Annotated in this window: 51 protein-coding genes and 4 tRNA genes; 35 read left to right on the top strand and 20 right to left on the bottom strand. The window is 68.7% G+C overall.

Annotation, left to right across the window (positions count from 1 at the left end; all coding sequences use genetic code 11):
* The first annotated feature begins 397 nt into the window (after positions 1–397).
* The 12 genes from uppS (at position 398) to Q1A87_RS15805 (ending at position 12,112) form a co-directional block, all read left to right on the top strand.
* Positions 398–1,150 carry a polyprenyl diphosphate synthase gene (gene uppS / locus Q1A87_RS15860; protein ID WP_299653307.1) on the top strand — a complete coding sequence of 251 codons (753 nt, stop codon included), beginning with the start codon at positions 398–400 and terminating at the stop codon, positions 1,148–1,150.
* Positions 1,147–2,022, top strand: a complete 876-nt coding sequence (locus Q1A87_RS15855) for a phosphatidate cytidylyltransferase (protein ID WP_299653304.1) — start codon at positions 1,147–1,149, stop codon at positions 2,020–2,022. The genes uppS and Q1A87_RS15855 overlap by 4 nt, the downstream gene beginning before the upstream one ends.
* Positions 2,023–2,030: 8 nt before the next feature.
* Positions 2,031–3,239: a 1-deoxy-D-xylulose-5-phosphate reductoisomerase gene (gene dxr / locus Q1A87_RS15850; RefSeq protein WP_299653301.1), complete on the top strand. Its 1,209-nt coding sequence runs from the start codon at positions 2,031–2,033 to the stop codon at positions 3,237–3,239.
* Positions 3,236–4,579: an RIP metalloprotease RseP gene (gene rseP / locus Q1A87_RS15845; protein ID WP_299653298.1), complete on the top strand. Its 1,344-nt coding sequence runs from the start codon at positions 3,236–3,238 to the stop codon at positions 4,577–4,579. The genes dxr and rseP overlap by 4 nt, the downstream gene beginning before the upstream one ends.
* 314 nt (positions 4,580–4,893) lie before the next feature.
* A complete protein-coding gene (gene bamA, locus Q1A87_RS15840; RefSeq protein ID WP_363323009.1) occupies positions 4,894–7,185 on the top strand; it encodes an outer membrane protein assembly factor BamA in 2,292 nt (763 codons plus the stop codon).
* Positions 7,185–7,832 (top strand): OmpH family outer membrane protein, encoded by a 648-nt coding sequence (locus Q1A87_RS15835; protein WP_299653292.1) that lies wholly within the window; start codon positions 7,185–7,187, stop codon positions 7,830–7,832. The genes bamA and Q1A87_RS15835 overlap by 1 nt, the downstream gene beginning before the upstream one ends.
* A gap of 37 nt (positions 7,833–7,869) precedes the next feature.
* The gene (gene fabZ, locus Q1A87_RS15830; protein ID WP_299653289.1) at positions 7,870–8,343 is read left to right on the top strand and encodes a 3-hydroxyacyl-ACP dehydratase FabZ; all 474 of its coding nucleotides are present in this window, start codon (positions 7,870–7,872) and stop codon (positions 8,341–8,343) included.
* Positions 8,340–9,137, top strand: coding sequence for an acyl-ACP--UDP-N-acetylglucosamine O-acyltransferase (gene lpxA / locus Q1A87_RS15825; protein ID WP_299653286.1), 798 nt, complete (start codon positions 8,340–8,342; stop codon positions 9,135–9,137). The genes fabZ and lpxA overlap by 4 nt, the downstream gene beginning before the upstream one ends.
* Entirely contained in the window at positions 9,134–9,913 is a 780-nt protein-coding gene (lpxI, locus tag Q1A87_RS15820; RefSeq protein WP_299653282.1) for a UDP-2,3-diacylglucosamine diphosphatase LpxI, read from the top strand. The genes lpxA and lpxI overlap by 4 nt, the downstream gene beginning before the upstream one ends.
* Positions 9,910–11,040, top strand: a complete 1,131-nt coding sequence (gene lpxB / locus Q1A87_RS15815; protein ID WP_299653279.1) for a lipid-A-disaccharide synthase — start codon at positions 9,910–9,912, stop codon at positions 11,038–11,040. The genes lpxI and lpxB overlap by 4 nt, the downstream gene beginning before the upstream one ends.
* A 40-nt stretch (positions 11,041–11,080) precedes the next feature.
* A tRNA-Arg gene (locus Q1A87_RS15810) sits at positions 11,081–11,157 on the top strand.
* A gap of 34 nt (positions 11,158–11,191) precedes the next feature.
* A complete protein-coding gene (locus Q1A87_RS15805) occupies positions 11,192–12,112 on the top strand; it encodes a VPLPA-CTERM sorting domain-containing protein (protein ID WP_299653276.1) in 921 nt (306 codons plus the stop codon).
* Positions 12,113–12,186: 74 nt separating this feature from the next.
* Here Q1A87_RS15805 and Q1A87_RS15800 read toward each other — a convergent pair whose 3' ends face one another.
* The 3 genes from Q1A87_RS15800 to Q1A87_RS15790 form a co-directional block, all read right to left on the bottom strand.
* The gene (locus tag Q1A87_RS15800) at positions 12,187–12,768 is read right to left on the bottom strand and encodes a L,D-transpeptidase (protein WP_299653273.1); all 582 of its coding nucleotides are present in this window, start codon (positions 12,766–12,768) and stop codon (positions 12,187–12,189) included.
* 69 nt (positions 12,769–12,837) lie between these two features.
* Positions 12,838–14,034 (bottom strand): glycosyltransferase, encoded by a 1,197-nt coding sequence (locus tag Q1A87_RS15795; protein ID WP_299653270.1) that lies wholly within the window; start codon positions 14,032–14,034, stop codon positions 12,838–12,840.
* Positions 14,031–14,774 carry a hypothetical protein gene (locus Q1A87_RS15790; protein ID WP_299653267.1) on the bottom strand — a complete coding sequence of 248 codons (744 nt, stop codon included), beginning with the start codon at positions 14,772–14,774 and terminating at the stop codon, positions 14,031–14,033. The genes Q1A87_RS15795 and Q1A87_RS15790 overlap by 4 nt, the downstream gene beginning before the upstream one ends.
* Before the next feature lie 155 nt (positions 14,775–14,929).
* On the opposite strand from Q1A87_RS15790, the gene Q1A87_RS15785 reads away from it, so the two are divergent.
* From Q1A87_RS15785 to coaD, 4 genes are all read left to right on the top strand, one after another.
* The gene (locus Q1A87_RS15785) at positions 14,930–15,277 is read left to right on the top strand and encodes a hypothetical protein (RefSeq protein WP_299653264.1); all 348 of its coding nucleotides are present in this window, start codon (positions 14,930–14,932) and stop codon (positions 15,275–15,277) included.
* A gap of 84 nt (positions 15,278–15,361) precedes the next feature.
* Positions 15,362–15,796 carry a CBS domain-containing protein gene (locus Q1A87_RS15780; protein ID WP_299653261.1) on the top strand — a complete coding sequence of 145 codons (435 nt, stop codon included), beginning with the start codon at positions 15,362–15,364 and terminating at the stop codon, positions 15,794–15,796.
* A gap of 8 nt (positions 15,797–15,804) precedes the next feature.
* On the top strand, positions 15,805–16,107 hold the full coding sequence (locus Q1A87_RS15775; protein ID WP_299653258.1) for a hypothetical protein: 303 nt from the start codon (positions 15,805–15,807) through the stop codon (positions 16,105–16,107).
* Positions 16,108–16,175: 68 nt separating this feature from the next.
* Positions 16,176–16,670 carry a pantetheine-phosphate adenylyltransferase gene (gene coaD, locus Q1A87_RS15770; protein WP_299653254.1) on the top strand — a complete coding sequence of 165 codons (495 nt, stop codon included), beginning with the start codon at positions 16,176–16,178 and terminating at the stop codon, positions 16,668–16,670.
* Here coaD and ilvN read toward each other — a convergent pair.
* Both ilvN and Q1A87_RS15760 read right to left on the bottom strand, forming a co-directional pair.
* Positions 16,667–17,233, bottom strand: a complete 567-nt coding sequence (gene ilvN, locus Q1A87_RS15765) for an acetolactate synthase small subunit (RefSeq protein WP_299653251.1) — start codon at positions 17,231–17,233, stop codon at positions 16,667–16,669. The genes coaD and ilvN overlap by 4 nt on opposite strands.
* Positions 17,234–17,303: 70 nt before the next feature.
* Entirely contained in the window at positions 17,304–19,073 is a 1,770-nt protein-coding gene (locus tag Q1A87_RS15760) for an acetolactate synthase 3 large subunit (RefSeq protein WP_299653248.1), read from the bottom strand.
* Between the two features lie 289 nt (positions 19,074–19,362).
* Here Q1A87_RS15760 and Q1A87_RS15755 point away from each other — a divergent pair, with 289 nt between their 5' ends.
* The 3 genes from Q1A87_RS15755 to Q1A87_RS15745 are packed head-to-tail and all read left to right on the top strand — an operon-like array spanning position 19,363 to position 21,508.
* On the top strand, positions 19,363–20,073 hold the full coding sequence (locus Q1A87_RS15755; protein ID WP_299653245.1) for an aldolase/citrate lyase family protein: 711 nt from the start codon (positions 19,363–19,365) through the stop codon (positions 20,071–20,073).
* Positions 20,070–21,053, top strand: a complete 984-nt coding sequence (locus tag Q1A87_RS15750; RefSeq protein ID WP_299653241.1) for a hypothetical protein — start codon at positions 20,070–20,072, stop codon at positions 21,051–21,053. Before Q1A87_RS15755 ends, Q1A87_RS15750 begins: the two co-directional genes overlap by 4 nt.
* Positions 21,050–21,508, top strand: a complete 459-nt coding sequence (locus tag Q1A87_RS15745) for a YaiI/YqxD family protein (protein ID WP_299653238.1) — start codon at positions 21,050–21,052, stop codon at positions 21,506–21,508. The genes Q1A87_RS15750 and Q1A87_RS15745 overlap by 4 nt, the downstream gene beginning before the upstream one ends.
* Positions 21,509–21,565: 57 nt before the next feature.
* On the opposite strand, the gene trpE is transcribed toward Q1A87_RS15745, so the two are convergent.
* The 4 genes from trpE to ssb all read right to left on the bottom strand — a co-directional run bounded on the left by trpE (position 21,566) and on the right by ssb (position 26,716).
* On the bottom strand, positions 21,566–23,068 hold the full coding sequence (gene trpE, locus Q1A87_RS15740) for an anthranilate synthase component I (protein WP_299653235.1): 1,503 nt from the start codon (positions 23,066–23,068) through the stop codon (positions 21,566–21,568).
* Between the two features lies 1 nt (position 23,069).
* A complete protein-coding gene (locus Q1A87_RS15735; RefSeq protein ID WP_299653232.1) occupies positions 23,070–24,920 on the bottom strand; it encodes a peptidylprolyl isomerase in 1,851 nt (616 codons plus the stop codon).
* A gap of 70 nt (positions 24,921–24,990) precedes the next feature.
* Complete coding sequence (locus Q1A87_RS15730) at positions 24,991–26,190, bottom strand: aminotransferase (RefSeq protein ID WP_299653229.1); 1,200 nt, start codon at positions 26,188–26,190, stop codon at positions 24,991–24,993.
* Positions 26,191–26,212: 22 nt separating this feature from the next.
* Complete coding sequence (ssb, locus tag Q1A87_RS15725) at positions 26,213–26,716, bottom strand: single-stranded DNA-binding protein (protein ID WP_299653226.1); 504 nt, start codon at positions 26,714–26,716, stop codon at positions 26,213–26,215.
* Positions 26,717–26,925: 209 nt separating this feature from the next.
* Here ssb and Q1A87_RS15720 point away from each other — a divergent pair, with 209 nt between their 5' ends.
* From Q1A87_RS15720 to Q1A87_RS15690, 7 genes are all read left to right on the top strand, one after another.
* Positions 26,926–27,510: a lytic transglycosylase domain-containing protein gene (locus tag Q1A87_RS15720; RefSeq protein ID WP_299653224.1), complete on the top strand. Its 585-nt coding sequence runs from the start codon at positions 26,926–26,928 to the stop codon at positions 27,508–27,510.
* A gap of 297 nt (positions 27,511–27,807) precedes the next feature.
* Positions 27,808–28,893: a TRAP transporter substrate-binding protein gene (locus Q1A87_RS15715; protein WP_299653221.1), complete on the top strand. Its 1,086-nt coding sequence runs from the start codon at positions 27,808–27,810 to the stop codon at positions 28,891–28,893.
* A gap of 161 nt (positions 28,894–29,054) precedes the next feature.
* A complete protein-coding gene (locus tag Q1A87_RS15710; RefSeq protein WP_299653219.1) occupies positions 29,055–29,993 on the top strand; it encodes a TRAP transporter small permease subunit in 939 nt (312 codons plus the stop codon).
* Between the two features lie 45 nt (positions 29,994–30,038).
* Positions 30,039–32,396 (top strand): TRAP transporter large permease subunit, encoded by a 2,358-nt coding sequence (locus Q1A87_RS15705; protein ID WP_299653216.1) that lies wholly within the window; start codon positions 30,039–30,041, stop codon positions 32,394–32,396.
* 70 nt (positions 32,397–32,466) lie between these two features.
* On the top strand, positions 32,467–33,189 hold the full coding sequence (locus Q1A87_RS15700) for a DUF533 domain-containing protein (protein WP_299653213.1): 723 nt from the start codon (positions 32,467–32,469) through the stop codon (positions 33,187–33,189).
* Positions 33,190–33,309: 120 nt separating this feature from the next.
* Entirely contained in the window at positions 33,310–33,810 is a 501-nt protein-coding gene (locus Q1A87_RS15695; protein ID WP_299653210.1) for a peptidylprolyl isomerase, read from the top strand.
* Positions 33,803–34,354, top strand: a complete 552-nt coding sequence (locus Q1A87_RS15690) for a peptidylprolyl isomerase (RefSeq protein WP_299653207.1) — start codon at positions 33,803–33,805, stop codon at positions 34,352–34,354. The genes Q1A87_RS15695 and Q1A87_RS15690 overlap by 8 nt, the downstream gene beginning before the upstream one ends.
* A 75-nt stretch (positions 34,355–34,429) precedes the next feature.
* Here the strand turns inward: Q1A87_RS15690 and Q1A87_RS15685 are convergent, their stop codons facing one another.
* Positions 34,430–34,684 (bottom strand): hypothetical protein, encoded by a 255-nt coding sequence (locus tag Q1A87_RS15685; RefSeq protein ID WP_299653204.1) that lies wholly within the window; start codon positions 34,682–34,684, stop codon positions 34,430–34,432.
* Positions 34,685–34,762: 78 nt separating this feature from the next.
* Positions 34,763–36,016: a tyrosine--tRNA ligase gene (gene tyrS / locus Q1A87_RS15680; protein WP_299653201.1), complete on the bottom strand. Its 1,254-nt coding sequence runs from the start codon at positions 36,014–36,016 to the stop codon at positions 34,763–34,765.
* 63 nt (positions 36,017–36,079) lie between these two features.
* Here tyrS and Q1A87_RS15675 point away from each other — a divergent pair, with 63 nt between their 5' ends.
* Genes Q1A87_RS15675 through pgi form a run of 4 tightly spaced genes read left to right on the top strand, consistent with a single transcriptional unit; the run spans position 36,080 to position 41,014 of the window.
* The gene (locus Q1A87_RS15675) at positions 36,080–37,228 is read left to right on the top strand and encodes an anhydro-N-acetylmuramic acid kinase (protein ID WP_299653198.1); all 1,149 of its coding nucleotides are present in this window, start codon (positions 36,080–36,082) and stop codon (positions 37,226–37,228) included.
* 37 nt (positions 37,229–37,265) lie between these two features.
* Positions 37,266–38,723, top strand: coding sequence for a glucose-6-phosphate dehydrogenase (gene zwf / locus Q1A87_RS15670; protein WP_299653195.1), 1,458 nt, complete (start codon positions 37,266–37,268; stop codon positions 38,721–38,723).
* A gap of 1 nt (position 38,724) precedes the next feature.
* A complete protein-coding gene (pgl, locus tag Q1A87_RS15665) occupies positions 38,725–39,396 on the top strand; it encodes a 6-phosphogluconolactonase (protein ID WP_299653192.1) in 672 nt (223 codons plus the stop codon).
* Between the two features lie 28 nt (positions 39,397–39,424).
* Positions 39,425–41,014: a glucose-6-phosphate isomerase gene (gene pgi, locus Q1A87_RS15660; protein ID WP_299653189.1), complete on the top strand. Its 1,590-nt coding sequence runs from the start codon at positions 39,425–39,427 to the stop codon at positions 41,012–41,014.
* 9 nt (positions 41,015–41,023) lie between these two features.
* Here the strand turns inward: pgi and Q1A87_RS15655 are convergent, their stop codons facing one another.
* The 4 genes from Q1A87_RS15655 to Q1A87_RS15640 all read right to left on the bottom strand — a co-directional run bounded on the left by Q1A87_RS15655 (position 41,024) and on the right by Q1A87_RS15640 (position 42,700).
* Complete coding sequence (locus tag Q1A87_RS15655) at positions 41,024–41,494, bottom strand: thioesterase family protein (protein WP_299653186.1); 471 nt, start codon at positions 41,492–41,494, stop codon at positions 41,024–41,026.
* A gap of 67 nt (positions 41,495–41,561) precedes the next feature.
* Positions 41,562–41,635: transfer RNA gene (locus Q1A87_RS15650), tRNA-Gly, on the bottom strand.
* 46 nt (positions 41,636–41,681) lie between these two features.
* A tRNA-Asn gene (locus Q1A87_RS15645) sits at positions 41,682–41,756 on the bottom strand.
* A gap of 59 nt (positions 41,757–41,815) precedes the next feature.
* Positions 41,816–42,700 carry an MBL fold metallo-hydrolase gene (locus tag Q1A87_RS15640; protein WP_299653183.1) on the bottom strand — a complete coding sequence of 295 codons (885 nt, stop codon included), beginning with the start codon at positions 42,698–42,700 and terminating at the stop codon, positions 41,816–41,818.
* Positions 42,701–42,764: 64 nt separating this feature from the next.
* Between Q1A87_RS15640 and Q1A87_RS15635 the strand changes: the two genes are divergently transcribed.
* Positions 42,765–43,991: an ATP-binding protein gene (locus Q1A87_RS15635; RefSeq protein ID WP_299653180.1), complete on the top strand. Its 1,227-nt coding sequence runs from the start codon at positions 42,765–42,767 to the stop codon at positions 43,989–43,991.
* Positions 43,992–44,003: 12 nt separating this feature from the next.
* Here Q1A87_RS15635 and Q1A87_RS15630 read toward each other — a convergent pair.
* Positions 44,004–44,080, bottom strand: a tRNA-Ile gene (locus Q1A87_RS15630).
* 115 nt (positions 44,081–44,195) lie between these two features.
* Here Q1A87_RS15630 and purM point away from each other — a divergent pair.
* Genes purM through rnd form a run of 3 tightly spaced genes read left to right on the top strand, consistent with a single transcriptional unit; the run spans position 44,196 to position 47,055 of the window.
* Positions 44,196–45,245: a phosphoribosylformylglycinamidine cyclo-ligase gene (gene purM / locus Q1A87_RS15625; RefSeq protein WP_299653177.1), complete on the top strand. Its 1,050-nt coding sequence runs from the start codon at positions 44,196–44,198 to the stop codon at positions 45,243–45,245.
* Positions 45,242–45,847: a phosphoribosylglycinamide formyltransferase gene (purN, locus tag Q1A87_RS15620; protein ID WP_299653173.1), complete on the top strand. Its 606-nt coding sequence runs from the start codon at positions 45,242–45,244 to the stop codon at positions 45,845–45,847. Before purM ends, purN begins: the two co-directional genes overlap by 4 nt.
* Before the next feature lie 50 nt (positions 45,848–45,897).
* Complete coding sequence (gene rnd / locus Q1A87_RS15615; protein ID WP_299653313.1) at positions 45,898–47,055, top strand: ribonuclease D; 1,158 nt, start codon at positions 45,898–45,900, stop codon at positions 47,053–47,055.
* On the opposite strand, the gene Q1A87_RS15610 is transcribed toward rnd, so the two are convergent.
* From Q1A87_RS15610 to Q1A87_RS15595, 4 genes are read right to left on the bottom strand one after another with little or no spacing between them, the layout of a single operon-like run.
* The gene (locus tag Q1A87_RS15610) at positions 47,052–47,510 is read right to left on the bottom strand and encodes an SH3 domain-containing protein (RefSeq protein WP_299653170.1); all 459 of its coding nucleotides are present in this window, start codon (positions 47,508–47,510) and stop codon (positions 47,052–47,054) included. The genes rnd and Q1A87_RS15610 overlap by 4 nt on opposite strands.
* Before the next feature lie 15 nt (positions 47,511–47,525).
* Positions 47,526–48,584: an ABC transporter ATP-binding protein gene (locus Q1A87_RS15605; RefSeq protein WP_299653310.1), complete on the bottom strand. Its 1,059-nt coding sequence runs from the start codon at positions 48,582–48,584 to the stop codon at positions 47,526–47,528.
* 38 nt (positions 48,585–48,622) lie between these two features.
* Positions 48,623–49,420, bottom strand: a complete 798-nt coding sequence (locus Q1A87_RS15600) for an ABC transporter permease (RefSeq protein WP_299653167.1) — start codon at positions 49,418–49,420, stop codon at positions 48,623–48,625.
* A complete protein-coding gene (locus Q1A87_RS15595) occupies positions 49,421–50,278 on the bottom strand; it encodes an ABC transporter permease (protein WP_299653163.1) in 858 nt (285 codons plus the stop codon). It abuts the gene before it with no gap.
* Between the two features lie 266 nt (positions 50,279–50,544).
* On the opposite strand from Q1A87_RS15595, the gene Q1A87_RS15590 reads away from it, so the two are divergent.
* Positions 50,545–51,096 carry a hypothetical protein gene (locus Q1A87_RS15590; RefSeq protein WP_299653160.1) on the top strand — a complete coding sequence of 184 codons (552 nt, stop codon included), beginning with the start codon at positions 50,545–50,547 and terminating at the stop codon, positions 51,094–51,096.
* Positions 51,097–51,371 lie beyond the last annotated feature (275 nt).

The following is a 51,371-nucleotide window of genomic DNA, read 5'->3' as shown; positions in this document are numbered from 1 at the left end:
TCCGAAGGACGGCGGACAGTCCGGTGGACTGTTCGGGGCGTCAAAGGGCGGAGCCCCGGATGCGCCCGGACCGTCCGGGACGGCAGAGGGCGGAACCCGGGATGCGTCCGGGCTCGGGCGAAGGGCCGCCATTGGGAGGCGACGCACGATGCGGACCGACGAGGTGATCCTGACCCCGCCCACGGCGCGTTCCCGAGCCGTTCCGACACGGTCCCACCCGGCCGGGCCGGCGGCCGCGCCTCCCCGGAATCATGCCGGCGTGATCGCTTTGGTTACCAATCGGAAACATATCCCGGGCTAGCTCGAAGATCGGAGGACCCCGACCGGGACATCGGGCGTCATGCGTGATAGACCACCCGGACTTCCGCCGACGTCACGGCAAGGAGAGACAGGCCAGATGGCAATCCCGACCCAGATTCTCGATCCGGTTCTCGCCGCGCCGGCGGGCCCGGGCCCGCGTCACGTCGCGATCATCATGGACGGCAACGGGCGCTGGGCGCAGCGTCGGGGACGGCCGCGCCTGCTCGGCCACCGCGCCGGCGCGCGACGGGTGCGCGAGATCGTGGCGGCCTGCCCGGATCTGGGCGTCGAATACGTCACCGTCTTCGCCTTCTCGACCGAGAACTGGAAGCGCACGCAGGACGAGGTTTCGGGCCTGATGTCGCTGTTCCGGCGCTACATCCAGACGGAGGCGGACACGCTGTTGCGGCAGGGGACGCGGGTGCGCTTCATCGGCGACCGGCTGCAGCTCGACGCCAAGCTGCGCGCATTGATGGACATGATCGAGGCGCTGACCGCGCACAACACGCGGGTGAACCTGACCGTGGCGCTCAATTACGGCGGCCGGGACGAAGTGGCGCGGGCGACCAAGCGCCTTGCCCGCGACGTGGCCTCCGGGCGGCTCGACCCCGAGAGCATTACCGACCAGACGCTGCCGCGCTATCTCGACACGCATGTCCTTCCCGACCCCGACCTCGTGATCCGCACCAGCGGCGAGGCGCGGATCTCCAACTTCCTGCTCTGGCAGTCCGCCTACGCGGAATACGAGTTCGTCGACACGCTCTGGCCCGATTTCACGCGGGATTGCTTCGAGGCGATCCTGTCGCGCTACGGCATGCGGGAGCGGCGCTACGGCGGGGTCCGCGCGTGAGCGATCGCGACCCCGCGCCGCAGGATCCGGAGGAAGAGCCGCCGCTCTTCGATTTCGCCCTGGAGCCGCCGATCGAGCCGAAGCTCGCGGGGCGGTTCCAGGATCTGGTTCCGCGCCTGGCGACGGCGGGGTTCCTGTTCGTCATCGGCGGGGCGGCGATCTGGATCGGCGGGGTGATCTTCGTCGTCCTGATCTCGGTCTGCGTCGGGCTGATGCTGTGGGAGCTCGCCACGATGCTGCGCTGCGGGCCGAAGCGCGCCAAGCTGATGGCGGGCGTGGGGGGCGGCGCGCTGTTCCTCGCCAACGTCGTGCCGGTGGGCTTCGGGCTGCCGCTCCTGATGCTCGTGCCGATGGCGGGAATCGCGTTCATCCGCAACCACCGCCGCATCATGGTCGCCTTCTCGGCGGCGATCGTGCTGTCGGGCCTGTCGCTCACGCAGCTCCTGACGACGTTCGGCCTGCCCTGGATGCTGTGGCTGATTTCCGTCGTGGTGATGTCGGACGTGGCGGGGTACTTCGCCGGCCGGATGCTGGGCGGGCCGAAATTCTGGCCGAAGGTCAGCCCGAAGAAGACGTGGTCGGGCACCATCGCGGGCTGGGTCGGCGCGGCGCTCGTGGGCTGGATCTGGCTCGTCTGGCAGGATGCGGGCTACGAGGTGATCGGCATCTCGGTCGCGCTGGCGATGATGGCGCAGATGGGCGACATCGCGGAATCGGCGGTGAAGCGGAAGATGGGCGTGAAGGACAGCTCGCAGCTCCTGCCGGGGCATGGCGGGCTTTTCGACCGGTTCGACGCGATGCTCGGCGCGGCGCTGATGCTCCTCGTGATCGACGCGCTGTCCGAGTTCCCGCCTGTCCCCGGGGTCGGATGACGGGGGCCATGCAGGCAGACCGTCGTCGGGTCTCGATCTTCGGAGCGACCGGCAGCATCGGGCAGAGCACGCTCGACCTGATCGCGCGGGCCCCCTCGGCCTACGAGGTCGTGGCGCTGACGGGTGGGGCGAATGTCGACCGGCTCGCCGCCGACGCGATCCGCCTGAAGGCCGGGATCGCGGTGACGGCCTATCCCGAACGCTTGCACGACCTGCGTGCGCGCCTCGCCGGAAGCGGCGTCGAGGCGGCGGCGGGGGAGGCCGCGCTTCTCGAGGCGGCGGACCGGCCGGCAAACTGGATCATGTCGGCGATCGTCGGCGCGGCGGGCCTGCCGCCGGGACTGCGCGCGCTGCGCCACGGCACGGTGCTTGCGCTCGCCAACAAGGAGAGCCTCGTCTGCGCCGGGCCCATCCTGATGGCGGAGGCCGCGCGGCACGGCGCCACCATCCTGCCGGTGGACAGCGAGCATTCCGCCGTGTTCCAGGCGCTCCGCGGCGAGGATATCGCCACGGTCGAGAAGGTGGTCATCACCGCGTCGGGCGGGGGGCTGCGCGACTGGCCGCTGGCGCGGCTGCCCCACGCCACGCCCGCGGAGGCCGGGGCGCATCCGAACTGGGACATGGGGCAGCGGATCACGATCGACTCCGCCTCGATGTTCAACAAGGCGATGGAGCTGATTGAGACGCACGAATTCTTCGGCCTTCCCCCCGAGCGGATCGAGACGATCGTCCATCCGCAGAGCCTGATCCACGCGCTCGTGCAGTTCTGCGACGGGGCGATGATGGCGCATCTCGGCGCCCCCGACATGCGCCACGCCATAGGTCATGCGCTGCATTGGCCCACGCGACAGGATCTGCCGGTGGCGCGGCTCGACCTTGCGGCGGTCGCGCGGCTCGATTTCGCGGCGCCCGATCCCGCGCGCTACCCGGCGCTCGCGCTGGCCGAGCGGGTGATGGCGACGGGCGGCCTCGCGGGGGCGGCGTTCAACGCCGCGAAGGAGGTTGCGCTCGATCTCTTCATTGGCGGCCGGCTGCCGTTCACGGAAATGGCGCCGCTCGTGGAACGGGTGCTCGACCGGATGGCGGCCGAGGGTTGCCTTGAAGCTCAAGGGCCGACGCTCGATATGGTGCTGCAGGCCGACCGGCTCGCCCGCGACCGTGCGGCCGACCTGGCCGGCACGTACGAGACCCCGAGACGCGCAGGACAGATGCCATGATCGCCTCCTTCCTCCCCGAATTCGGCGGCGCGATCTGGACGCTGCTGGCTTTCGTCGTGGCGCTGTCGGTGATCGTCGCGATCCACGAATACGGGCATTACATCGTCGGCCGCTGGTGCGGCATAAAGGCCGACGTGTTCTCGGTCGGGTTCGGCCCGGTGATCTGGTCGAAGATGGACCGGCACGGGACGCAGTGGCAGCTCGCGGCGCTGCCCCTGGGCGGGTACGTCAAGTTCCGGGGCGACGCGGACGCGACCTCGGTCGTCGCGGACGTGGAAATGCTGTCGCTCTCGCCGGAGGAGCGGGCGCAGACGATGACCGGCGCGGCGCTCTGGCGGCGGGCGGCCACCGTCGCCGCGGGGCCGGCCTTCAACTTCATCCTGTCGATCCTGATCTTCGCGGGCTTCGTCCTCGTGCTCGGACGCGCGGTGGACCGCCCCGTCGTGGGCGAGCTCGTGGCGCTTCCGCCGGGGATCGAGACGCTGCAGCCGGGCGACGAGATCCTCGCCATCGGCGACGTCCCCGTCGACACGATCGGCGATCTCGCGAACGTCGCGGCCGAGCAGCCGGACGGCGCGACGCTGCCCTACGAAATCCGCCGCGACGGGGCCGAGATCGCGGTCGAGGCCGCGCCGCCGATGCCCGCCCGGGCGGCGCAGGTGCAGCCGCGCTCGGCTGCCTGGGACGTGGGCATCCGCGGCGGCGACGTGATCGTCGCGATGGACGGCGTGCCGGTGGGCTCGTTTCAGGACCTGCAGGCCGCGACCCGCGCGGCGGACGGCGCCCCGATGGTCGTGGAGGTCTGGCGCCCGGACGGGGCCGGGGGCGAGACGCTCGACTTCACCGTCACGCCGCGGAGCATGGCGCTGCCGCTGGCCGATGGCGGGTTCGAGACGCGCTACCTGATCGGGATCAGCGGTGGCCTGTTCTTCGAGCCGGTGACCGAACGAGCCGGGCCGTTGGAGGCGCTGAGCTACGGCGTCAGCCAGACATGGTTCATCCTGACCTCCTCGATCTCGGCGCTGGGCCACATCGTCACCGGGCAGATCAGCACCTGCAACCTGTCGGGGCCCATCGGCATCGCCGAGACCTCCGGCGCGGCGGCGAGCCAGGGCTTCGAGACCTTCGTGTGGTTCATCGCCGGCCTCTCGGCCGCGGTGGGCATGCTCAACCTGTTCCCGATCCCGGTGCTCGACGGCGGACATCTCGTGTTCCATGCCTACGAGGCGGTGCGCGGCCGGCCGCCCTCGGACGGGGCGGTCCGCGTGCTGATGACGGCGGGGATCGCGATGATGGGCGCGCTGATGGTCTTCGCGCTCTGGAACGACATCTTCTGCTGACCATGCCGAACGGGTCCGCCCCGCGGAGCCGCTCGGGTGCGATGCGGCCGCGACCCCGCACGGGCGTCGGGAATGTCTGCAAACGAAGGATGCGGCACGGACTGCCTGCCCTTCGATGGTCTCCGGGGCGTCTTGCAAGGCGGGCTGACTTCGCGGCCACAGGTTCCCGTTCACGGCCCTGCGAGCTTTGACATGATCCGGACCACCCGGTAGGACCGACGGCAATAAGACCGAGATCGGGGCGGACGGACATGAGCGGACGGGGCAGGGCCTTTGCAGGGGCCGGTCGTAGGGCTTCGGCTCGCATTCTGGCGGTGTGGCGCGCGCTTCGGCTGACGCTTCTCGCGTTTCTCGGCGCGGTCGCCCTGACCGGGGCGGCGCTGGCGCAGACCTACAATTTCACCAGCTTCGAGGTGCAGGGCAACACCCGGATCGAGACCGCGTCGATCCTCTCCAATCTCGGCGTCACGCCGGGCCAGCCGATCACCGCGGGCGAGCTCAACGCCGGCTACCAGCAGTTGCAGGCTTCCGGTCTGTTCCGGAGCGTCGACCTGATGCCGCAGGGCAATCGCCTCGTGGTCATGGTGGAGGAGTTCCCGACCATCAACCGCGTCTCCATCGAGGGCAATGCGCGCATCCCCGACGACGCGCTCTATACCGTGATCCAGAGTCAGGAGCGGCGGGTCTACAACCCGGCCCTGGCCGAACAGGACGCCGCCGCCATCACCGAGGCCTATACGCTGGGCGGTCGGCTTTCGGCGACGGTGCAGCCCAGGATCATCGAGCGCAGCGAGAACCGCGTCGACCTCGTCTTCGAGGTGGCCGAGGGGCGCGTCGCGGAGATCGAGCGGATCAGCTTCGTCGGCAACCGCGCCTTCTCGGGCCGCCGCCTGCGCCGTGTCCTCGAGACGACACAGGCCGGTCTGTTCCGCGCGATCATCCGGTCGGACACCTTCGTCGCCGACCGGGTCGCGGTGGACACGCAGCTCCTGCGCGACTTCTACCTGTCGCGCGGCTATGCCGACATCCAGATCCTCTCGGCCACGCCGGAGCTTTCGCCCGACCGCGACGCCTATTTCCTGACCTTCCGCATCCAGGAGGGGCAGCAATTCCGCTTCGGCCGGGTCGGCGCCACCTCCGTGCTGCCGGAGATCGACCTCGCCCGGTACCAGTCCGAGATCCGCGTCGGTCCCGGCGATCTCTTCACGCCGCAGGCGATCGACCGGACGGTGCAACGGCTCGAGCTGCTGGCCACGCAGCAGGGCCGGACCTTCATCCGCGTGCGCCCCGAGTTCAGCCGCAACCCGAGCGACCTGACGATCAACACGACCTTCGTGATCGAGCGCGGGCCGCGCGTCTTCGTCGAGCGTATCGACATCGAGGGCAACGCCACGACGCTCGACCGGGTGATCCGGCGCGAATTCGCGACTGTGGAGGGCGACCCGTTCAACCCGCGCGAGATCCGCGCCGCCGCCGATCGCATCCGCGCGCTCGGCTATTTCGCACAAGCGGATGTGACGGCCCGCGAGGGCTCCACCGAAGAGCAGGTTATCCTCGACGTCGACGTGGAGGAGCAGCCGACCGGCGCGCTCGGCTTCGGGGTGAACTACTCGGTGCAGCGCGGCGCGGGCGTCGCCTTCAACTTCTCGGAGTCGAACTTCCTCGGCCGCGGGCAGACGCTGAACTTCGACATCGACACCGCCTCGGACAATTCGAGCTCGCAGATCAGTTTCATCGAGCCGTACTTCCTCAACCGCGACCTCGCCCTCAGCCTCTCGGTCTTCTACACCCGCAACTCGCAGGACAACCTGACCTTCGACAGCCGGATCGCGGGCTTCCGCACGGGGATCGACTTCCCGTCCGGCGAGTTCAGCCGGCTTGGCCTCTATTACGGGATCAAGCGCGACGAGCTCGACGCGCGCGACGGGGTCGAGCTCTCGCCCATCCTGCTCGAGGACGAGGGCGAAGCAGTGACTTCCTTCGTCGGCTACAGCTGGACCTACAGCACGATCGGGCGCGGACTCGACCCGACGCGCGGCTACCGGCTGCGCTTCGGTCAGGAATTCGCCGGCGTCGGCGGCGACGAGGAATACGTGCAGACGACCTTCGCGACCACCGCGCAACGGACGGTGCGCAACGAGGAGGTCATCCTGAACGCGACGCTGGAGGGCGGTACGCTGGTCAACCTGCGCGACGGCAATTCGCGGGAATCGAACCGCTTCTTCAACAACCAGTCGATCATCCGCGGCTTCGAGGCCGGCGGCATCGGACCGCGCGACCTGAACTTCTCGGACGACGCGCTCGGCGGCAACACCTTCCTCGCCGCACGGCTGGAGGCACAGTTCCCGATCGGCCTCATCCCCGAGGAATACGGCGTGACCGGCGCGACCTTCGTCGATGCCGGCTCCGTCTGGGGGCTCGACGACACCTCCGCCTCCGGGCCGATCCCGATCGACGACGACTTCTACCTGAACTCCGCCGTCGGCGTGGGCGTCCTGTGGGACACGGCGATCGGACCGCTGCGGTTCAACTTCACCCGCGCGATCCGCAAGCGGGATTACGACCTGGATCAGAACTTCGACCTGACGATCCAGACGCGGTTCTGATGCGCGCCCTGCTGCTCGCTGCGGCGCTGGCGGCGGGGCCCGCCGTCGCGCAGGACGCGCTTCCCGTTGCGGAGCCGCCCGCGGCCGTGCCGAGCTCCCCCGTCGTCGTGCTCGACCGCGATGCGCTCTACGCGCGCAGCGCCTTCGGCCGCCGCGTCGCCGCCGATGTCGAGGCGGCCTCCAACGATCTCGCGGCCGAGAACCGGCGTCTCGAATCCGAGCTCGAAGCCGAGGAGCGGGCGCTGACCGCGCGGCGCGAGACGATGGAGCCCGACGCCTTCCGCGAACTGGCGGCCGAGTTCGACACCCGCGTCACCGCCATCCGGCAGGCGCAGGACGCGAAGGCCCGCGCCATCGCCCAGCAGACCGAGCGCGCGCAGGCGCTGTTCCTGGAGCAGGCCAATCCGATCCTTGTCGAACTGGCGCGGGAGGCCGACGCGCTGGTGATCCTCGACAAGCGGTTCGCCATCGCCTCGGCCGACGAAATCGACATCACGGCGCGTGCGCAGGCGCGGATCGACGCCGCCCTGGGCGACGGCGCGGGCCTGCGCCCGATGGCGCCGCGGCCGCGGCCGCCGTCGGGCGAGGGATCGCCGGCGCCGGGCGCGGAGCCCGAACCTGTTGCCCCGCGTCCGGACCCGGGCTAGGACCGGCGGCGCCAGACAGGGGGGCACAGGGGGGCCGATGACGACCGAAGCCGACATTCAGCTGATCCAGCGGATCATTCCGCACCGGTATCCCTTCCTCCTGGTCGACCGGGTCCGGGACATCGTGGCGAACACGTCCGCCGTGGGCATCAAGAACGTCACCGCCAACGAGCCGTATTTCCAGGGTCATTTCCCCGGCACCCCGATCATGCCGGGCGTGGCCATCATCGAGGCGATGGCGCAGACGACCGGCGTCCTCGTCGGGATCAGCAACGATCTGATCGACCGCGAGGCGCTGATCTACTTCATGTCGATCGAGAAGGCCAAGTTCCGCCGCAAGGTGGTGCCCGGTGACGTGCTGGAGATGCAGGTCGACGTCACGCGCGGCAAGCCCGGCGGCAAGGTCTGGCGCTTCCACGGCATAGCGCGCGTCGAGGGCGAGGTCGCGGCCGAGGCCGAGTTCGCGGCGATGATCGACCTGTCGAAGGACGCCGCGAAGGCCGGGGCGTGAGCGTCGACCCCACCGCGCGGGTCCATCCCTCCGCCATCGTCGAGGACGGCGCCACCATCGGCGCCGGTGCGGTCGTGGGCCCGTTCTGCATCGTCGGCGCGGACGTGACGCTCGGGGCGGATGTCGAGCTGCGCAGCCATGTCGTCGTCACCGGCTGGACCGACGTGGGCGCGGGCAGCGTGATCTTTCCCTTCGCCTCGATCGGCGAGGTGCCGCAGGACCTCAAGTTCTCCGGTGAGCGGACGAAGCTCATCATCGGCGCGCGCAACCGCATCCGCGAGCACGTCACGATGAATCCCGGCACGGCCGGCGGCGGCGGCGAGACGGTGGTGGGCGATGACGGGCTTTTCATGGCCGGTTGCCACGTCGCGCATGATTGCCGGATCGGGAACCGGGTGATCATCGTGAACCAGAGCGCGGTCGCGGGTCATTGCCAGGTGGAGGACGACGTCATCATCGGCGGCCTGTCGGGTATCCACCAATGGGTGCGGATCGGGCAAGGCGCGATCATCGGCGCGCTCAGCATGGTGACGAACGACGTCGTGCCCTACGGGCTCGTCGCCGGACCGCGGGCGGAGCTCGACGGGCTCAACCTCGTCGGGCTGAAGCGCCGGGGGGTGGCGCGGGAGGACATCCAGGCGCTGCGCATCGCGCTGCTGACCCTGAAGCAGGGGGAGGGGACCTTCGTCGAGCGGGCGCGTCGGCTGGGCGACGAGACCGGAAGCGACTATGTGCGCCGCATGGTCGCCTTCATCACCGGCGCCTCGGATCGCAGCTTTCTGGTCCCGAAATGAACCTCGCCCTGATCGCGGGGGCGGGTCGCCTGCCCGCGACGCTCGCCGCCGCGCTGGCAGGGCGGGACTGGCGCGCGTGGCATCTCGAGGGCTTCGCACCGGAGGGGCTCGCCTCCGTGCCGTTCCGCGTCGAGACGTTGGGAAGCCTGATCGCCACGCTGCGGGCGGAGGGCGTGTCGGAGGTCTGCTTCGCCGGCCGCATCGCCCGGCCCGAACTCAACCCGTCGGCGCTCGACATGGCGACGGTGCCGCTCGTGCCGCGGATGATGCAGGCGCTCGGGCAGGGGGATGACGCCGCGCTCCGCACCGTGATCGCCTTCTTCGAGGAGGCGGGGCTCAGAATCGTCGCGCCGCAGGATCTCGCCCCCGGCCTTCTCGACGTGCCGAACGTCGGCGCGCCGTCCGAGCGCGACCGCGCCGACATCGCCCGTGCCGTGGCCGTGCATCGCGCGCTTGCGCCGCTCGATGTCGGACAGGGCTGCGTCGTGGCGCGCGGGCAGGTGCTGGCGGTAGAGGCGATGCCGGGAACGGACTGGATGCTCGAAAGCCTTGGCCGTATTGAGGGCCGCCCCGGGGGCGGCGTGCTCTACAAGGCGGCCAAGGCCGGGCAGGACCGGCGGATCGACATGGCCACGATCGGGCCGGAGACCGTGACACGCGCGGCCCAGGCCGGGCTCGCGGGGATCGCCGTGGCGGCGGGCGACGTGCTGGTCCTCGACCCGGATGCGTTGCGCCATCGGCTTGCGGCGACGGGCCTGTTCCTCGCGCCCGCATGACGCGGCTGTTCCTGATTGCGGGCGAGTCGTCGGGCGACCGACTGGGCGCGGCGCTGATCCGGGGTCTGCGGACGCTCGAGCCGGGGGTCGAACTGCACGGGATCGGCGGACCGGAGATGATCGCCGAGGGCTTCGAGAGCCTGTTCCCGATGGAGACGTTGTCGGTGATGGGACTGGCCGAGGTGGTGCCCCGTCTGCCCGACCTGTTCCGCCGTCGCGACGCCGCCGTCGCCGCCATCGCCGACCTGCGCCCCGACGCGCTGGTCACGATCGACAGCCCGGATTTCTGCCTCCGCGTCGCGCGGAAGGCCCGTGCGGCGCGCCTTGACCTCCCCACGATCCACTACGTCGCGCCCTCCGTCTGGGCCTGGCGGGCCGGACGGGCGGCGAAGATGGCGCGCGTCGTGGACCATGTCCTGGCGCTCCTGCCGTTCGAGCCGCCCTTCATGGAGGCCGCGGGCATGAGCTGCGACTTCGTGGGTCATCCGGTCGTGGCGGACCCGCAGGCGAGCGAGGCCGAACGCGCGGCGTTCCGCGCCGAGGCGGGGGGCGAGGTCGCGCTCGTCCTGCCGGGGTCGCGCCGGGGCGAGGTGACACGGCTCGCCCCGATCTTCGGCGCGGCGCTGGAACGCCTGCCCGAGGGCACGCGTGTCGCCGTGCCGGCCGTCCCGCATCTGGAACAGACCGTCCGCGACCTGATCCGCACATGGCCCGGCGACCCGATGCTTGTGACGGACCCGGTCCGGAAGCGCGCGGCCTTCGGCGCGGCCCGTGCGGCGCTCGCGGCCTCGGGGACGGTCAGCCTCGAACTCGCGGCGGCCGGCACGCCGATGGTGATCGCCTACGACATGAACTGGTTCAGCCGACAGATCGTCAGCCGCATGCTGAAGGTCGACACGGTGACGCTCGTCAACCTGATCGCGGGCCGCAAGGTCGTGCCCGAGTTCCTCGGCCCCGCCTGCCGGCCCGGCCCGGTCGGGGAGGCTTTCGCGCGGCTGATCTCGGTGCCCTCGGAACGGGACGCCCAGGCGGCAGCGCTCGACGGCGCGATGACGGCGCTCGGCCGCGGAGGCGCGGCACCGGGCCTGCGCGCGGCGCGCTCGGTCATGGCGCATCTGTCGAAGTGACTTGCGGGGCGCGTCCATCGCGTCTATCCCGCCTCTCGGAGCACCCATAGCTCAGCTGGATAGAGCGCTGCCCTCCGAAGGCAGAGGTCTCAGGTTCGAATCCTGATGGGTGCGCCAGTTTCCCTCGGCTCGGTGTTCGGCGAATCCTGCGGTGGCGCCGTATCGTGGCGACGCGTTCGGCCTGCGCATCGCGTTCGTGGCGTGGTGGCAACGAGGGTGCGACCGCCCTGTCAGGACATCGTCCGCTGAGCCCCGCCCACAGGCGGTGTCGATCGGAGTTAACCAATTGCCCGATATCCGGATGTTTTTATTCGTTTCGATTGGGTATGAAAGGTTCACTCGCCAGCGCCGGACGGGACGGGTCGATCGGCCAGAGTGGCACCATTTCGTGCCAAGCACACAAGACCATTTTGAAACGAGGAATTATTTCATGTTGCGTTCCATCCTTCTCGCCGCCACCGCGTCTCTCGGACTTGCCGGGGCGGCCCATGCCGCGACCCAGACCTTCGATCTTTCGAATGGCGGTTCCGATACACAGGCTGTCCGTACGTACACGCAGGGTGACCTCACGCTGAACGTGACCGCGGCCACGTACTCGTATGATCACGGCACCAAGACCTATGCGTTCGGAGCCGAGACGGTCGGCACGCAGAGCTATGATTACGGTCTGGGCGTAAAGAGCTATTGGGGCGACAACCACGAGGTCGATGGCTTCTTGAAGAACGAGGCGATCGTCCTGAGCTTCAGCAAGGCGGTTCGCCTCGACACGCTGAAGTTCTCCTATGTCGACACCAATGACCACTTCGGGCTCTTCACCGGTGACGAGAAAACCTACGAGGGGTATGCGCGCATCGGCAATGGTTTCTTCTCGAACTACGACTTCCAGAACGACTACACGAACACGGTCTTCGCGATCGGTGCCTATCAGTCCGACGACGACTGGAAGATGAAGAAGATCACCGTCTCCTACGACGACACGCCGACCCCTTCGCCGGTGCCGCTTCCTGCCGCGGCCTGGATGCTGATCGCCGGGATCGGCGGGCTCGCCGCCATGGGGCGTCGCAAGGGCTGAACCGGCCCTATGTGAGAAATTGCATACGGGCGGCCTGCTGGGCCGCCCGTCATGCATTTGCATCTCCGGAATTGTCAGATCAGGCGGACCTGCGCCCCGATCGGGGTCAACGCGTAGAGCTCCGCGATCTTTTCGTTGTACAGCCCGATGCAGCCGGAGGAGGAGCGCCGGCCGATCTTGCGCGTATCGTGCGTGCCGTGGATCAGGTAGGCCGGCCAGTCGAGATACATCGCGTGGGTGCCGAGCGGATTGTCGAGCGCCCCGCCCTCGACCGTGATCGGCAGTTCGGGATTGCGCTCGCGCATGTTCGCGGTCGGCGTCCAGCTCGGCGCGACGGCCTTTCGGACGATCTCCGAATAGCCGCGCCGCGTGAGCTCGTCCGTCATCGGCACGGAGGTCGGGTAGAGCCTGTAGAGCGACCCGTCCCCCGACCAGAAATGCAGGGCGCGGGACGTCGTGTCGGCGATGATCGTGGCCGCTCCGAGCGTGTCGAAATGGTCCTGCCAATTGATGACCTGAAAGCTCGAGGCGTTTCGGCGCGTGCTGGTCGGCCCGGTGACGCCACCGAAATCCTCTGCCGTGTACTGGGCGCGCGCGAGCGCCGGCGCGGCGAGCGCGGCTGCGGCGGACAGGATCAGGGTGCGACGGTTCGTCATGCGGATCGCTCCTTCAGGGACTTCGTTCATGGTAGCAATGCCGACGGGAAGGTTTAAGCTCGGTTACGATCACGTTTGCGGGGGCATGGCATTTCTGCCGCGGCCCGCCCCGTTCCGATGCGCCGTCACGGCCCGGCGAAGTTCCGTCTCGACCCGTCGCAGCAGGACGTCGTTGTCGAACCGGGCTTCCGCCGTCGCGCGGGCGGCGCGGGTCATCCCGGACTGGTCGCCACTCAGCGCGCGGTGCAACTGGTCGGTGAAGCCCGCGAGATCGTGTTCCTCGGACAGCCAGCCGTTCACGCCGTGATCGACCGCCTCCGGAATGCCGGCGTGGCGGGTCGAGACGACGATGCAGCCGCAGGCCAGCGCCTCCTGAATGGCGGTCGGGAGCCCTTCGGCATCGCCGGACGGGCCCACCACGGAATGTTGCAGGAAGACTTCGGATCGCGCGAGCGCTTCCCGGACACGGTCGTGGGGAAGGGCGCCCTCGAAGGTCACGCGATCCGTAACCCCGAGTTCCGCCGCGAGGGCTTTGGTCGGCGCCAGAAGCGGGCCGTCCCCGATCACCTGCAGATGCGCGTCCGGCATTCCCTGCGTGGCGTCGGCGAAGGCGCGCAATGTGGTCAGGGGGGACTTCTTCTCCACCATGCGCCCGACCATCACGCAGGACCGGGGCGTCTTGTCGCCCGGACGGAACCTTCGGATATCGACGCCGGACGGCACGACATGCGCATTCGGATGCGTCAGACCCGCGGCGGCAAGCTCCTGAAGGAGGAACTCGCTGACCGCGAAGATGCCGTCCAGGAGCGGCAGGAGATTGCGGTAGCCTCGCAGGCGCCGCGGCTTGCGCAGCTCCTCCGTGGCGTCGCGGCCCCGGAAATATGCGTAGCAGGGCACGTCCATCTCCGCGGCGAGCGGCGCGATCTTGGCGATGCGGCTGCCGAACTCGCACAGGACGATATCCACGCGTTCCTCCCGGATGAACCGTCGCAGCGCTTCCTTACCGCGACCGAACGGGACGTGGGAGGTTCCGAACCGGGCCTGGTTCCGAAGCCGCTCGGGCAAAGCGAGGAGCGCGGCAAGCCCACGGTCGCGCGAAGCCGAGAGATTGTGTATCGCCTTGCCATAGGGGTTCTCGCCCGAGGCCGCGTCGGTGGAGATCACACAGGTATTACCGCCGAACATATGCTCGATATGCCGGTTCACGAAGGTCTGGCCGGGCAGGGGATGGGTCCCGACGAAGAGACAGACGCGGGGATCGCTCATCGGGAGGACCAGACGGACCGGCCATCCGCGACGTGCTTGTCGAGCCCGCGGGCCGCGCGCCATTCCCGGCCATCGTCCGTCAGAAGCAGCCCTCCGTCCGGCGCCTTCAGGAAACGGCAGCGGTATCTTTCCAACCAGTCGTTGAGTTCGGGGTTCATCGGTCGTCGCATCTGCTTCTCGGGGTCGAGCGTCGCGTCCATACGTAGGGCACAGGCCCTAAGAAATGAACCGTCCGCAAGGGCCGGGCCGGTATTGAAGAGCGGAACGCGTCGTTTACGATGCAGCAGACCCCACAGGACCGGATACCGGTGTCTCGTCTCGCTGTAGACCCGTTCTCCCTTGCGCCCGTGGTGGTTGTTTCTGAAACAGACCATCGTCGTCTTGCCATCCAAGAAACGCCGGGCGGCATCGAGGTCAATCTCGTGCAGGCATGTCCAGTCATCCTCGAGATGCAGGACCGGACCGTCCGGTACGCGCGTCCAGAGGCGTATCACGGCCGCACCAAAGCTCGCGGTCTCGGGCTCGACGATCTTGGCTTCAGGAAAATGCGCCCGCACGACGTCGCGACATTCCGTCTGAGCCCGCGCATCGCCCATGACCGGGTCGAGATTGACGAACACGGGACCGACCGGGAATCCTTGCCGCAGGGCTTCGGCGAACGACGCGAGGGTTCGTGCCAACAGGTCGGGTCTGCGCACCGCAGTCAACGTGACCGCTCCATGAAACACCGGATTCGTCATGCTTCCATTCGATCACTCGTGCCTTTCGCGTTCGTATCGAGCTTCCGCCCGAATTGCGATCATGGGTTTCCACAAGTGTCTCCAGCGCGAAGCTCTACGCGTGGACGCCTTGACCGATTGACGCTTTTCTAACGATTGACCGGCAGAAGGACCGCGTGCGGTTTCTTCTCCTCTCCCTCCTGCTGCTTGGCGGTTGCGGCCTGTTCGGGCCACGGCACGATCCGGACACCCACGTGCCGACCTGCGACGACGTCGCTGCGTTGGCCGACGTCATCGTGCTGGGCCGGATGCGCGGCCAGTCCCGGTTCGAGCAGCGCCAGCTCGTCGAGCGCGGCTCGCCGCTGGTCACGATCCACGAGAGCCAGATCGAGAGCGTCTACGACTGGCCCCGGCCGACCAGCTCGTCGGAATGGCGGCAGTTGCGCGAAGTCGCGGTCGTCGCGGCGCACGAGAACTGCATCAACCGTCCCGTCCTGACGCTCAGAGGCCTCCGCCTGCGTTAGACGGCCCGCGTTCCGGTCTCCGACGCTTGACAGGAGGGGGTGGGGGCGCGACGCTTCGCACAGGCGTTGCGGAGGAGCTCACAGATGTTCGTCACCCAGATCCTCAATTCGAAGGCGCACAAGGGCGTCCTCACCATCGATCCGTCGGCGAGCATCGCCGACGCCGTGGCCGAACTGGCCGCGCGGCGGATCGGCGCGCTGGTCGTGAGCGAGGACGGACGACGCGCGCAGGGTATCCTGTCGGAACGCGACATCGTCCGCGAGCTCGGCCGCGAAGGGGGCGAGGTCCTGACGCGCAGCGTCGGCGACTTGATGACGACGGAGCTCAAGACCTGCGCGCCCGGCGACGACGCCCAGGCGATCCTGTCGGCCATGACCGAAGGCCGGTTCCGGCACATGCCGGTGGAGGAGGACGACCTTCTCATCGGGCTGATCAGCCTCGGCGATGTCGTGAAGGCGCGGCTGAGCGAGGTGTCGATGGAGAAGGACGCACTCGAATCGATGATCGCGGGGACCTGAGCGGGTCCGTGTCCCCCGACCGCGCGGCGCTGGAGGCGCGGTGGCTCGACCTGACGCGCGTTCGTCTGCCACGGGCGGCGCGTCCGGACTGGCCCGTCCGGCTCGACCATTGCTTCCAGCGCATCCTTCTCGATCATGCCACGGGCGGGGTCTGGTACGACAGTATCGCGCGGCGACCGGCTTACGCCCATGCGCCGGATGACGTGCTCGCGCGGGCCGTCGCCCTGGGCGAAGACGTCCTGTCGGGCCGCGCCGATCTCGCGACGCTCAACGCGCAAAGCCTGCGTTGGCGGGGCAAGGTCCGGGCATGAGACCCGGGCTCTTGCGCTCTTCCGAGCGGCATGGCACGCAGCGCGCAACATTGTTGCGGGAGTAGCCCATGCGCACCGGTCTCTATCCCGGCACGTTCGATCCGGTCACGTTGGGTCACCTCGACATCATCCGTCGTGCCTGCACGCTGGTGGACCGGCTGGTGATCGGCGTGGCGATCAATCGCGACAAGAGTCCGCTCTTCCCGCTCGACGAGCGCGTGGCGATGGTGGAAGCGGAGGTCGCGCGCTGGTCGGCGGAGACCGGGACCGAGATCGTCACCCATCCGTTCGAGAACCTGCTCATCGATTGCGCCGCCGATGTGGGCGCGCAGATCATCGTCCGCGGCCTGCGCGCGGTGGCGGATTTCGAGTACGAGTACCAGATGGTCGGCATGAACCGGCAGCTCAACGATCGGATCGAGACCGTGTTCCTCATGGCCGAGGCGCAGCATCAGGCGATCGCGTCCAAGCTCGTGAAGGAGATCGCCCGGCTCGGCGGCGATGTCGGCGCCTTCGTGACGCCGGAGGTCGACCGCGCGCTCTCCGCGAAGTTCGCGCGCTAGACCGTCGCGCCCCGGGAGAGTGCGGCGACGCCGGTCCGTGCCATCTCGACCAGTCCGATTGGGCGCATCAGCTCCGCGAAGGCGTCGATCTTGCCGACATCCCCGGTGATCTCGAAGACGAAGCTGTCGAGTGTGGAATCGACCACGTTGGCGCGGAAGATCTCCGCCAGCCGCAGCGCCTCGATCCGCTTGTCCCCCGTCCCCTGCACCTTGAAGAGCGCCAGCTCCCGTTCCACCGCCTTCCCCTCGACGGTGAGGTCGCGAACGTCGTGGACCGGCACGATCCGGCCGACCTGCGCCTTGATCTGCTCGATCACCTGCGGCGTGCCGGTCGTGACGACGGTGATCCGCGACGTGTGCCCCTCGTGATCCACCTCGGCCACGGTCAGGCTCTCGATGTTGTAACCACGTCCGGAGAAGAGCCCGATCACCCGGGCGAGCACGCCGGCCTCGTTATCCACCAGCACCGCCAGCGTATGCCGCTCCTGCACGTCCGAGAAGGTCGGGCGAAGGTTATAGGCGGAATGGCTGGTGGAGCCTTTCTTCAGCTTTAGCGGCGGCATGTCTCTCTCCGTACGGCGTCAGCGCGTTTTGCATCGTTTTGCGCGGCAGGGTAAGCCCGCCGCGCGTCGTTCAAACCAGCACCGCCCCCGTCGCGTTGATCGCGCCCTGCATCTTGGCGTTGGCCATCAGCATCTCGTTATGCGCTTTGCCCGAGGGGATCATCGGGAAGCAGTTCTCGTGCTTCTCGACCAGGCAGTCGAAGATCACCGGCCCGTCGTGGTCGAGCATCTCCGTGATCGCGTCGTCGAGATCGGCAGGGTCCTGACAGCGGATGCCCTTCGCCCCGAACGCCTCCGCGAGCTTCACGAAGTCCGGCAGCGCTTCCGACCAGCTCTGCGAATAGCGCTCGCCGTGCAGCAGCTCCTGCCACTGGCGCACCATGCCAAGTCGCTCGTTGTTCAGGATGAACTGCTTCACCGGCAGGCGGTACTGCACCATCGTGCCCATCTCCTGCATGTTCATCAGCCACGACGCCTCGCCCGCGACGTTGATGACGAGGCTCTCGGGGTGGGCGACCTGCACGCCCATCGAGGCCGGCTGGCCGTAGCCCATCGTGCCGAGGCCACCGGAAGTCATCCAGCGGTTCGGCGCCTCGAACCCCATGTATTGCGCGGCCCACATCTGGTGCTGGCCGACCTCGGTGCAGATGTAGCGGTCGCGATCTTTGGTCAGCGCCTCCAGGCGGGAGACGGCGTATTGCGGCTTGATGATTGCGCCCTCCTGCTTGAAGTCGAGGCAGCGGACGTCGCGCCATTCCTGCACGCGCTTCTGCCAGGCCCCCAGCGGTCCCGCATTGGTCCGGCTGCCCCGCGCCTTCCAGAGCGCCAGCGCCTCCTCCAGCACATGCGCGACATCGCCGAGGATCGGCACATCGGCCTTGATGACCTTGTTGATGGAGGACGGGTCGATGTCGATGTGGACCTTGCGCGAATTGGGCGAGAACGCGTCGATGCGCCCGGTGATCCGGTCGTCGAACCGCGCGCCCACGTTAATGAGCAGATCGCAGCCATGCATCGCCATGTTGGCCTCGTAGGTGCCGTGCATGCCGAGCATGCCGAGCCACCTGTCACCCGAGGCCGGGTAGGCGCCGAGCCCCATCAGGGTCGAGGTGATCGGGAACCCCGTCGACTCCACCAGCTCGCACAGGAGCCGGCTCGCCTCGGGGCCGGAATTGATGACGCCACCACCGGTATAGAAGACCGGCCGCTCCGCGCCTTCCATCAGCGCGACCAAGCGTTCGATTTCCACCGGGTCGCCCTGCAGGCGCGGCCGGTAATGCGAGGTGGAGACCTTTGTCGGCGGCAGGTATCCGGCGGAGGCGAACTGCACGTCCTTCGGGATGTCGACGAGGACCGGGCCGGGCCGACCGGACCGCGCGACGTGGAACGCCTCGTGGAGGACACCCGACAGGTCCGCCGTGTCCTTCACCAGCCAGTTGTGCTTGGTGCACGGCCGCGTGATGCCGACGGTGTCGGCCTCCTGGAACGCGTCCGAGCCAATCATGAAGGTCGGAACCTGGCCCGAGATGACGAGGATCGGAATGGAATCCATCAGCGCATCGGTGAGGCCGGTCACGGCGTTCGTCGCCCCCGGCCCGGAGGTCACGAGTGCCACACCGACCTTGCCGGTCGAACGGGCATAGCCCTCGGCGGCGTGGACGGCGGCCTGCTCGTGACGGACAAGGAAGTGCCGGATCTCGTTCTGCTGGAAGATCTCGTCGTAGATCGGCAGGACTGCGCCGCCGGGATAGCCGAATACCGCGTCGACCCCCTGATCCTTGAGCGCCTTCACGACCATCTGCGCGCCGGTCATCTGCCGTCCACCGATGTTCTTGGTCATTGCCTTCGTCCTTTGCGTTCCACGAAAAACCCCCGGAGGGGTCAGCTCCGGGGGCACATGGTTACCGATATGGTCGTCGCTATCTGCGACCCATGCACCCTGTTCCAATAATTACGAGAAGTCGTGTCATCGTCATCTCCACTGGCGCGACCATACCGACGGGGCCGGGGGCGTCAACCGCCCTATTCGGAGAAAATTGCCGCACGCGTGCCGCAGTGGATGGATTGTTGCGTCCGCGCGGGTCCACCCGGACTTGCAGAGCGGGTGGGGGCATGCCACGCCCCTGTCCATGAACGCGATCAGAGACAACCTCGCCCGCGGCGTCACGCGCGGCCTGTGGCAGAACCTGCCGGGCCCGGAGGCGGCGGACCTCGCGGCGCGCGTGGGCTTCGACTGGATCGTCATCGACGGCGAGCACGGTGCCTGGGACCCGGGCGACATCCGCCGCCGCCTGATCGCGGCCCCCGACGCGATCGTGCGGGTGCCCGCGAACGAGGCGTGGCTCCTGAAACAAGTGCTCGACCTCGGCGCCCGCACCGTCCTCGTGCCGATGGTGAACAGCGCGGAGGAAGCCCGCGCGGCGGTGGCCGCCTGCCGCTACCCGCCCGACGGCATTCGCGGCAAGGGTGCGGCCTTCGCACGGGCAGGGATGTACTCGCTCGATTCCGGCTACGAGGCGCAGGCCAATGCGGAGATCTCGGTCTGGGTGCAGGCCGAGAGCCGCGCCGCGCTCGACGCGCTCGAAGACATCGCCGCGGTGGAGGGCGTCGATTGCGTGTTCTTCGGACCCGGCGACCTTTCGGCCGACATGGGGGCATCGCCGTCCGACCCGGCGGTGATCGCAGTCCTCGAGAACGCGATCGCGCGGCTGGTTGCGGTCGGCACGCCCGCCGGCATCTTCGCCGCCGATCCCGAACGCTGGGCTCGCGCCGGCGCACGGGCGGTCGCCCTCGGCAGCGACGCGGTCGTGCTGGCGCAAGGTCTGCGCGCGCTGCTGTGAGATACCTGTCGGCACGCGGCATCCGGGCGGCATGGGAGCCGGGCTCCGGCCATCTGCCCGAACTCGTGATCGACGGCGCCGATACGCTCTGGTCGGCACCTTGGCGGGACGATCCGGCGATCCAGTCCGACGCGTCGATCCCGGTGGTCGAGCGTCGCCTCGGCGGCACCTTCGTATGCCTGCCCTTCGGCCGCGATGACCGTGCCGGCGGCCCGATACATGGAGCGGTCGCCAACGCCCCCTGGCAAATCCGTCGCGCCAGCCCGTCCGCGCTGACGGCGACCTGCGCGACGCCGTATGGTCGCGTCGCCGCGACGATCGCGGTCCGGGACAATCATCCCGTTCTCTACCAGACCCATATCCTCGACCTCGCCGCGCCGGCAAGCTTCGCGCATCATCCGATCGTCCATTGCGCCGCGGGTGGTCAATTGTCCGCCCCACCGCCTCGCGCGGTCCTGACCTTCGACGCCGAAGCCCCGGTCTTCGCCCGGAACGCCCGGTCGGACGGCTGGGAGATCGGCGGCCGCGACCTGCGCGAGATCCCGCGCGAGACCTGCGAGGACTTCGCGACCATCGTCGCCCGGCCCGGTCTCGGCTGGACGGGCCTCGCGCGTCACGCGGAGGGCGACACGATCCTGTCGCTGCGCCGGACGGAACAGCTTCCGGTGACGAATGTCTGGATGTCGAGCGGAGCCCGCAGCCATGCCCCGTGGTACGGCCAGCGCGGTCTCGTCGGCATCGAGGACGCGATCTCCGCCGGGGCCGAAAGCTTCACCGTCGCGCGTGCCGGCACATCCCGCATCGCCGCCGAGGGCGTGCCGACCTGCCTGCCGCCCGGACGTCACGTGATCCCGCACGCAATCGTCCGGATCGCGGGCAGCCACGAGATCCTCGAAATCGTATCCGACGGCGATGCGCTCGCGATCACGACGGCGACGCGAACGCTGCGCATCCCTTTCGACGGGCGCCACCTCGCATGATCCTGATCGACGCCGACGCCTGTCCCGTGAAGCGCGAGATCACCGAGACCGCGCTGCGACGGAACGTCCAGGCGATCTTCGTCGCGGGCACCTATCTGCGCCTCACCGACCATCCGCTCGTCAAGCTCTTCGTCGCGGGCGACGGCTTCGACGCGGCGGACGACGCCATCGCCGCGGTTGCCAAGCCCGGCACCGTCACGATCACCGCCGACATCCCGCTCGCGGAGCGCGTGCTGAAGGCCGGCGGCGCGGCGCTCGATCCGCGGGGGCGGGAGTTCACGCTTGAGAGCATCGGCGAAACCGTGGCGACCCGCGACCTGATGCATGAGCTCCGCCCCGGCATGGAGGGCATGACCGGCGGGCAGGGCGGGGGTCCGCGGCCCTACGGCCCCCGCGACCGTGCCGCCTTCAAGAACGCGCTCGACCGCATCCTCACCCGGCTCGCCCGCGCCTGACGTCTTTGCTTTCGAAATATCCCCGCCGGAGGCGCAGGCTCATGCCGGGCGTTCCCGTCAGCGATTGCCGCGCGGCACGAAGCGCCCGGCCTCCGCCGCCGCCATCCGGAGCGCACGCGACTTGTTCACGCTCTCCTGCCACTCGGCTTCCGGGTCGCTGTCGTGGACCACGCCGCCGCCCGCCTGCACGTAGAGCTTGCCGTCCTTCACCACCCCGGTGCGCAGCGCGATGCACATGTCCATGTCGCCGCCCGCCGAGAAATACCCGACCCCGCCGCCATAGATTCCGCGCTTCTCGGGTTCGAGTTCGTCGATGATCTCCATCGCCCGGACCTTCGGCGCGCCCGACACCGTCCCGGCCGGCAGGCCCGCGAGCAGCGCCGAGAGCGCGTCGTGCTCCGCCGACAGCTCGCCCACCACGTTCGAGACGATATGCATGACGTGACTGTATCGCTCGATGACGAACTTCTCCGTGGGCCGCACCGTCCCGGTCCGTGCGACCCGACCGACATCGTTACGTCCGAGATCGAGCAGCATCAGATGCTCGGCCAGTTCCTTCTCGTCTGCCAGAAGCTCCGCCTCGAGCGCGCGGTCGGCCTCGGGGGTGGCGCCGCGGGGGCGGGTGCCGGCGATCGGCCGGATCGTCACCTCCGAGCCGAAGACGCGGACGAGGATCTCCGGCGAGGCGCCGACGATCTGGAAGCCGCCCATGTCGAAATGGAACATGAAGGGCGAGGGGTTGGTGCGACGCAGCGCGCGGTAGAGCGCGAAGGGCGGCAACGGAAAGTCGAAGGTCCAGCGTTGCGAGGGAACGACCTGGAAGATGTCGCCCGCGGCGATGTAGTCCCGCGCGCGCTCGACCGCGGCTTCGTAACCCGCTTTGGTGAAGTTGCAGGCGGGCTCGGCCAGGTCGAACGGCTCGGCCATGTCGCGCGCTTCGGGAACGGCGCGGCCGAGTGCGGCAAGTGCGTCCTGCAGCCGTTCCGCCGCGCGGGCATAGGCAGGGCGCGCTGCCGTCTCGCCGTCTTGCCAGCCCGGGGCGACCAGCGTCACCTCGCCCTTCACCCCGTCGAGCACGGCCACGACCGACGGCCGCATCAGCATCGCATCGGGCAGGTCGAGCGCATCTGGGGGCACGTCCGGTAGATGCTCCACCAACCGGATCATGTCGTAGCCGAGGAAACCGAAGAGCCCGGCCGAGGCGGCAGGCAGGTCATCGGGCAGGTCGATCCGGCTCTCCTCCAGCAGAGAACGGATCGCCGCGAGCGGTTCGCCCGCATCTTCCCAAGCCTCGCCGTCGTAGCGCGCGGCGCGGTTCACCCGGCTCGTCGGCCCGCGGCATTCCCAGATCAGGTCGGGCCGCATGCCGACGATGGAGTAGCGGCCCCGGACCTCGCCCCCGGTCACGGATTCGAGGACGAAGGAATGCGGCTGCGCCTCCGCGAGCTTCAACATCAGCGAGACCGGCGTGTCGAGATCGGCCGGGAGGCGCAACCACAGCACCTGGTTCTCGCCCCGGGCATGGCCTGCCTCGAAGGTCGCGAAGTCGGGGGCGATCATCTCAGCCGCCGAGCTGCGACTGCACCGCCGCGAGCGCCTGCGCGTCGACGCTGAACCCGGCCTCGAGCTCGATCGCGCGGGCATAGGCGCCGAACAGGTCGCTCTGGATCTCGCTCTCGGTCTGCTGACGCACGGCCTGCCGCAACTCCGCGGCCTCGCCCTCCGCCAGATCGGCCGCGTTGACCGCGTCGAGGCGCACCACGAAAGCGCGGCCATCGTCGCCCCCGGCGGCGAAAATCTCGCCCGGCTCGGCGTCGAAGATCCGCTGGATCACGGCGGGGGGGACGCCTTCGACGGTCGCATCGCGGGCGATGCCGGTCAGGCTTTCGGGTGCGGTGACGACGTCCGGGGTCGGGTCCGCGGCCAGCGCCTCCGCACGTTCGGAGAGACGGAGACGCAGCGTCTCGGCGCGCCAGGCCTCCGCGACTTCCTCGCGGATGTCGTCGAGCGGCGGAACGGCGGGCGGGATCACCTCGTCGAGGCGCAACGCGAAGAGGCCACCGTCCGAGAGGGAGGTCACTTCGGGGAAGTCGTCGACCTGCGCCTGCGTCGCGGCCTCGCGGAACTCCTCGTAGCCGGCGATCGCCTCGGAGATGGAGGGATCCCATTCAAGAGAGCCCGTCACCATGTCGGTCTCCGCGCCCAGCTCCTCCAGCGTCGCGCCGCCGGCCAGGCGATCCTCGATGTCCTCGCGCGCCGCGTCGATCCGGCGGCGGGCGGAATCCATGCCGAACGCGTAGGCGAGATCGTCGCGAACGTCCTCGAATGGTACCTCGGTCGCGTCGAGGATGGCGTTCACGCGGTAGAGCGCGGGGCCGAGCGGCGTCTCGACCGGCCCGACCACGCCCGGCTCGTCGAGGCCGAAGAGCGCGTCGCCGACCGCCGGATCGAGATCGTCGCGCGCGAGCTCCCCCTGATCGACCTCCTCGAGCGTGAGCCCGCGATCGGCGACCAATGCGTCGAAGTCGGTCTCGCCCGCCGCGATCGCGTCACGGGCCGCCTGCGCGGCGTCCTCGTCGGGAAAGGCCAGCCGTTCGGCCAGAACACGGGGCGGCTGGCGGAACTCGTCGGCCCGATCCTCGTAGAGCTGCCGCAAGGTTTCCTCGTCGGGCTCGATCTCGGCGGCGAGCAGGTCGGGCGTCACCCAGGCATAGGTGATCGCACGCCGTTCCGGTGTCTCGAACGTCTCGGGATGGGCGTCATAGAATGCCTCTAGATCGGCCTCGGTCGGATCTTCCAATCCGCCGGGCAGGTCCTCCTCCGTGACCGTGGCGAGCGTCACGTCCCGCGTCTCCGCGATCCAGGCGGCGAGGCGGTCCGTATAGGCGTCGGGTGCTTCTGTCCCGCCGACGATCGCGGCCTGAAGGATCTCGCGCGCGGCGTCGTCGCGCACCTGCGCCTCGTAGCTGCGCTCGTCGAAGCCGGCATTCTGCAGCGCGAAGCGGTAGCCCTCCCGGTCGAAGCTGCCATCGACGCCTTGGAAGGCCGGAGTGGCGCGGATGCGGCGTGCGATCTCCGCGTCGGTCACCGACACGCCGAGCCGGTCGGCCTCGTGACCGAGCGCGGCGCGTGCGAGCAGCCGCTCCATGATCTGCTGGTCGAGCCCGAAGGCCTGCATCTGCTGGAACGTCAGGTTCTGGCCGGTCTGCTGCTGCAGCCGGGTCTGCTCGGCGCGAACCGCGTTGGCGTAGTCCTGCACGGTGATCTCGCTTTCGCCGACCTCGGCCACGTTCTGGACCGAGCCGCCGAAGCCGCCGATCCCGAACCCGCCGAGCGCGAGGATGAGCAACGCCAATACCACCCAGACGGCGGCGTTCGACTTTTTGCGCTTTCGTCTCGGTTCCTCGGCCATGTCCCGCCCTCCGTCGCGTCCGCGCGTTGATAGGGAACGGGCCGGGCGGTGACAAGCCGACAGGCGGACGTCAGATCGCGTCCGGCCCGAGTTCCGCGAGACGCGCGAACAGGGTCGCGATCCCCGCGCGGTCGGCATTCGCGAAGGCGATGCGCAGCGTCGCCTCGGCCCGCCCGGTCCCGCCCGCTTCGCGCCGGGGACCGAACATCGTGCCGGGCAGGGTCAGCAGCGCCGAACTCTCGACGAGCCGGCGGGCGACGATGTCGGACTCCGCGGCGAAGGGATGGGCGACATAGGCGAAATAGGCGCCACAGCCCATCAGGCGCCAGTCGGGGAGGGCGGCGAAGCCCGCCTCCATCGCCGCCCGCCGCGCGAGGATCTCCGCCCGTTCGCCCGCGAGCCAGTCGCCGAGATGCTCCATCCCCCAGAGCGCCGCCCGCTGGCCCAGCCCGTTCGGGCAGATGGCCACCGTGTCGAGCCATTTCTCCACCTCCGCCAGCCGGGCCGGCGCGGCGCAGACGGCCCCGACCCGGTGCCCGGTCAGGCGGTAGGCCTTGGAGAAGGAATAGAGCTGGATCAGCGTGTCGTCCCAGTCCGGATCGGCGAACAGGTCGTGCGGCGCCCCCGCCCGCGCGTCGAAATCGCGGTAGGTCTCGTCGACGATCAGCGCGAGGCCCCGGGCGCGGGCGAGGTCGCGGAAGGCGGCGAGGGTGGCGGCCGGATACTCGACGCCGCCGGGATTGTTCGGCGTCACGAGGACGATTGCGCGGGTGCGGTCGTCGATCAGCGCCGCCGCCCGCTCGGGGTCGGGCAACAGATCTGGGCCGGTCTCGAGCAGGCGCGCGTCGATGCCGCCCATGTCGAGCCACATCTTGTGATTGAAGTACCACGGCACCGGCAGCACCACGTTGTCGCCCGACCGCGCCAGCGTGGCGAGCACGGCGGTGAAGGCCTGGTTACAGCCCGATGTGATCGCGACCTGATCGGGGCGCACCGTCCCGCCGTAGCCTGCGGACCAGTCGGCGGCCACGCGGGCGCGGAGGGCAGGCAGGCCCAGTACGGCACCGTAGAGATGCACCGACGGGTCGGCCAGCACCACCTCCGCCATCGCCCGGCGCATCGGTTCCGGCGGGGGATCGGCCGGCGCGGCCTGGCTCAGGTTCAGGAGGGGCCGGTCCTCGGGGAAGGTCGCGCTCTCGATCCAGCGCCGCGCCTCCATGACCGGGGGCGCCTGCGTCGCCGCAAGGTGCGGGTTCAAGTTGCGCAGCATCGGACGATCTCCGGGCCGGGGCTCAGAACGGGATCTCGTCGTCGAGATCGGAACCGCCACCGTAGCCGCCCCCACCACCACCACCACCACCGCTGCCGCCGCCGGACCGGCCGTTGTCGCGGTCGTCGTAGCCGCCACCGAAATCGCCGCCGCCGCCGCCGCCCTGCGGGCCGTCGCGGCCGTCGAGCATTGTCAGGGTGGCGTTGAATCCCTGCAGCACGATCTCGGTCGAGTAGCGGTCAGCGCCGGACTGGTCCTGCCACTTGCGGGTCTGAAGCTGGCCCTCGAGATAGACCTTCGAGCCCTTCTTGAGGTACTGCTCTGCGATCCGCACCAGCCCCTCGTTGAAGATCGCGACCGAATGCCATTCGGTCTTCTCGCGCCGCTCGCCAGAATTCTTGTCGCGCCAATTCTCCGAGGTCGCGATGCGCAGGTTGCAGACCTTGCCGCCATTCCCGAACGTCCGGGTCTCCGGGTCGCGGCCCAGATTGCCGATCAGGATTACCTTGTTCACGCTGCCGGCCATCGTGTCCTCGCTTTGCTCCGATTCCCTTGCCGGCCCTTTGACCATCCCCGCCGCCGGCTGTCCACGGGATCGCGCGGCGGGCGGGACGTCGGGGACGGCTTCGGCGCGAGACTTGGCGGATCGACGGGAATCGGCTACGCCTTCGAAGCGTACGTTCCGGCATGTGGGACGGCGCCGCGACGGAGACAGAGAACGGGGGTCCCGGACAGATGCGAACGACATGCTTCGCCGTGCTCTGCGCGACCGTACTTCTGGCCGGCGTGGCCGAGGCGCAGACCTTCTCGTCCCGGTCCCGCGGCACCCTGTTCGAAAGCCAGACATCGCTGATGGACCGCCGGCTGTCCTCGCAATACGCGCATTCCAGCCGGCTCGCGCCGACGCGGCCCGAACTGCCGGGGGAGGCCATCCCGCGCTACGACGGCAACCTGCGCTCGGCCTATATCGGCCATGCCCGCGCGGCCGCACGGCGACACGGCATCCCGGAGGACCTGTTCCTGCGCCTCATCCAGCAGGAATCCGGCTGGAACCCGCAAGCCCGTTCGCACAAGGGCGCGCTCGGCCTCGCGCAGCTTCTCCCCGCCACGGCAGCGACGCTGGGTGTGAATCCGATGGACCCGCAGCAGAACCTGGAGGGCGGCGCGCGCTACCTCGCGCTGCAATACCGCAAGTTCGGCTCCTGGCGACTTGCGCTGGCCGCCTACAATGCCGGTCCCGGCGCGGTGGAGCGGCATGATGGCGTGCCGCCTTATCAGGAGACACGGACCTATGTGCGCGTGATCCTGGGTCAGGGCTAGCCGCGGCGGCCCTTGGACGTCCTGCGGGACGTTAACGCCTCGCCGAGGCTCCGGTGATTACGGCCCCGTGACCGGCCGGCAAAGGCTGGATGGCTCTGTATTCCTCGGCTCGCGACAATCCAGTCTCCTCGCCGAAACTGTTCCGGCGGCGTGCGGGGCAGACTGCTGCGACGCCACGACTCCCGTTTTCGGTCTTTGCCTCGTCGGGCGATTTCTCTAGGGTCCCGCCACGCTTCGAAAGGGGCAGCCGGTCCGCCGAGGGGGCGGAGCGGCCAAGACAACGAAAAGGGAGGGATCATGGACCGCCGTTCATTCCTGAAGAACTCGACGATCGGTGCCGGAACCGCCGGTGCCGCCGCTCTGGCCGCCCCCGCCTATGCGCAGGGCAACCGCACGCTGACGCTCGTCACCACCTGGGGCCGCGGGCTCGCCGGCGTGCATGACAGCGCGCAATATTGCGCCGATCAGATCACCGCGATGACGGACGGCCAGATCACGGTCGACCTGAAGGCCGCAGGCGAACTCGTCGGTGCCTTCGAGGTGTTCGATGCGGTCACGTCCGGCCAGGCCGACATGTTCCACGGCGTGGACTACTATTTCCTGTCGAACCATCCGGCCCTGTCGTTCTTTTCGCAGATCCCGTTCGGGATGACGTTCCAGGAATTCAACAACTGGTACTACCACGACGGCGGCATGGAGCTCGCCGACGAGGTCTATTCCATCTTCGGGCTGAAATCCTTCGCCGCCGGCAATACCGGCCCGCAATCCGGCGGCTGGTTCGCCAGGGAGATTAATTCGCCGGAGGACTTCCAGGGCCTCAAGTTCCGAATGCCGGGCCAGGGCGGTCAGGTGCTGGGCAAGCTCGGCGCCTCGGTCCAGAACCTGCCGGGCGCAGAGGTCTATCAGGCACTCTCCTCCGGCGCGATCGAGGGCACCGAGTGGATCGGCCCCTGGGCGGACGAGAAGGCCGGCTTCCAGGAGATCACCAAGACCTACTACACGGCGGGCTTCCACGAGCCGGGTCCGAACCTGAACCTGAACGTCAACCTCGACGTCTACGAGAGCCTCACCCCGGCGCAGCAGGCGATCATCGCGCAGGTCGCGCGCGCGTCCAACCTGTGGACGATGTCCCTCTTCATGGCCAACAACGGCGCGGCGCTGCAGCGCCTGCAATCGGGCGGCGTGCGCGTGCTCGAGTTCCCGGACTCGGTCTGGGACGCGTTCGGCCAGGCCTCGCAGGAGGTCATTCAGGAACCGATGGGCGACGATCTCTACAAGTCCTGCTACGACAGCTACCAGGAGTCGCTGGCGAAATCCGCGGGCTGGATCAGCACGTCGCAAGGCGCGTTCACCGCGCAGCGCGACCGCGTCCTCGACATCTGAGGCGGGACCGGATCGCGGGCGGTCGCAGCCGGCGGCCGGCCGCGGTCGAAATATGACGAGCCCGGTGCGCCGCGCGCCGGGTCGCGAACAGGGCCGATCCCGCGGGGTCGGCCCGACAATGCCGGGGCATGCGACCCCGGGACGCAACGTCGGGGGACGCCATGCTCGACATCCTCGCCGCCATCGGGAGCGGCATCGCCTGGATCGCCAGCCAGTTCGTCCTGGCCTTCTACAACCTCGGCTACGCGATCACGCATCCGGCAAGCTGGCTCGCCTGGACACGCGCCTTCGAGACGCCGGAGGACAAGGAATCGCTGCTGCGCGTCGTCTATTACGGGGCCAGCGTCGAGTTCCTCTTCGTCGTCCTCACCGTCTTCGCGCTGCTTACGATCGGCGTCGGGCTTTCCCGGGGCTTCGGTTGGCGCCTCGTTCGCGGGTCCGAATTCGCGCTGAACTGGCTGGGCCGGATCGCGGCCTGGGCGGGGCTCTTGATGGTGCTGCAGCAGGTGATGATCGTCTTCCTGCAGCGCATCTTCCGCGTCTCCGAGATCAGCATCGGGCCCCTCGGGACGAGCTTCACGCGGGACCTGTCCTGGTACTCGGAGGAGCTGAAGCTCTACAACGCGATGATCGTCTGCCTCTGCGTGGCCTGGACCTTCATCCAGGGCGGGCACGTGCGCGTCGACCTCGTCTATTCCGCCGTCGGCCACCGGGCCAAGCGGGCGATCGACATGGCGGGGGTCATCGTCTTCATGATGCCCGCGCTCGTGCTGATCTGGCTCTACAGCTGGTTCTTCTTCTGGCGCAGCATGATCACGCCGGCGACGTCCGCCTCCGATCCGCTCGACCGGATGCTGATGAAGGCGCGGGCGGTACGCTGGAACGTCGAGACGATCTCGTTCAGTCCGAACGGCTTCGACGCCTATTTCCTGTTCAAGGTCCTCATCCTCGCCTTCGTCGTCACCGCCTTCGCGCAGGCCTGCGTGTTCTTCTGGCGTAGCTGGCTCGAACTGCGAGAGGGCGAGATGAGCGCCGGCCGCTTCCTCGACCGCGACGTGCTCGGCGACGAGACGGCCGAGCGGGCCGCCGAGATTCACTGACGACACCGAACGAGAAGGGCGGCGAAACGCCCGGAGGGACGCGAGATGCTATTCGGACTGGACGGAGTCGAGATCGGCCTGATCATCGTGTTCCTCTGCCTCTTCGGCGGGATCATGTCGGGCTTCCCCGTGGCATTCGCCATCGCCGGCGCAGGCACGATCAGCTTCGCCATCATCGCCGCGCTCGACAGCGCCGGCATCCTCGTCCACCAGGCGATCAACACCGGCTCCCCGGAATATTCCGCCCTGCTCGCCGATGGGATCGCGCGCGACGCGATCTCGGTCTTCCGATACCCGGAATTGCCACGCGTCGAGGTGCCGCTCTTCCCGCAGGGCTGGGAGACCGCGCTCGACCGCAACATCGGCTTCATCGTCAACCGCATGAACGAGCGCGTCATCGCCGGCGCCTCGATCGAGACGCTGCTCGCCGTACTGATGTTCGTGATGATGGGCATCACGCTCGAGCGCTCCAGGATCGCCAACGACCTGCTCACCACGATGGCGCGGGTCTTCGGGCCGCTGCCCGGGGGGCTCGCCGTGTCGATCGTGATCGTCGGCGCGTTCCTCGCCGCCTCGACGGGGATCGTCGGCGCGACCGTCGTGACGATGGGCCTTCTCGCGCTGCCGACCATGCTCCGGAACGGCTACTCGCCGGAGCTCGCCACCGGCGTCATCGCCGCCTCCGGCACATTGGGTCAGATCATTCCACCTTCGATCGTCATCGTCCTTCTCGGCACGCTCGCCGGTGATATCTACGCCACGTCGCAGGAGGCGCGGGCCGCCGCCGTCGGCTGCTCCGACGCGCTGACCTATCTGGGCGAGCCGGCCGTCGTCTCGGTCGGCACGCTGTTCCAGGCCGCGCTGTTGCCCGGCATCCTCCTGGCGGGGCTTTACGCGGCCTACGCCTTCGGCTTCGCCCTCCTCAATCCGCGCAAGGCGCCGCCCGTCACGATCGAGGGGGGGCGGGGGTCGGTGACGACGCGGGCCGAGGCGCTGACCTGGTATCTGGGCGTGCCGGCCGCGCTCATCCTCGGGGCCGTCGCGCTGGGCTCCCTTGGCGTGATCGGCTCGCAGAACGTCACCGTCAGCAGCTTCTCGGAAACCGGCGCCACCGCCTCGCTGCGTACCAACGTCTCGCCCGAATGCGAGGCGGCGATGATCGACCTCCACGGGCAGGCCGCCTGGGAGCGCGCGGTGGAGGAGCAGACGGCGATCGACGCGGCCGGGGGCGTGCAGCAGGCGGAACGCCTGACCGAGGAGCAGCTCGTCGAGGTGCGCGCCGCCGCCATCCAGAACGCCGCCCCGATCGGGACCGGCATCGCGGTGATCTTCCTGAGCCTCGGTCTCGTCCTCGCGGTTGCGCGGGGCGTGAATCCGCTTGTCGACGGCCGTCGGCTCCTGATCGGCGCGGCAGGGATCGCGCTCGCCTTGGCGATCGACGCCTTCCTGATCGGGCCGACCACGTCGCCCGGCGCGACCTTCGTGCTGATGGCGGTCCCGCTTGCCGTGACGATGCTGGGGGTCGTCCCGGCCGTCGGGCGGCTGGCGCAGAACGAGCTCCTGCGCGTGGTCTTCCCGCCGCTCGTCCTGATCGTCGCGGTGCTGGGCTCGATCCTCGGCGGCATCACCAACCCGACCCCCGCGGCGGCGCTCGGCGCGGCGGGGGCGATCATGCTGGCCGGCTACCGCAAGCTGCGCGAGGAAGGCTCGTCAGCCGCGCCGATCCTGCTCGCCTCGCTCGCCATCGTCGTCATGCTTCTCTTTGGCATAAACTTCGACCTGCGGACCGGGGTCGGTTCGACGACCGTCGGTGACGCGATCGCGATGGTCATCGCACAGGTGGCCTATCACGGCGCCTTCCTGGGTCTGCTCTACGCGTGCTGGGTCCTGCTGCGCTCCGGGGTGCTCGGCCCGGTGGTGCGCGAGACGGCGAAGGTCACGTCGATGGTCTTCACCATCCTCATCGGCTCGCAGCTCCTCAATCTCGTGCTTATCTCCTTCGGCGGCGAGCATTACATCCAAGAGTTCCTGCGCTCCTTCGACAGCGAGCTGAAGGTCTTCCTGATCGTGATGCTGGTGCTCTTCGTGCTGGGCTTCGTGCTCGATTTCCTCGAGATCATCTACATCGTCATCCCGATCGTCGGCCCGGTGATCTACGGGGGCACGTTCGACCCGAAATGGGTGACGATCATGATCGCGGTGAACCTGCAGACCTCGTTCCTGACGCCGCCCTTCGGTTTCGCGCTGTTCTACCTTCGGGGCGTGGCGCCGGTCAGCGTGACCACGGGGCACATCTATCGCGGCGTGATCCCGTTCGTGCTGATCCAGGTTCTCGGCCTGCTCGTGCTGTGGCTGTTCCCGAGCATCGTGACCATCGTACCGAACCTGTTGCCGGCGGGTTGATGCCGGCGCCTTGGTCCGGCAGCCCGGCGCGCTAGTCTCCTCGGGGACCAGACCGAGGGAGATTTGCGTCATGTCACTCAAGAGAACCGCAATGCGGATGGCCGTCGCATTCGCCGCCGCCAAGGGCTACCAGGCCTTCCGGTCACGCGGCGGGATGAGCGGGATACGGGACATGCTGTCCGGCGGGCAGACGGGCCAGGCCGGCACCATGCAGCGCCCGGCGAGTTCCGGCGGGACCGGCGGGCTCGGCGGGATGCTGGGCATGCTCGGCGGCTCCGGCGGTATGGGCACGGCCGCATCGACCGGCGGGGCCGGCATGTCGGGCACGTCCGGTGGCCTCGGCGGCCTGCTCGGCGGACTGGCCGCGATGGCTGGCGGCGGCGCTATGATGGGGCAGGGCGAGAGCGAGGCCGACACGATGCGCCGCGTCGAGGACGGCCCCGAGGACGAGGCCACCGCCGCCGTCATGGTCCGCGCGATCGGTCAGGCCGTGCGCGCCGACGGGGAGATCGATGCCGAGGAGCGCCGCGTGCTCGACGACATCCTGGGCGAGGCCGAGACCGACGCCGACCGCGCGGCGCTCGACTCCGCGCTGAGCGAGCCGGTCAATCCCGAGCAGCTCGCGCGTGACGTGCCCCGCGGGAGCGAGTCGCAGGTCTATTCGGCCGCGCTCACGGCCATCGACCCGGACCAGCCGTCGGAGCGGGACTTCCTGCAACGCTTCGCGACCGCCCTGTCGCTCGACACGGGCGAGGTCGCCTCGCTCCATCAGGCGGCGGGCAAGCCCGTCTGAGCGCGATCCCAACCCTTCCAAGGCGCGATTGGCCGGACGCCGCTTCCCTCGGGACGCGGCGTCTTTCCCTCCGGCGCCCGATGCCCTAGCTGCTGCGAACGACCCAGAGAGGAGGCCCGAATGGCCGAGATCAAGGACCCGGAGAACACCATCGTCATCAAGCTCAAGGACGGCCCGGTGCATGTGGAGCTTCTTCCCGACGTGGCGCCGGGCCATGTCGCACGGATGAAGGAGCTGGCCCGCGAAGGCGCCTATGACGGCGTCGTCTTCCACCGCGTGATCGAGGGCTTCATGGCCCAGACCGGCGACGTGGAGCACGGCAAGGACGGCGGCAACACCGCGCGCGCCGGCACCGGCGGCAGCGACAAGCCGGACCTCAAGGCGGAGTTCTCCGGCATCCCGCACGACCGCGGCACGCTGGGCGCGGCGCGCAGCCAGAGCCCGGATTCCGCCAACAGCCAGTTCTTCATCAACTTCGCCGACAATCATTTCCTGAACCGGCAATACACGGTCTACGGCCGCGTGATCTCGGGGATGGAGCATGTCGACAAGATCACCCGCGGCGAGCCGCCCACCGACCCGGACAAGATGCTCAGCGTGAAGGTGGCCGCCGATGCGTGATCTCCTGACGATTCTCGCCGTCGTCGCCACCGCGTCGCCGGCTTTCGCCACCGGGCTCGAGATCGACGTGGCCGGCGCGGCGAACGGGACCGTCGTCATCGACCTGTTCGAGGACGTGGCGCCCGAACACGTGGAGCAGATCACGTCGCTGGCCGAGGCGGGCGCCTATGACGGCGTCGTGTTTCACCGCGTCATCGACGGCTTCATGGCGCAGACGGGCGACGTGCAATACGGACGTGCCGGCAGCGACCTGGCCCGCGCGGGAACCGGTGGCAGCGACCGTCCGGACCTGCCGGCGGAGTTCTCCGACCGGCCGTTCGACCGCGGCGCCGTCGGCATGGCGCGCTCCGCCGATCCGAACTCGGCCAACAGCCAGTTCTTCATCATGTTCGCGCCCGCGCCTCACCTGAACGGCCAGTACACCGTGGTCGGCGCGGTGACGGAGGGCATGGACGTGATCGACGCGATCGAGCGCGGCCAGGGCCCGAACGGTGCCGTGACCGACAATCCCGACGTCATGGAATCGGTGCGCGTCACCGAATGAGTCGCGCCATGGCGCTCGAACGCGAAGGGCCGCCCCATGGGGCGGCCCTTCTTCGTTCCGGGTGAGCGTCGAGATTCAGTCGCCACCCGCGCCTTCGGTCGCCGGGGGGGCGGTCGGGTCGACCGTCGGCTCGTCGCCGGTCGTCTGCGGATCGACGATCTGCGCGTCGTTGCCGTCGACCGTGGTGGGCTCCTCGGTGCTCGGGCTCGCGACCCAGAAGAAATACCCGACCAGGATGATTGCGACGAAGGCCAGTCCCGCGGCCATGCCGATGATCGGCCCGGCATGGCGGCGGGATTGCTTTTCGACGTTGGTGTTCGGGGCGCTCATGGCGGACCTCGTGGTGATTGTAACGGTTGTGGCGGCTCGCTAGTCAAACACCGTCGCGCTTGACGGGTTCCCTGTGCGTCAATCCGTCAGGCGGACCAGCGCGTGACGCTTGCGCCCGGCCGAGAGCTTGAGCGGCACGGCGAGCGCGCCGGCATCGAGCACCAGTCCCGGATCGGTCAGCGCCGCGTCGTTCATGCGGGCGCCGCCCTCCGCGATCAGGCGCTTGGCCTCCTTGCCGGATTTCGCGAGCCCGGTCCGCACGATCAGCTGCACGACGGAGATGCCATCCACCACCTCGTGCGCGCCGAGCTCGACCGTCGGCAATTCCTCGCCGGTGCCGCCGCGCTCGAACACCTCGCGCGCGGTCGCCTCGGCCGCGGCGGCGGCATCGGGGCCGTGCAGGAGCGCGGTGACCTCGTTCGCGAGCCGGATCTTGGCCGTGTTGATGTCCGCGCCTTCCAGCACGCCCAACCGTTCGCATTCCTCCAGCGGCAGTTCGGTATAGAGCTTCAGGAACCGGCCGACATCGGCGTCGGTCGTGTTGCGCCAAAACTGCCAGAACTCGTAGGGCGACAGCAGTTCGGCGTTGAGCCAGATCGCGCCCTGCTGCGACTTGCCCATCTTGCGCCCGTCAGACGTGGTCAGAAGCGGCGTCGTCAGGCCGAAGACCTGATCGTCGAGCATCCGCCGCGTCAGGTCGATGCCGTTGACGATATTGCCCCACTGGTCCGACCCACCCATCTGCAGCAAACAGCCGTGGCGACGGTGCAGCTCCAGGAAATCGTAGGCCTGCAGGATCATGTAGTTGAACTCGAGGAACGACAGCGACTGCTCCCGGTCGAGCCGCGACTTCACGCTCTCGAAGGCCAGCATCCGGTTGACCGAGAAGTGCCGCCCCACGTCACGCAGGAAGTCGAGGTAGTTCAGCCCGTCGAGCCATTCGGAATTGTTCGCCATGATCGCGTCGGTCGGCCCGTCGCCGAAGGTCACGTAATGCGAGAACACCTCGCGGATGCCGGCGATGTTGGCGTCGATCTGTTCGGGGCCGAGCAGCGGACGCTCGTCGGCGCGGAAGCTCGGATCGCCCACCTTGGTCGTGCCGCCGCCCATCAGAACGATCGGCTTGCCGCCTGTCTTCTGCAGCCAGCGCAGCATCATGATCTGAATGAGCGAGCCGACATGCAGCGACCGGGCGGTCGCGTCGAAGCCGATATAGCCCGGGACCACGCCGGCAGCGAAGGCCTCGTCGAGCCCCTGATAATCGGTGCAATCGGCGAGGAAGCCGCGTTCCATCATCACGCGCATGAAGTCCGATTTGGGGTGGTAGGTCATGGCAGGTCCGGTATCGCTGGAGGCAGGGCCGCTCTAGCGCGGCGACGGCAGGAGGGAAAGCCGATGGACGCGATCCGCGCGCTCGGCGCCATGTCCGGCACCTCGCTCGACGGTGTGGACGCGGCGGAGCTCGTCACCGATGGGGAGACGATCACGGCCTTCGGGAAGTCGAGCTACGTCGAATATACGACGCAGGAGCGGGACGCCCTGCGCGCCGCGCTCGGCCGCTGGCCGGGCGCGGCGGGCGTGGCGGAGGCGGCGCGCGTCGTCGAGGACGCGCATCTGCGCCTGCTCGACGGTTTCGCCCGGCCCGAGGTGATCGGCTTTCACGGTCAGACGCTGGCCCATGACCCGGCGGGCGGGCGGACCCACCAGGCCGGCAACGGCAGACGTCTGGCAACGGCACTCGGCGCACCGGTCGTGTGGGATTTCCGTAGCGCGGACGTCGCCGCGGGGGGCGAGGGGGCCCCGCTCGCTCCGGCCTTCCACCATGCCTGCGCCCGCCATGTCGGCGCCGGGCATGCGGTGGCCTTTCTCAATCTCGGGGGGGTCGGCAACCTCACTTGGGTCGATCCTGCCCGCCCGATGGCGGCGGAAGGCGCGCTTCTCGCCTTCGACACGGGGCCGGCGAACGCGCCGATCGACGACCTCTGCCAGCGCCACGCGGGAACCCGCTTCGACCGCGACGGAGCGCTGGCGCGGCAGGGGCGGGCGCGCACGGACCTCGTCCAAGGCCTGCTCCGCCATCCGTATTTCGACCGCCGCCCGCCAAAATCACTCGACCGCGACGCGTGGAACGGAACGCCGATCGACGCACTGCCGCCGACCGACGCGGCAGCCACTTGGGTCGCGGTGATCGCCGCCAGCGTCGCGCGGGCGCTCTCGCAATGCCCCGCGCCGCCCGAGCGGTTGCTGGTCACCGGCGGCGGGCGGCGGAACCCGGCGATCATGGCGGCGCTCGACGCGCTTCCCGTTCCCGTCGCGCCGGTCGAGGATGCGGGCCTCGACGGCGACATGCTCGAGGCGCAGGCCTTCGCCTTCCTGGCCGTACGCGTCCTGCGCAGCCTGCCCACGAGCTTTCCCGGCACGACCGGCGTGGCGATGCCTCTCTGCGGCGGGCGGGTCGCGGGCGATACCGGGGCGCTTTACGATCCGGGCGCGGGTGCTAGACAAGGCGGCGAACGACACATGGCCGGCAGCCGCTCGCGATAGCGCCGCAGACCCACGCCGCAACAACAGGAGCAGCCGCATGGTCTCCCGCACGATCCCCGTCGACACGTTCGACCTAGTCCTCTTCGGCGCCACAGGCGACCTTGCCGCCCGGAAGATCCTTCCCTCTCTCTATCGTCGGTTCCTCGCCGGACAGATGCCCGAGGATGCCCGCGTGATCGGCGCCGCCCGCTCGGAGCTCGACGACGAGGGCTTCCGCCAGATCGTGCGCGACGCGCTCGGGGAGTTCGTGAGCCCCTCGAAGCGCGACGGCGACACGATCGAGAAGTTCCTCGCGCAATGCAGCTACATCCCGATCGACGCCAAGGAAGAGGCTGGCTGGGATGCGTTGAAGGAGCGGATTCGCGACGACGCGATCAAGGCGTTCTACTTCTCCGTCGGGCCGAGCATCTTCGGGCCGCTGGCCGAACGGCTGCGGTCGCACGGCATCGCGGGTCCGAAATGCCGGCTGGTAGTCGAGAAGCCCTTCGGCACGGATCTGGAGACGGCGCGCAAGCTCAACGACAACCTCGCCGAGAGCTTCGACGAGGCGCAGATCTACCGGATCGACCATTTCCTCGGCAAGGAGACGGTGCAGAACCTGATGGCGGTGCGCTTCGCCAACGTCCTGTTCGAGCCGCTGTGGAACGAGCGCTACATCGACCACGTGCAGATCACCGTCTCCGAAACCGTCGGCGTGACGGGACGGGGATCGTACTACGACCGCTCCGGGGCGATGCGGGACATGGTGCAGAACCACCTGATGCAGCTCCTCTGCCTCACCGCGATGGAGCCGCCGAACCGCTACGACGCCGACATGCTGCGCGACGAGAAGTTGAAGGTGATCCGCGCGCTCGATCCCGTCTCGAAGGAGGACGTCGTGCGCGGCCAGTACAAGGCCAGCGGCGAACGGCCCTCCTACGTGCAGGACGCGGAGAACCCGGATTCGCGCACCGAGAGCTTCGTGGCCCTCAAGGTCGGGATCTCGAACTGGCGCTGGAAGCACGTTCCCTTTTACCTGCGCACCGGCAAGCGGATGTCGCGGCGGCTTTCGGAAATCGTGATCCAGTTCAAGGAAACGTCGCATTCGATCTTCGAGCGCGACGGGCTGAGCAAGGCCAACTCGCTCACCATCCGGTTGCAGCCCGACGAGGGGATGGACCTGTCGGTTACCATCAAGGAGCCGGGGCCGGGCGGCATGCGCCTCGTCAACGTGCCGCTCGACATGACCTTCGCCGACGCGCTCGGGCCCGACGGGGAGGAGATCCCCGATGCCTACGAGCGGCTCATCATGGACGTGATCCGCGGCAACCAGACGCTGTTCATGCGCGGCGACGAGGTGGAGGCCGCTTGGGCCTGGACCGATCCGATCATCGAGGAATGGGAGGCGCGCGGCGACCGGCCGGCGTCCTATTCCCAGGGAACCAGCGGCCCCGAGGAAGCGCTTGCCCTGATGCACCGCGACAATCGTCGCTGGCGCGACCTCGAGGAGGAATGAGATGGAGCTTATCACCTATCCAGACCGGGAGATGCTGGCGATGGGGCTCGCCGACCGGCTGGCCTCCGGCTTGCGCACCGCGCTCCGCGCCAACGAGCGGGCGAGCCTCTGCGTCCCCGGCGGCACGTCGCCGGACGAGACCTTCCGCACGTTGTCGGGCGTGGCGCTCGACTGGAAGTCGGTGAACGTGTTCCTGGGCGACGAACGCTGGGTCCGCGAGGGTAGCGACCGCTCCAACACCGCGCTCCTGAAGCGCACGCTTCTGACCGATCATGCCGCCGCGGCACACCTCGTGCCGATGGTCAACGCCGCGGCGGAGCCCGAGGACGGCATTCCCGATCTCGTCCCGGCGCTGGAGGCCGCACTGCCGATCTCGGTCCTGCTCCTCGGCATGGGGGAGGACATGCACACGGCGAGCCTGTTCCCCGGCGCCGACCGGCTGGCGGAGGCGATGGCCGAGGACGCGCCGATCCTCGTGCCGATGCGGGCCGAAGGCGCGGAGGAGCCGCGCGTGACGTTGTCCCGCCGCGTGCTGGTCGACGCGATGGAGACGCATATCCTGATCATGGGGGACGCCAAGCGCGACGCGCTCGAACGGGCGCAGGGGCTCGACCCGATGCAGGCCCCGGTGGCCGCGTTCCTGCGCGAAGCCTGCGTTCACTGGGCCCCCTGACGGCCCGAAGACAACGAGCGAGATCGACATGAGTATCTGGACCCCCCTCGACGACCTTCGCGCCACGAAAGGCGCGCGCATCACCGAGCTTCTGGCCGACGAGGCCCGGACCGGGCGCATGATCCGGCGCACCGGACCGTTCCTCTTCGACTTCTCGAAGACCGCGATCACCGGTCCGGCGCTCGACCGCCTGCTCGCGGCGGCCTCCGGCGTGCCCGCGCGCCGCGACGCCATGTTCGAGGGCGCGCGCATCAACGAGACCGAGGGCCGCGCCGTCCTGCACACCGCGCTCCGCGGCGAACGTCCCGTCATGGTCGACGGCGTCGACGTCATGGGCGAGGTCCACGACACGCTGGCCCGGATGCGCGAGTTCGCAGGCGACGTGCGCGACGGCACGTTCCAGGGGCAGGGCGGGCGCATCACCGACGTGGTGAATATCGGCATCGGCGGCTCCGATCTCGGCCCCGCGATGGCGACGCTGGCGCTGGCGCCCTACCACGACGGGCCGCGCTGCCATTTCGTGTCGAACGTGGACGGGGCCGACTGGGCCGAGACGGCCAAGGACCTCGATCCCGGGACCACGCTGGTCATCGTCGCCTCCAAGACCTTCACCACGATCGAGACGCTGACCAACGCCACGACCGTCCGCGACTGGATGGGCGAGGAGGTGTCGGACCCGGCCTCGCAATTCGCCGCCCTGTCCTCCGCGCTCGACAAGACCTCCGAGTTCGGTATCGACCCGTCCCGTGTCTTCGGCTTCGCGGATTGGGTCGGCGGGCGGTATTCGATGTGGGGGCCGATCGGGCTGTCGCTGATGATCGCGATCGGCTCCGGCAATTTCGACGCCTTCTTGCGCGGCGCGCGCGAGATGGACGACCATTTCCGCGAGGCGGACCTGGCCGAGAACTTGCCGGTGCTGCTGGCGCTGGTGGGGCTCTGGAACCATCAGGTCTGCGGCTATCCCACGCGTGCGGTGCTCCCCTACGACAACCGGCTGGCGCGGCTGCCGGCCTATCTGCAGCAGCTCGAGATGGAGAGTAACGGCAAGGGTGTCACCATGGCCGGCGACCCGCTGCCGGGCCCGGCCGGCCCCGTCGTCTGGGGCGAGCCGGGGACGAACGGCCAGCATGCCTTCTACCAGCTCATCCACCAGGGCCGCATGCCGGTTCCCTGCGAGTTCATGGTCGCGGCGCAGGGGCACGAACCGGCGCTGGACCACCATCACCGCTTGCTGATCGCCAACTGCCTCGCGCAATCCGAGGCGCTCCTGAAGGGGCGGAGCCACGCCGAGGCTCGTACAAAGGTCGAGGGCAAGTACGACGGCAACGAGCTCGAGCGGCAGGCCGCGCACCGCGTGTTCGAGGGCAACCGGCCGTCCACCACGCTGATCTACCCGCAGCTCACCCCGGCCGTGCTGGGCGGTATCGTGGCGCTCTACGAGCACCGGGTCTTCGTCGAGGGCGTGATGCTCGGCATCAACAGCTTCGATCAATGGGGCGTGGAGCTGGGCAAGGAGCTCGCCACCTCGCTCGGGCCGCTGGTGGACGGTGGCGATGCCTCACGGAAGGACGCGTCCACCCGAACGCTTCTCGCGCAACTTCTCGACTGGCGGCACTGACGCCGCTGGTCACCTGTCCGGCGTGGCGCCGTCGCGGGTTCGGAAGACATCCAGGAACCGGTCCGGCAGGGGCCGCCGGGTCGTGCCGTCCGCCTCCATCAGGACGACGACCGCTTCGCCCGTCGCGCAGACCCGTCCCCGCGCCACGACCGCGTATTCCATCGTCCAGGACGTCCGGCGATAAGCCTTCGCGCGACCCGCGACGATATAGGTCTCATCAAGGTGAAGCGGCGCGCGGAAGTCGACGGAAACGGCTTTCACGACGAGCGACGGCTGGCCGTCCCGATCGAGCCCGTATGCACGCATCCAGGCGATGCGGAACGTCTCGAACCAGCTGAGGTAGCGGGCGTTGTTGACATGATCGAGCACGTCGATCTCGTGGAACCTTACGCGGTCGGCATGGCCGAAGGCGAAGGGTTCGGGCACGTCCTCGGCGCGCAGGGTCTCGAGGTCGAGGGGTCCGAGGCAGGGCAGCGTCATGGCCGCCTGCTAGTGTCCGGACCCGCCTGCGCAAACGGTCGAACGTCGTCGATGAAATGGGGATTGTTGGAGCGGGTAACGGGAATCGAACCCGTAACTGAAGCTTGGGAAGCTTTCGTGATACCTTTTCACCATACCCGCCACGCCACCCCGGGCATTCGTTCGAGACCCGAATGCTGGGGAAAGTTGGCTCCGGCGGTAGGGATCGAACCTACGACCAATTGATTAACAGTCAACTGCTCTACCGCTGAGCTACGCCGGAACACCGAGGGCGGGATTAGCCAAGCCGGTCTGTCTTCGCAAGAGGAAGCTGCGGTTTTTTCATAGCCTGTGCCAGAGGGCGTCCGGAGCGATGGTTGGCTCGGCCGCGACGCGGCCCTGCATCTCGAGGTGGATGAGGTGCGCCAGAACGTTGCGCGCCGCCGCGCGGTGCAGCGCCGGCGGCGTGCTCGCGTAGATGCGCGCGACCAGCGCAGAGATGCGCGCGGGTCGGTCCAGCGCGGCCAGGATCTCGGATTCGCGCGCCAGGCGATGTGCGCGCAGCTCACGGCAGCGCGCGACTGGCGCCGTGACCGGATCGCCGTGGCCGGGGTGGAAGCGTTCGGTGTCGAGGGCTTCGAGCCGGTCGAGGGTGGTCAGGTATTGTCCCAGATCGCCGTCCGGTGGGGAGATCATGGTGCTGGACCAGCCCATCACCGTGTCGCCGGTGAAGACGGCATCGCCCTCGATCCAGTGGAAGCTCAGGTGGTTCGCCATGTGCCCCGGGGTCCATATTGCACGGAGCCGCCAGTCCGCTCCCGCGATCTCCGCGTCGTCGGCGAGCGTGACGTCGGGGTTGAAGCCGGTATCGACGCCTTCGCCGCCTCCCGTCACCGGCAGGCTGCGCATGAGGTCGGAGCGTCCCGCGTCCGCCCTGCCGAAGGCCATGACGGGGGCGTCGAGCGTGCGGGCGAGCGGCGCGGCGGCGGGCGAATGGTCGAGATGCGCATGCGTGACCAGCAGACCGACGACGCGGCGTCCAGCGACCGCGCCGACGATCGCCTCGAGATGGGCGTCGATGCACGGGCCGGGATCGATGATGGCGACCTCGTCCTTCCCCAGAATGTAGGTGTTCGTGCCGGCCGCCGTCATGACAGAGGGGTTCGGTGCGACGAGGCGCTGCAGCCCGCTGTCAATCGACGGGTCCGAGCGATAGGTTCGCGTCATGGTCGTGTCCTCCCCTCCTGGCTCCGGCTCTGCCCGGTCTCTCGAGCCGCGTCGCCGCATCGCCGTGCCACGCTGGCTGCCGCGCAGTTTCTACGCGCGCGCGGCGCTGATCCTGATCGTGCCGATCGTCACCATCCAGCTTGCCGTGGCGGTGATGTTCCTGCAACGGCACTACGAGGACGTCACCGTCCAGATGACGACGAACATGGTCCGCGAGATCGAACTCGTCCGCGCACGCCCCGATCTGGCGGAGCCGCTCGGGGTCGAGCTCGTGCCGCCGCCAGCGCAGTCGGGCATCCGGTTCTGGGACCTCTCCGGCCGCGTCATGCGCGAGACGCTCGTCGAGGAGATCCCCGACCTTCGGGCGGTGAACACCCGGCTCGAGCGCAAGGTCGTGGCGCTTGGCTTCGCGGACGGAACGGGGATGCGGTTCGATCGCTCCAACGTCTCCGCCGCAAACCCGCACCAGTTGCTGGTCCTGATGGTCGTCACCGCGCTCTTGATGACGGCGGTGTCGTTCCTGTTCATGCGTGGCCAGATCCGGCCGATCCGGCGGCTTGCGCGGGCGGCGGAGGCGTTCGGGCGCGGGCAGGAGGTCGATTACCGTCCCACGGGGGCGAGCGAGGTCCGTGCGGCCGGGACCGCGTTCCTCGACATGCGGACGCGGATCGAGCGGCATATCGAACAGCGAACCCTGCTCCTGTCGGGGGTGAGCCACGACCTGCGCACGCCGCTGACGCGGATGAAGCTGGAACTGTCGATGATGGACTGCCCGGAGGCCGAGGATCTGGGCCGCGACGTCGCCGCGATGGAGCGGATCATCGACACGTTCCTCGACTTCGCCCGCGAGAGCGCCACGGACGAGCGGGCACGGGTGCCGCTGAAGGCGCTCCTCCGGGAGGCGGCGGAGATGGCGGTGCCGGGCGAATCGGTGGAGGTCGCCGGGCCGGAGATCGAGGCCGACATCTATCCCGAGAGCATGCGCCGCGCGATCACGAACCTCGTCACGAACGCGACCCGGCACGGCGAGTCGTTCCGCCTCTCGCTCCAGGCCAGCGACGCGGCCCTCGTCGTCACCGTCGAAGACGACGGGCCGGGCATTCCCGCGGCGGATCGGGCGGCGGCGACGCGACCCTTCTCGCGGCTCGATCCGGCGCGTTCGAACACCGCCGGCAATGTCGGGCTCGGGCTGTCGATCGTGCGGGACGTGGCGCGGGCCCATGGCGGCGCCCTGCGCCTCGGGCGGTCGCCGATGGGCGGGCTCAAGGCGGAAATCGTGCTGCCGCGTTAGGCGGGACGGGGGTGGTAGGCCCGGCAGGACTTGAACCCGCAACCAAGGCGTTATGAGCGCCCTGCTCTAACCAATTGAGCTACAGGCCCCCGGCGCCCTCCGATAGCAGGTTGCCGCCACGGGTCAAGGTCCGCACGACCGCGGGGCCGTTGAAGCGGGGTCGGGTGCCTGTTACGGCGGGGACAGACCGAGAGGGGACCGGGAATGACCGACGGCAGACAGGGTCTGACCTATGCCGATGCGGGCGTCGATATCGACGCCGGCAACGCGTTGGTGGAACGTATCAAGCCCGCCGCACGCGCGACGGAGCGGCCCGGCACGATGGCCGGGCTCGGCGGGTTCGGCGCGCTGTTCGACCTGCAGGCGGCGGGCTACGCCGATCCGATCCTCGTGGCGGCGACCGACGGGGTGGGCACCAAGCTGTGCCTCGCGATCGAGACCGGACGGCTCTCCACCGTGGGCGTCGACCTGGTGGCGATGTGCGTCAACGATCTCGTCTGCCAGGGAGCGGAGCCGCTGTTCTTCCTGGACTATTTCGCGACCGGCAAGCTCGAGACCGAGGCGGCGGCGCAAGTGATCGAAGGCATCGCCGCGGGCTGCGCGGCGTCGGGCTGCGCGCTGATCGGCGGGGAGACGGCAGAGATGCCGGGCATGTACCAAGCCGGCGACTTCGACCTCGCGGGCTTTGCGGTGGGCGCGATGGAGCGTGGCGGGGCGCTGCCTGCGGACGTGGCCGAGGGCGACGTGCTGCTGGGCCTCGGTTCGAACGGGGTACATTCCAACGGCTATTCGCTCGTCCGGCGCGTGGTCGAGCGGGCCGGGCTCGGCTGGGACGAACCCGCGCCGTTCGACGACGCGACGCTGGGCGAGGCGCTGCTCCTGCCGACGCGGCTTTACGTGCTGCCCGGTCTGGCCGCGATCCGGGCCGGCGGCGTGCACGCGCTTGCGCATGTCACCGGGGGCGGGCTGACCGAGAATCTGCCGCGCGTCCTGCCCGACGCGCTCGGCGCGACGATCGACCTGTCGGCCTGGACGCCGCCCCCGGTCTTCGGCTGGCTCGCGCAGGCGGGTGGGATCGCACGCGGCGAGATGCTCAAGACGTTCAACTGCGGCATCGGCATGGTCGTTGTCTGTGCGCGCGACCGGGCCGAGGAACTGGAGACGCTGCTCGCGGGCGAGGGTGAACGGGTCACACGGATCGGCGAGGTCACGGCCGGCACGGGCATCCGCTACGCGGGCGATCCGAACTGGTGAAGCGCGTCGCCATCCTGATCTCGGGCGGTGGGTCGAACATGGTCCGTCTGGTCGAAAGCATGACGGGAGACCATCCGGCGCGGCCCTGCCTCGTGCTCGCCAACGATCCCACGGCGGGGGGACTGGCGAAGGCGGCTGCGCTGGGGGTGCCGGTCACGACCGTCGATCACCGCGCCTATCCTGATCGGGCTGCCTTCGAGGCCGCGTTGCAGGCGGAGCTCGACGCGGCTCGGCCCGACATGCTCGCGCTGGCGGGGTTCATGCGCATCCTGACGGAGCCCTTCGTGCGGCGATGGCAGGGGCGGATGCTGAACATCCACCCGTCGCTCCTGCCGAAATATCCGGGCCTGCATACCCATGCCCGCGCCATCGAGGCGGGCGACGCGGAAGCCGGCTGCACTGTGCACGAAGTCATTCCCGACATCGATGCCGGGCCGCTCCTCGGGCAGGCACGGGTGCCCGTCCGTCCCGACGACGCGCCGGACAGGCTCGCCGCGCGCGTCCTGGCGCAGGAGCATCGCCTCTACCCGGCCGTGTTGCGCCGCTTCGCCGCCGGACGGCGCGAACGGCTGGACCTTCCACCAGTGGATGCGATGGATTAGACGGCAGGCGCAACCATATCCGAAAGGCCAGTGCCATAGCCGCCTCAAAGATCACCACACTCACCACGACGGACGCGCTCGCCGCGTTCTGCACCGCCGCCGCCCGCGCCCCCTATGTCACCGTCGATACCGAGTTCCTTCGCGAACGGACGTACTACTCGAAGCTCTGCCTCGTGCAGCTCGCCTATCCCGGGGATGGCGAGACCGATGCGGTCCTCGTCGATCCGCTGGCGGAGGGGCTCGACCTCGCGCCGCTCTACGCGCTCTTTCGGGATGTCGGCGTAGTCAAGGTGTTCCACGCGGCACGGCAGGATCTGGAGATCTTCGCCATCGAGGGCGACACGATCCCCGAACCGCTCTTCGACACCCAGATCGCAGCCATGGTCTGCGGCTTCGGCGAGCAGGTCGGCTACGAGACGCTGGTCCGCAAGGTCGCGCGCGCGCAGGTCGACAAGTCCTCCCGTTTCACCGACTGGTCGCGCCGGCCGCTCTCGGATGCGCAGAAGGTCTACGCGCTGGCCGACGTGACCCATCTGCGGGCGATCTACGAGTACCTCGCGGCCGAACTCGACAAGTCCGGCCGGAAGGCTTGGGTCGAGGAGGAACTCGACATCCTGCGCGACCCCGCCACCTACCGGGTCGCGCCGCCGGAGGCCTATCACCGTCTCAAGATGCGGAACCCGTCGCCCCGGACGGTCGCGCTCGCCCGCGAACTGGCGGCTTTCCGCGAGAGTTACGCCCAAGCGAACGACGTGCCGCGCAACCGTGTCTTCAAGGACGACGCGCTTCTGGAGCTGGCCGGGCTCAAGCCGAAGGATGCGAGCGAGCTCGGCAAGGCGCGGCTACTGTTGCGCGAGGCGCGCCGCGGCGAGATCGCGGACGGCATCCTGGCTGCGGTCGCCGCCGGGCAGGCCATCCCGAAGGAGGATCTGCCGGTGCCGCCGAAGCAGAAGGGGCGCGAACAGATCAACGGCGCGCTTGCCGACCTGCTGCGCGTGTTGCTGAAGACCAAGGCAGAGCAAGCCGGCGTCGCCCCCAAGCTTCTCGCCTCGTCGTCGGATCTCGACGACATCGCCGCAGGCGCACGGGACGGGGACTGGGCGCGGGGCTGGCGTCTGAAGGTGTTCGGGGAGGACGCGCTGCGGCTCTGCGCAGGCGAGATCGCGCTGGCCTGCAAGGGCCACGACGTGCAGATCGTGCCGCTCTAGCGGGTCACGTAGTCCGAATGGACCCAGCCGCGCGCGCCCGTCGCGTGTCGCACCTCGATCCAGACGCCGTCCTGCGCAAGCGGCGCCAGCCGGTCGCCCGGATAGATGCGTCGTAGCACCGGCGTGTCGGTGCCGGGGCCCTGCCGCAGGTTGAGGTAGCCGATCGTCGTGGGCTTCACGAAGAGCGCCGCCGCAGCCGGTGCGCCGCGCTCGAGATAGTCGCCCGACACCCAGCCCTCGCCGCCATCGGGCAGGCGCACCCGTGTCCAGCGGCCGAGCGTCTCCTGCACGTCGACGCGATCTCCGGGGGAGAGGCGCCGCAGAACGTCGTGCCGCGTGCCCGGCCCGTCGCGCAGGTTGAGGTACCCCGCCTCCGAATCGCGTACGTAGAGCGTCTGTGCCACGGCGGGACCGGGCAGGAGGGCAAGGCAGATGAGGAAGGGGGCAAGTCGCATCGTCGTCGTCCTTCGTCAGCGGAACAGCGTCACCGCACCGGGCGACCAGGCCAGTCGCGTGCGCGTCCCGATCTCCAGCACCGGCCGACCGAACACGTTGCGCATGGATATGCGCACGGCCGTCTCCGCGCCGTCCAGCATCACGTCGTAATAGGTCATGTCGCCGTAATAGACGACTTCCTGCACGATGCCATCCGCCACCCGGTCCGACGCCTCCTGACCGGGGAAGAGGAGCGTCGCGGTTTCCGGTCTGAATCCGGCCACCGAATCGCCATCGGCATGTGCGGTGGATTGCAGCGCGTCGATGCGCATCTCGCCCAGCCCCGCCACCGCGACGACGTCGCCCGAGACACGGGCGGGCAGGAAGTTCATCACGCCGATGAACTCCGCGACGCGTCGGGACGCCGGCCGGCGGTAGAGCGCCTCCGCCTCCGCGACCTGCGCGATCTCGCCCTCGAACATGACGGCGATACGGTCGGACATGACCAGCGCCTCCTCCTGGTCGTGGGTGACGAGGATGAAGGTGATTCCGACCTGACGCTGGAGCCGGATCAGCTCCACCTGCATCTGCTCGCGCATCTTCTTGTCGAGCGCGGAGAGCGGCTCGTCGAGGAGGAGCACCTTCGGACGCAGCACGAGCGCGCGGGCCAGCGCCACGCGCTGCCGCTGCCCGCCCGAGAGCGCGTGCGCCGCCCGCGCGCCGTAGCCGGCCAGCCCCACCATCTCCAGCGCCTCGGCCACGCGCGCGGCCTTTTCCGCCTTCGTGCCGTCGAGCTTGCGCAGGCCGAATCCCACGTTCTGCTCCACGCTCAGGTGCGGGAAGATCGCGTAGGACTGGAACACCATATTCGTCGGCCGCTTGTTGGCGGACACGCCGTGCATGTCCCGCCCGTCGAGCGTCACCGTGCCCGCCGACACGTCCTCGAACCCGGCGATCACGCGCAGCAACGTGGTCTTTCCGCAGCCCGAGGGGCCGAGCAGCGAGAAGAACTCGCCGGCGCGAATGTCGAGGTCGAGGCCCCGGAGCGCGTGATAATCGCCGAAATGCTTGTCGACGCCGCGCAGACGGATCAGCGGATCGTCCCCGGTGCGGGCCGCGCGTCTGGTCTCGGTCAAAGGAACCCTCCGGTGTCTTTCACGCCCGCGCGGGCCAGCCCGCGGCGGCGGTTCCACTCTGCCAATGCCAGGATCAGGACCGACAGGATCACGAGGATCGTGCCGAGCGCCATGATGACGGGCAGGAGCTTCGGAAAGCGCAGCAGCGACCAGATATAGACCGGCAGCGTCGGGTCGCTGCCCGTAAGGAAGAAGGCGATGATGAACTCGTCGAGCGAGATCGTGAAGCTGATGAGGAGGGCGGCCACGATCCCCGGCATGACGAGGGGCAGGGTGATCAGCCGGAAGGTCGAGGCCCTGTTCTCGCCCAGATCGATCGCCGCCTCCTCCATTGCCGGATCGAGCGCCTGGAAGCTCGCGTTCAGGATGGCGACGGCGAAGGGCGTGCAGATCAGCACATGCGCGGCCGTCACCGTCCAGAGCGTGAGCGGCCATTCGAAGAAGCGCACGACGACCACGAGGAGCGACGTGGCGACGATGATCTCCGGCAGCACCAGCGGCAGCATGATCAGCCCCATTGCCGCCGCCTTGCCGGGAAACCGGTAGCGCACGTTCGCGCGCGCCGCGGCGAGCCCGAGCAACACCGAGAGGATCGAGGCGGCTGCGGCGACCGTCAGCGAGTTCGCGAGCGCCGCATGCAGCTCCCGGCTCCGTGTCATCTCCGAGAACCAGCGGGTCGTGAAGCCGTTCAGGGGAAAGGCGATCACCGTTCCGTCGTTGAACGCGAAAACCGGCAGGAGCAGGATCGGCGCGTAGAGGAAGGCGAGGAAGAGAAAGACATAGGCGCGCAACATTCAGGTCCGTCCCCCGGCCAGACGACGCGCGAGCCAGACCGTCGCCAGAGAGATGATCGTGACCAGCACCATCGCGATGACCGCGAGCGTCGCGCCCATCGGCGCGTTGTTGAGCCCGAGGAACTGCGTCTGGATCATGTTGGCGATCATCTGCCCGCCGGACCCGCCGACCTGCGCGGGTGTCACGTAATCGCCGACGGTGGGGATGAAGACGATGAGGAGGGCGGCGACGACGCCCGGCATGGCGAGTGGCAGCGTGACGCGCAGAAAGGTCGTCGCTGCACTCTCGCCAAGATCCCGGCCCGCCTCGAGAAGGGCGCGGTCGATCTTCTCGAGCGCGACGAAAATCGGCAGGATCGCGAAGGGCGCGAAGGCATGGCTCAGCGTAATGATCACGGCGTTCGCGTTGTAGAGCAGCGCGGTCAACGGCTCGTCGATGATCCGCAGACCGATCAGCCCCGAATTCATCACGCCATTATAGCCCAGAATGACCTTCCACAGGAAGATGCGTAGCAGGTAGCTCGTCCAGAACGGGATCGTGATCAAAAACAGCCAGAAGGACTTGCGATCCGGGCGAATCCGGAAGCTGACGTAGTAGGCGACGGGGAAGGCGAGAATCACCGTGACGATCGTGACGGTCGCGCTGATCCACAGGCTGCGCAGCATGATCGTGCGGTAGATCGGATCGCTCAGCGCCTCCCGGTAGTTCCCCAGCGTCGGTGTCCGGTCGATGGTCAGGTAGTCCTGCGTCCAGAAGCTGAACAGGAAGATCGCCAGAAGCGGCCCCGCCAGCAACGCGACCGCATATCCGAGCGGCGGCGCGACGAGCGCCAGTCCGCGGCGTGAATCCTGCGTCAAGATCGGACGTCGCTCCTTCTGGTTCTCGCGACAGAAATGCCGAAGGAACGAAGGACGGGCAAGGACGTTTACAGGGCGGAAGGGGCTTCATGCGGGCCCCACCCGGCCACGATGAAGTGGCAGCGTTAACCGGTTAAAAAAATGCTAACGGATCGCCGAAACCTCTTCACAATATCCGAGTTGAGTCTATACACTCACCATAGCGTTGGAAAACGTGAAGGCGTTTGGACAGACGACCTGATTGATCTTAAAGGATAGGATACCCAATGAAAATTAATGCTCTTCTCACGGCTGCCGCTGTCGCCGCTCTGACGTCGACTGCCGCGTCGGCTGCCGTCATCGACGTGTTCGCCGGTGGTAACTTCGGCGCGCGTGGCACGATGAACCTTGCTGGCCTCATCGATGACGACAATGATGCGTCCGAAGACAGCGTCCAGTTTGATTTCAATGTCGTAAATGATGTCACGGTCGACAACTTCTCCGTAACCGGCAACGGCTTCTCGGGCGGCGAAGACCTTGGCAACATCCGCTTCGGGTTCGACTCGGGTTCTGGAATGGTGTTCGAGACTATCAACACCCAAGGCGAGGTGGCTAACGCCAACGGCTTCCTCGACAACCGTTCGTTCGCCGCCGGCTCGACGTTCTCGTTCTTTTTCAATGAGATCGTGCCGGGTGCAAACACCGACTCGGCCTTCGTCAACCTGACCTTCACGACCAACCCGGCTCCGGCCCCCGTTCCGGTTCCGGCCGCGGGTCTGTTGCTGCTCTCGGCCATCGGTGCTGGCGGACTCGCCGCCCGTGCGAAGAAGCGCGGCTGATTCGACCGATTTATGGTGACGAGACCTCTTTAAAGAGGTGTCACCGAAGGTTACTAGACACGGGCGGCGGTTTCACCGTCGCCCGTACTGCGTTCCGAAATATTGGCGGGCCTGATACTGTCTCCGTTTTCGTGAGCTGCGGAACAGCCTTGGTGGGCGAACAACTGGGGGTGTTTGCAAACGGTGTTGGTCCGCTATGCGGGACAGGGACGAAACTGTTCGCGCGGTAGGGGCGCCTGTGGCGGCTGGCGTGCGCTGAGGCGGGCGGTACGATT

It is taken from the genome of uncultured Jannaschia sp., from assembly GCF_947494055.1.
In the GTDB taxonomy this organism is placed as follows: Bacteria; Pseudomonadota; Alphaproteobacteria; order Rhodobacterales; family Rhodobacteraceae; genus Jannaschia.
Note: the sequence above shows the minus strand (reverse complement) of the source record. Positions and strands in the feature narration are given on the sequence as shown.

Bases quoted from the DNA above. Each gene is read 5' to 3' on its own strand.
- uppS (WP_299653307.1), top strand. From the start codon at position 398: ATGGCAATCCCGACCCAGATTCTCGATCCGGTTCTCGCCGCGCCGGCG.
- dxr (WP_299653301.1), top strand. From the start codon at position 2,031: ATGCAGGCAGACCGTCGTCGGGTCTCGATCTTCGGAGCGACCGGCAGC.
- rseP (WP_299653298.1), top strand. From the start codon at position 3,236: ATGATCGCCTCCTTCCTCCCCGAATTCGGCGGCGCGATCTGGACGCTG.
- Q1A87_RS15835 (WP_299653292.1), top strand. From the start codon at position 7,185: ATGCGCGCCCTGCTGCTCGCTGCGGCGCTGGCGGCGGGGCCCGCCGTC.
- fabZ (WP_299653289.1), top strand. From the start codon at position 7,870: ATGACGACCGAAGCCGACATTCAGCTGATCCAGCGGATCATTCCGCAC.
- lpxI (WP_299653282.1), top strand. From the start codon at position 9,134: ATGAACCTCGCCCTGATCGCGGGGGCGGGTCGCCTGCCCGCGACGCTC.
- lpxB (WP_299653279.1), top strand. From the start codon at position 9,910: ATGACGCGGCTGTTCCTGATTGCGGGCGAGTCGTCGGGCGACCGACTG.
- Q1A87_RS15800 (WP_299653273.1), bottom strand. From the start codon at position 12,768: ATGACGAACCGTCGCACCCTGATCCTGTCCGCCGCAGCCGCGCTCGCC.
- Q1A87_RS15795 (WP_299653270.1), bottom strand. From the start codon at position 14,034: ATGAGCGATCCCCGCGTCTGTCTCTTCGTCGGGACCCATCCCCTGCCC.
- Q1A87_RS15790 (WP_299653267.1), bottom strand. From the start codon at position 14,774: ATGACGAATCCGGTGTTTCATGGAGCGGTCACGTTGACTGCGGTGCGC.
- Q1A87_RS15780 (WP_299653261.1), top strand. From the start codon at position 15,362: ATGTTCGTCACCCAGATCCTCAATTCGAAGGCGCACAAGGGCGTCCTC.
- coaD (WP_299653254.1), top strand. From the start codon at position 16,176: ATGCGCACCGGTCTCTATCCCGGCACGTTCGATCCGGTCACGTTGGGT.
- ilvN (WP_299653251.1), bottom strand. From the start codon at position 17,233: ATGCCGCCGCTAAAGCTGAAGAAAGGCTCCACCAGCCATTCCGCCTAT.
- Q1A87_RS15760 (WP_299653248.1), bottom strand. From the start codon at position 19,073: ATGACCAAGAACATCGGTGGACGGCAGATGACCGGCGCGCAGATGGTC.
- Q1A87_RS15755 (WP_299653245.1), top strand. From the start codon at position 19,363: ATGAACGCGATCAGAGACAACCTCGCCCGCGGCGTCACGCGCGGCCTG.
- Q1A87_RS15745 (WP_299653238.1), top strand. From the start codon at position 21,050: ATGATCCTGATCGACGCCGACGCCTGTCCCGTGAAGCGCGAGATCACC.
- trpE (WP_299653235.1), bottom strand. From the start codon at position 23,068: ATGATCGCCCCCGACTTCGCGACCTTCGAGGCAGGCCATGCCCGGGGC.
- Q1A87_RS15735 (WP_299653232.1), bottom strand. From the start codon at position 24,920: ATGGCCGAGGAACCGAGACGAAAGCGCAAAAAGTCGAACGCCGCCGTC.
- Q1A87_RS15730 (WP_299653229.1), bottom strand. From the start codon at position 26,190: ATGCTGCGCAACTTGAACCCGCACCTTGCGGCGACGCAGGCGCCCCCG.
- ssb (WP_299653226.1), bottom strand. From the start codon at position 26,716: ATGGCCGGCAGCGTGAACAAGGTAATCCTGATCGGCAATCTGGGCCGC.
- Q1A87_RS15720 (WP_299653224.1), top strand. From the start codon at position 26,926: ATGCGAACGACATGCTTCGCCGTGCTCTGCGCGACCGTACTTCTGGCC.
- Q1A87_RS15715 (WP_299653221.1), top strand. From the start codon at position 27,808: ATGGACCGCCGTTCATTCCTGAAGAACTCGACGATCGGTGCCGGAACC.
- Q1A87_RS15710 (WP_299653219.1), top strand. From the start codon at position 29,055: ATGCTCGACATCCTCGCCGCCATCGGGAGCGGCATCGCCTGGATCGCC.
- Q1A87_RS15705 (WP_299653216.1), top strand. From the start codon at position 30,039: ATGCTATTCGGACTGGACGGAGTCGAGATCGGCCTGATCATCGTGTTC.
- Q1A87_RS15700 (WP_299653213.1), top strand. From the start codon at position 32,467: ATGTCACTCAAGAGAACCGCAATGCGGATGGCCGTCGCATTCGCCGCC.
- Q1A87_RS15695 (WP_299653210.1), top strand. From the start codon at position 33,310: ATGGCCGAGATCAAGGACCCGGAGAACACCATCGTCATCAAGCTCAAG.
- Q1A87_RS15690 (WP_299653207.1), top strand. From the start codon at position 33,803: ATGCGTGATCTCCTGACGATTCTCGCCGTCGTCGCCACCGCGTCGCCG.
- Q1A87_RS15685 (WP_299653204.1), bottom strand. From the start codon at position 34,684: ATGAGCGCCCCGAACACCAACGTCGAAAAGCAATCCCGCCGCCATGCC.
- tyrS (WP_299653201.1), bottom strand. From the start codon at position 36,016: ATGACCTACCACCCCAAATCGGACTTCATGCGCGTGATGATGGAACGC.
- Q1A87_RS15675 (WP_299653198.1), top strand. From the start codon at position 36,080: ATGGACGCGATCCGCGCGCTCGGCGCCATGTCCGGCACCTCGCTCGAC.
- zwf (WP_299653195.1), top strand. From the start codon at position 37,266: ATGGTCTCCCGCACGATCCCCGTCGACACGTTCGACCTAGTCCTCTTC.
- pgl (WP_299653192.1), top strand. From the start codon at position 38,725: ATGGAGCTTATCACCTATCCAGACCGGGAGATGCTGGCGATGGGGCTC.
- pgi (WP_299653189.1), top strand. From the start codon at position 39,425: ATGAGTATCTGGACCCCCCTCGACGACCTTCGCGCCACGAAAGGCGCG.
- Q1A87_RS15655 (WP_299653186.1), bottom strand. From the start codon at position 41,494: ATGACGCTGCCCTGCCTCGGACCCCTCGACCTCGAGACCCTGCGCGCC.
- Q1A87_RS15640 (WP_299653183.1), bottom strand. From the start codon at position 42,700: ATGACGCGAACCTATCGCTCGGACCCGTCGATTGACAGCGGGCTGCAG.
- purM (WP_299653177.1), top strand. From the start codon at position 44,196: ATGACCGACGGCAGACAGGGTCTGACCTATGCCGATGCGGGCGTCGAT.
- Q1A87_RS15610 (WP_299653170.1), bottom strand. From the start codon at position 47,510: ATGCGACTTGCCCCCTTCCTCATCTGCCTTGCCCTCCTGCCCGGTCCC.
- Q1A87_RS15600 (WP_299653167.1), bottom strand. From the start codon at position 49,420: ATGTTGCGCGCCTATGTCTTTCTCTTCCTCGCCTTCCTCTACGCGCCG.
- Q1A87_RS15590 (WP_299653160.1), top strand. From the start codon at position 50,545: ATGAAAATTAATGCTCTTCTCACGGCTGCCGCTGTCGCCGCTCTGACG.